We start from the raw sequence: 51,270 nt of genomic DNA on the forward strand, positions 1-51,270 counted from the left end.
TGCACGTTGAAGAGGAGTTGAATACCGTTGGGTGCTGTTACAAGGCGAATGCCCGTAATCTCAGTTGTGGTTGCCCAAGTGGGCGTTTGACTTGCAGCGATGAGGGCTGTTGTAGCCACCCCTAACCCGAGACGATGTAAAAGCTGACTCACGATGCTTGACTCCTCACAAATGCCACCAAACGTACGAAAAGAGAATGCAACTCAGTCCCAAAACTATCTACGCTGCTTCTTTGATTGCCATGCGCTATTGCTGCTGTGGTTGTCCTTGCTGCTCACCTCCTTGGGGCTGTCCCTCTTGGGGCGGTGGTGCCAGTGCGGCAATTTCCTCAGGGGTTAGGGGCACATAGGCCATGAGCTTAAATGTGGTAATCACTTCGCCGGGCTTATCAGCAACGAGTTCCATCGTTAGATTGTTAATAACGAGGAAGTTTTGCTGCTGATCAATTTTCTGCATGATTTGGATAATGGCAGGAAAAGGGCCTTGGACAGTGATATTGGTGACCCGTTGTTTTAGTTTGGCATTTAATTCGGGGCCAAGGGAGCCGTCTTGGACAATTCCTGAAGCTGCACTATCGGGTTCAAAGGTATTCAATTGGGCACCGCTGGTGCGAATTAGGCGGTTAATGTCAAGGAGAAGGGTGTCTAGGGCTTCCTGTGTCGCAAAGAGCGATCGCACGTCACGATTTTCCTGCTTGGCGCGCTCTAACCCTGCTACCACATCATTGAGTTGCTTCAGGATCACTTCCCGTTGGGAGAGATCATTTTCCTGTTGGCTAATTTCTTCCTGTAGCTTGGCGGCTTCCTCGAGCTTGGGGGCAATGAGAAGACTCCCTAGATAGACCGCTGCTCCCAAACCGACGAGGGCAATCAGTACTCCACTAACCACAGGGGTTAGGGTAATGCCAAAGACCGTCGGATAATTGGGTGCGGGTTCCTCAATCGGGGGGCCGCCAAAATCGCCAGTTAGGGTCATTGCTGTACCACTCCTTTTTCTTTGAGAAATTGAATGCGCGCCACCAGTCCTTCAACGCCATTGGCGGCAAGTTCCTCAAGGAGTTCTGATGCTGGCACGCTGGCGATCGCCGTCTTGATATTGAAGGAAACTCTTGCGGTTGTCTCTTCTTCACCCTGTTGATTTGTCCGTTCCGCCTTCACCAACTGAGTCGCCTTGCCATCAAAGAAGGGAGAGCGATTTTGCAAGAGTAAGAGAAAGTCACTGACGGCATCAAAGGACACGGCTGTGCCTTCAATCGTTAGCTCTTGGCCGGTTTGCCCGCCTTGGGTAATTCGCCGAATTTGCACCCCTGCTGGCGTTTGAATGGCCATATTGCGCATCACCGCCGCCCAAGGCTTGACTTGATTAAATACAGTGGCTAGGGCTTTGGTTTCCGCTGATATTTGCTCCTGCTCTTTTTTGATTTGATCCATGCGCTGCAGGTCTGGAGAAATAGCCGCAAGACGATCTTGAATTGCTTTTTGCTTTTCTGTGAGTTGTTGCAGCCAGAGGTTCGCCCCCATCGAGCCAACCAAAGCCAGACCCACAAAGAAGAGGGCAGCGATACCACCAATAATAATTGGTATATTGTTTATTTCTGATGCTGCGGTTGTGGTGACAGCCATGCGCCCTACTTCAGGGCGTTCTTTAAGGAGATTAATCTCAATTGAGTACATCGGGGGGAATACTCCTAAGCGCCACGCAGACCAAGACCAATCACCGTGCCGAGGGCAGGGCGTTTTTCAAAGGGAATTTCTTCAGGGGTTTGCAGTCCCAGCAAACTAATGGGGTCAACCAAAGTAGTGGCATAGTTGAGCCGCTGACTAAAAAATTCATCCACTTGACCAATGCTGGCACCCGGACCTGCCAGCAGCAACTGCGAGACCTCTAGACTCTCCCCTTGGTTGAGGTAAAAGTCAATAGAGCGGCGGATTTCGTCTGCGAGATCGGAGAGCACTCGCAAAATAGCGGCACCACTGGGGTTGAGTGCTCCGGTCACATCCATCGGCTCTAGGGGAACCGTCAGATTCTCAAGCAGGTCAACACCCATCGAAGGCGGCAGGTTCATGGCGCGGCTAATGGCTTCTTGCATCCGTTCTTTGCCAATGGGCACTTTGCGGTTGAACTGCGGAATGCCATCCTTGACGATGCTGATTTCTGTGCCTTCGTCGCCTATATCAATAATCGCTGCTGCTTCCCCCACAAACTGCTGTAGCGAATCCCGCAGGGTACGCATCAGGGCAAAATTGGTCACTTCAAGGGCTGTGAGTTGTAAACCCGCTTGGGTAAAGGCGTTGATGTAGGTATCGGTGACTTCGCGGGGCGTGCCCACAAGCAAAATTTCCACTCGCTCAATACCATCTTCATCAAGGGAGGTTCCCAGTTTTTGATAGTCAATATCAGCTTCTTCGCGAGGAAAGGGGAGATACAGTGGGGCTTCCTGCATGAGAACCACTTCCCGCAATTCGTAGTCGGGTAATTCCGCAGGCAGGCGAATCAGGCGAATCACCGCTTGATTCATGGGAATGGCACTGATCACCTCTTTTTGTTTGATGCGCTTTTCCTCAATCCCTTGACGAATGGCATCAGCAACGGCGGTGATGTCAATGATGCGGCCTTCTTGAATGGCGCTTTCACTGAGGGGCACTGAGGCCATTGCTGTCATTTTCAGACCCTGTTTTTGCCGCTGCAGCTGCACGATATTGACCCGCTCTGGGGTGAGTTCAATCCCCAAGCCCTGCTTTGGTTTTGCAAATAGATTTCCCAGCACAGTATCACCCACCAGTGAACGGTCAAGTTGGCATTAGCGAGATGGTGTGAAGAGTGAATTTTAGAACAAGGCTGCGCCTTACCCCACAGGGCTATGCACACACCTCGGCTGCTAAAGCGATCATAACTAATGGGCATCAGTTCCTTTCAATACATTGGTATGGTTTGCAAAGTGGCTTTATGCAGAAAGAGTCGAGGGGCTAAGACGATCAGCCTACTGTGCCCAAGAATGTACTTGCCCTTGGTTTTCGCGGCTGAGCTGAAGCAGAAGCGAGGGGTCACAGTTCATTACAAAGAATCCTAAAACAATCTCGGACTAGGAGGCGGCTCCCCCGCCCTCTGGGTGTGCTGTCTATAAAGTCTCAGAATTTGGTGAAGTCTCAGAATTTTGTGTAGATAAAAGCCGCACACAGGCACAGGCGATCGCCCAATCCTCTTGCGTATGTACAACTAACACGCGCACGGGGGCATCCGCCGGCGCAAGGTCGCGATCGCCCGCTCCCTCTTCATTCAATGCCCTATCTAGCTCAATGCCTAGCCAACTTAGCCCTTGGCAGACATCCCGTCGCACACCGGCAGCATTCTCGCCAATTCCTGCGGTGAACACTAGCCCATCGAGACCCCCCAGAGCCGGCAAGAGGCTGGCAATCCCCCGTTGCAGGGAATAAATAAAACAGTCATAGGCCAACTGCGCTTGGGCATTTCCTTGATCAATGGCTGCCAAAATCTGCCGCAAATCATTACTGACGCCAGAGACCCCCAACAGTCCCGATTGGCGATTCACCAGTCGATCCAGTTCTTCAACTGTCTTGCCCCGCCGCAGGAGATAAAGCAAAATTCCCGGATCAATGTCGCCACAGCGCGTCCCCATCATCACTCCCGCCGTGGGTGTAAAGCCCATCGTGGTCTCCACAGAAACGCCCCCCTTAACCGCAGTGAGGGAACAGCCATTGCCGAGGTGGCAGGTAATCAGGCGCAACGCTGCTAAGGGACGCTGCAATAGGGTGGCAGCCCGTTCACTGACGTATTGATGGCTAATGCCATGGAAGCCATAGCGTTGAATACCGGCACTTGTGAGTTCATAGGGAATGGCATAGGTGCGTGCCACTGCTGGCAATTGGGCATGAAACGCGGTATCAAACACGGCCACCTGAGGCGTTTGGGGACAAATTTCGGCCATCAGTTCTATTCCGAGCAAATTGGCTGGGTTATGCAGCGGGGCATACTCACTCAATTCCCTAATTGCTGCTTTGACCTGGGTATCTACGCGCACTGCTGCTCGGTAGCGACTGCCGCCATGGACAACCCGATGGCTAATCATCGTAATCTCTGCAAGGCTTTTCAGGATCGTTGTTGGGTCGCTGGTCAGGGTGTCTAGAAGAGTTTTGAGCCAGTCTTGGAGGGCTGCGATCCCGCCCTTTGGATGGGTTAGGTTGGCTTCGTAGCGCTGGCCAGCAGTGGTCACCTTGAGACGCGCCACCGTCGGGTTTTGTCCCCAATCGAGGAGGCCTTGCCAAAGGGGAGCGGGGGGGGTAGCAGCCGTTGCCGCCATTTCAGGCGCTAACCGATACAAACAGGCTTTCAGGCTACTAGAGCCAGCATTTAACACCAGCACCGTGATCATGGCAGGCCCGCAAAAGCATCGCCTCTATCCTACCCAAGCCCCTAGGGAACCGATGCAGTGCAGAACACCTTGACGCGAAAAAGATAGCCCTAGAATTGGGACAGGCATTGGGGAAGTCAGCGTGTTTTGGCAACAGCTTAAATGGCGGCGCCACGGTAAATATCTGCTGCTGTTTCTCTTGGGATTACTGATTGCGGGGGTGGTGCTCAGCCAATGGCGATCGCACCCGCTTATCCGCCCTACCCTAGAGCCGCTGCCTCAGCATCCGCAAATCGCAGTGCATATGAATCATTCCCAAGCCCACCGTTACCAAGAACCCTATCGCCCCTATACCCGTGAAGGGGAAGACCTTGAGGCAATCATAATTGAGCAGATTGCCCAAGCCCAGAAGACCATTGATGTGGCGGTGCAGGAGTTTCGCCTACCGAATCTGGCCAAGGCTCTAGCAGCACGGCAGCAGGCGGGGGTACGCGTGCGGGTGATTATGGAGAATACCTACACTGCCCCCTGGGCAACCTACAGTGCCGCGCAAGTGAGTGCCATGGATCCCAGAATGCGCGAGCGCTATAACGAGTGGAAAGCCTTAGTGGATACCAACGGCGATGGCCAACTCAGTGCCGCTGAACTGGGCGATCGCGATGTGCAGACAATTCTCAATGAGGCGAAGATTCCTTGGATGGATGACACTGCCGATGGCTCCAAAGGCAGTCTGCTCATGCACCACAAGTTCATTGTGATTGACGATCGCCAAGTCATTGCGACGACGGCGAACTTTACCCTCAGCGATGTCCATGGTGACTTGGGACGACCCGATACCCGTGGTAATGCCAACTCCCTCTTGGTGATTGATAGCCCCGCGGTGGCACGCCTATTTACTGAAGAATTTAACATTATGTGGGGCGATGGTCCCGGTGGTCAGCCCAATAGTCGCTTTGGGGTCAAAAAGCCAGTGCGACCTCCTCAACGGGTGGCGGTGGGCGATGCCATGGTGACGGTGCGCTTTTCTCCTAGTCCAGCCTCTGTCCCTTGGCCAGACACCACCAATGGCCTCATTGGACAGACCCTGAGGCGCAGTCGCCAAAAAGTTGATCTCGCGCTCTTTGTTTTCTCTGATCAGGAGTTGTCCAACCTGCTTGAGGAACGCCACAACCAAGGGGTGAGCATCCGCGCCCTCATTGACTCAGGATTTATCTACCGTGACTTTAGCGAAGCCCTCGATATGATGGGGGTAGCGATGGCCAATACAGCCCAAGCCCGTCAAGGCAACTGTTACTACGAAGCCGGCAACCGCCCGTGGCAAAACCCGATTCAAACGGTGGGCACCCCCCTGTTACCGGCGGGCGATAAGCTGCACCATAAGTACGGCGTCCTGGACGATCGCACTGTCATTGTGGGTTCCCACAACTGGTCAGAGGCGGCCAATCGTGGCAACGATGAATTCTTGCTGGTGATTGAGCATCCCACCGTAGCAGCTCACTACAAACGGGAGTTTGAGCGCCTGTATAGCAATAGTCGTCTAGGTCTGCCGCAGCACATTCGCGATCGCATTCAGCAGCAGTTGATCGCCTGTGGCAGTAAGATTGCCACTCGACCTGCCCCTGCTTCAGGAAATCGTGCCAGCACGCCTACCGCACGGGTAAATTTGAACACGGCCACTGCCGCTGAACTGCAAACCCTACCGGGCGTCGGACCAAAGCTGGCGGCTGAAATTATCCGTGCCCGCGAGCAAAAGCCCTTTCAATCCTTGGCGGATTTAGATGCTGTCCCCGGTGTCGGACCGAAGCTCCTCGATCGCTTGCGCGATCGCGTGACGTGGTAACCGAATAAATCACACCTAATCAATTTAAGTTAATAAGTTAGTTAATAAGTTACAAGGGTGGTAATTGGCACATCGGGAAGCTTTTTCCGTCCTCCCAAGTCCGTCAGCTCGACGATAAAGGCAAAGCCATGAAGTTCGGCTTGCGCTTGTTGGATGAGACCTGCCGCTGCTGCCGCTGTGCCCCCTGTAGCAATCAAATCATCAACAATTAACACCCGCCGACCCGGTTCGATGGCATCTTGGTGCATTTCCAAGCGATCGCGCCCATACTCTAGCTCATACTCCACCGCATAGACCGGCGCACAGAGTTTCCCCGGCTTGCGCAAAGGGATAAAGCCTGCCCCCAAGCGATAGGCCAAGGGAGCACCAAAAATAAATCCCCGTGACTCGATGCCGGCCACATAATGAATGCCATCGTTGGCGTGTTTTTCCACCAATTGGTCAATAACGTAGCGCAGCCCCGCCTGATTTTGCAGCAGCGTTGTTAAATCCCGAAACAAAATGCCCGGCTTAGGGAAGTCTGGGACATCGCGAATCAAGGATTTCAGATCCATAGGTAGTGTGTTTCCAATCAGTTCAGAAGCATCCTATCTTAGATCCTGTCTAACGCCAAAAGTAGTGGGCAATAAAAATAACCGCCAATCCCCAGAGGGCAGGATGCACTTCTCTCCCTTTGCCTGCAGCTAGTTTCACAATTGGATAGCTAATAAATCCCACCGCTAGCCCCTCACTGATGGAGTAGCTCAAGGGCATCACCAACACCACCAAAAAAGCAGGAATCGCTTCCGTGAGATCAGACCAAGGAATGTCTGGGAGCGATCGCGCCATAAAAACACCAACCAGCACCAAAGCCGGTGCCGTGGCAAAACTGGGAATGGCGGTCGTAAGCGGCAAAAACAGCAGTGAGAGCAAAAACAAGCCCCCCACCATCAGCGCCGTCAGCCCCGTCCGTCCCCCCACGGCAATGCCTGCTGCCGATTCAATATAGGTGGTCACTGTCGAAGTGCCAAAGAGGGCGCCAACAATTGTCCCGACTGCATCCGCCATAAAGGCTCCCAAGGCGCGGGGGAAATGTCCCTGCTGATTGAGAAACCCTGCCTGTACCCCCACCGCCGAAAGGGTGCCTACGGTGTCAAACATATCGGTAAAAAGCAGTACCAAGGTTACCAAGAGAAAAGACCCCAACTGCTGCGGTTGCAATTGTCCAAAGCCCACTAAGGCTTGACCAAAGAGATGGGACGGCCATTGCGGCCATTGGATCAAAGCCGTCGGCCAAGGGGCAGCCCCCACGAGCCATGCAGCTAAGGCAGTAATCATCACCCCCCAAAAAATCGCCCCCCGCACCCCCTTGGCACAGAGAAACGCCGTCAAAAGAATCCCAAGGGCAGCGAGGATGGGTGGCCATGTGTCAAAGGTGGTGAGTTTCGTTTTCGTAGCGGCATCAGCGATGATAATTCCCGCATTGCCAAGGCCAATGTAGGCAATAAATAGCCCTACCCCAGCCGCAATCGCCACCTTCAAGGACATGGGAATCATATTCACAATCAGCGATCGCAGCCCCGTTAGGGTCAGCAGCACAAACACAATGCCCTCCAAGAGTACCGCACTCAATGCCAACGGCCAAGGCAGCCCCATCTGCCCCACCACCGCAAAAGCAAAAAAGGCATTGATGCCCATGCCGGGGGCCAACGCAATCGGGTAATTCGCCCAAATTCCCATCAAAATACTACCCACTGCCGCCGATACTGCGGTTGCAATCACCAACTCCGTCTGTAAATCCTGTGGCTGTTCCAGAAAAATGGCATTGGAAAGAATTTGCGCATTGACGGGCAAGATGTAGGCCATCGTTAGAAATGTCGTCAGTGCCGCCAGTGCCTCGGTGGAGAGCGAGGTGTGTGCCTGCTGCAAATTGAACCAAGCCCTAAAGCGTGAGTACCTATGTCCCCTCAAAAAGTTGCTCCTTTGTGCGAGAGTTATTCAAGTTTATTTACACTGAAACCAAGTATCAGTGAATTTGATAAGGCTTGGGCTTGTCCCTAAAGCAAGATTGGCTATTTCATACTCGAAATACTCTTGAGATGCGGCCTTCTGGGCAAAAGGTATAATAGGAGGCGGGACATGGATGTGAGTGAGATCACATCACTTCTCTCAAGTTTGCAATTACTCAAGTTTGCAATTAAATTATATCAACCGTGTATAAAGGCATATTCAACTCAGCATCAGCAGCAACTCAGTTCTTGTGGTCAAGATATATTGCAAGATATATTGATAGAGCAAAGGTTGGGGCAATAGAGAATAAGCCAATGATGAAGAAACTAGTGCGATCGCTGAAACGTCGCTATCCCCGTCTAGGGTATCGGCAGCGGCAGCGGGGGTTTACACTCCCCTTGGTCTTGGGTATGGGGTTGATCATGATTGTGGTTGCCCTCACCCTGCTCTCGCGATCGCAACTGGATGTGAGTACTGCTAGCCTGCAAAAACAAACCCAGCAGGCCTTTGCGGTAGCGGAAGGGGGTATGGCGCGTACCCTTGGCTTACTCAATGGCAACTACCAGATTCTGCTGCGCCGCACCTACAACCCCGCCACGAATACGAACTTTAATCCTCCCCGCCCCTATCTGATCAGCCGTGCAGCGGATGCAACAAAAGTTGGTCAGCCCAATACCACAGGTCTGGATGTGCCCCCTGTGAATGAGTGGACAGCGGCGAGTCTTGGTTCTGATGCGCCCCCCTGCTTTACCCTCGACAACTTGAATACGATGGTCCTCAACGGCACGATTGGCACCCCTGTGCAGGGCAATTACCGTATTCTCTCCTATCTCTACGATGCCCCAACCCAAACAGGACACCTGTTGATAGAAGGTCGCCTAGCCAATAACTCTCCTGCCAATGCCTTCATCTTGCAAAAGATGGTAATTACGGATCGCAGTGTGCCCGCCAACTTTCCCGGACTACTGGCGCAAAGCATTAACCTTGGCAACAATGATGTCTTTGGCACCGTCAACGGCAACGTAATCTGCACTAACCCAGCCAACTGTGTAGTGCCCCAAGCACAGTGTGTCAATGGCCAACCGACACGAGAGGGACTGCGCACTGCCGTGGGAGCACTTAATAACTCAACTATTGAGGGGGCGATCGCCATCAACAAGATTAACCTACCGCCCTTTCCCACTTGGCCAAATCCAGTTGGCGGCTCTGTGCTGGGCAATCTTACCCTGACCCCGCTACCCAGTTGGTTGCCCGCAAAGCAAATTCAAGACTTTCAGGACGCCCTAGGAGCATCAGGGGGGTATAGTCAGGGAGCTTATGACTTAGGAAATATTACCGATAATACAACTTTTCCACGAAGCGGCGATTACCCCTACGTTAACCCTGACCCCAACATTCCCTTCTTTATCCCTGATCCCCTACGGCCCGGGGAACGAATTGTGAATCCAGAGAAAGTCTATTACGCCTATCGGATTAACAACATTAACCTCAGTGGCAATGACAGAGTAACATTCGATACCAGTAAGTACGCCGTCCGACTCTACGTCAGTGGCAACATCTCCCTCAGTGGGAATGCGGGAATTGATAATGTCTGCAGCCCCGATAGTTCTACTTGTGGTACCGGTGCCAATATGGGACTTCCCAGCGGTGTCGGCACGCCGGATCGCCTGCGCATCTATGGTAATCCCCCAGACCCAAATAATATGAGCACTGACCAAGACTTTACCCTCAGCGGTGGTGCCCAAGCAGGCAGTCTCTTTGTCTATGCGCCCGATGCCAAGGTGGGAATTAATGGCGGTAGCCGCGATCCAGACATTGTTGGTGCAGTATGGGCCAAAGAGTGGAACGGCTCTAGCTCGAACAATGCGGAAATCAGAGTGCCCGATCGCCTGCCAGAAGCTTTGGGGGGCGACTATGCCAATGCCTCAATTGTTGTGGCACGCACCACTGAAGCCAGCAACTGGAACCGCCTAGCTCAGTACTAAATTTGGAGGCAGTGTTGATGACTCGTAGTAAGTTTTATTTCCACTGGCTGGTGCAGCACCATTGCCACGGCTTTACCCTTGCGGAGGTCTTGGCTTCGATCTTGCTCATTGGCCTCTTTACCTTGTCAGCCCTGCAAACACTTGTGATTGCCGCCTTTTTCCAAGCGGATGCCCGTAAATTTGCCGAGGCCAGCAACTGGATCCAAGAAGATTTAGAAAACATTAAAATCGTTGCCTACGACCTCTGTCAAACCAAGTTTGCCCAGCGCAAGCTAGCAGCGCCTGCCCAAGGGAATGAAACCACCTTAACACTGGCATTGATTGCACCCGATGAAAGCGACTATGATCAAGCGATGCCTCCAGAGTATCGTGTGGGGGGCGCCTGTCCTGTGACCTCACCCACGGATGGGTTTCGAGTGGGCGATCGTGTGCTCATTGGCTCGGACTCGGGCACACGCCGTATTGTCTCCATTTCGGGCAATACGATTACCTTGGACTCGTCAGTCGGGAGCTACCGCGGAGCGGGTACTCGTGTCTATGCCCGCTGTCGGATTCAAGCCAATGAAACCGATGGCATTGATGGTGGCTTTGGTGCCTACCTGCAAACCTTGATTCCGCCGATGAACAGCAGCAATAATAGTCGCCCCATTGTCAATGACACGTTTACAATGACGCGCACACCCACCACCCGTGCTGAGGCACCTTTCCAAACCTTAGAACTGGCCTATTCTGTGCGCGATAGTAACAACCGTGTCGTTGCTCAACTCTCAACCGAGGTGGTGCCCAATGCGTTTTTCCGCTGTCCGTGAGCAGGGCATGACCCTGATTGAAATCCTGATTGTTCTCACTGTGGCCACGATTTTAGCCGTGGCTGTTACGCCAAGCTTTCTTTATTGGCTGCAAACGCAGCGGGTCAACCAAGCGCTTGAGCGTCTAGAGGGGGCACTCCGCGAAGCGCAACGGGAGGCAATGCGGCGCAACCAAGCCTGTCGAGTGACCATTAACACGGGAACCAACCCCACGATTGTCGGCGATCCACCCCAATGTTTGCCCAATGGCCCTCGTCAACTGGAGAATGTCACACTGCGTCGAGGAACGGGTACTGCGTTCATCCGGTTTGGCTTTCAGGGACGCACCAGTAGTACCGGTACCATTGTGATTGCTGCCACCAGTAATCCGACCCTTCAGCGCTGTTTGGTGGTCTCCTTAGGATTGGGCATCATGCGCACCGGCAATTACCTTGAAACTGACACCACGGGTACAACTGCCGATAACTGTCAAACGCGCAAATAAGGAGCAGGGAGATGCAGGACTGGCGCAGAGTTAATCGCGGCTTTACACTGACGGAGTTATTGGTGGCGGCTGCCGTTGGCAGTATTGTGGTGGCCATGAGTGGTTGGGCAATGGTGGCAATCCTGCAAAACAATCGCCGTGTTGAAGAGCAGGCAATGACTCGCATGAATCTCAGCCGCGCCCTCGACTTTATCTCCGATGACATTCGTTCAGCAATCCGCATTTCAACAACGGCGCCCCCAGATTGGACAATTCCCAGTGGGGGGTATCAATTGGTGATGTTTATCGAAAAACCAGCAGATAACCTCGAAGAGCAGGAGAACGGCACCTTGGCCAGCACCACCCGCGTGGCCTATTACACCCGTCCCAAAACAAGTAATGTCGTGTGGCGCGGCCCGATGATTCTCTATCGCCAAAAAATTGGCGACCCTACCCCCAATGCCTTGATTGATGGCCTTGCCAACACCAGTCCCAACTGCACCAATAATTTGCGCGGCGCAACGGATAGTGGCACCGATAAAGGAGGCTTTCGGGTTTTTGTGCAGCATCAACGCAACGTCAAGCTGTGCATTGCGGGTCTGGTGGAATCAACAGGTGTCCTTTACCAAGCCGAAACCTTGGCAGCAGTGCGTTCTGGATCTGCCACACCCACTCCCTAAAAACACCGCGGATTCTTAAGGCTGGCTTTTTGGGGCGATCGCGGAAACCAAAAGGCCCTCAGCCATAAGCCATTAGGTTACTGACAATGCTCAATATGCTTGACCTAAATTCCAAAAAATGAATACACTGTTTTTGTACAGATGAAAAAACATGGCTCAAGAGGCAAAAGGTTGTCCTCAGCAAGCCACTTTCAACCTCCGTAAGGAGGGGGATTATACGTTTTGGCAATGAGGGTTACGTACTTCATTGCTGGGGTAATACGTGCTGTAAAGTGCGTGTTGCTATCGTTATTGTTTGAGGAGGATCAGCGATGATGTATAGTCCTGTGGCTGCGATGCAGCCTGTTAAGCCTCGCTTGGGGATTCACCTGATTGGTGACTTGTATCAGTGTCGTGGAGACATTCGTTACTTTATAGATCGTAATTGCCTTAGGACGCTATGCCTCGAGGCAGTACACGACGCCGGCCTAATAGCCTTGGGGGATTTATTTCACCAATTTGGACAAGCAGGTGGTGTCACTGGTGCAGTTGTGCTCGCAGAGTCCCACCTCACAATTCACACATGGCCTGAAAAGCGGTATGTCACCTTGGATGTGTACGTTTGCAACTACAGCCAAGATAATCGTCACAAAGCGCAAAAGTTGTTTGATCAGCTTGTTGTTGTTTTTGATCCAGCATTGCCCCGCACTCAGTGCGTTGAGCGAGAATAATTTTTCGCATTAAGGTTGCATTTAGCGTTGTCAAGGTTGTTTGCAAAAGATGACAAGTCATAGTCTTTATCTCCTTGAGCAGCTTAATTCGGGCTGTGGTTACTTTATCCAAGCCGATCGTTGCTTATTGGCAAAACGCACTCGTTACCAAGACCTTGCTCTATATGAGTCTGCCCATTTTGGCAAGTTTCTCTGCCTAGATAACCTATTTATGACCTCAGAGGCAGATGAATTTTTTTACCATGAAAATCTTATTCATCCAGCAGCAATGACTCATCCAGCTCCTCGGTCAGCCCTCATCATTGGGGGGGGAGATGGTGGCGCTGCTGAGGAAGTACTTAAACACTCCACTATCGAACACGTTGTATTGGCTGAGTTGGATGCAGAAGTGGTTGATGTCTGTCGTGAACAATTGGGAACCATCCATCGCGGTGTTTTTGACGATCCTCGCCTACAACTGATGATTGGGGACGGGCGCACTTATCTTGAAAATGTGACTACTACCTTTGATCTCATCATTTTGGATTTAACCGATCCCCAAGGTCCTTCTTTGGGACTTTATACTCAAGAGTTTTACCATCTCTGTAAGACTCGCCTATCAGGGGCAGGGTTGCTAGCGCTTCATGTGGAATCTCCCATTTCACGCCCTAAGACTTATGCCCGTATCATCACCACGCTCTGTCAAGTCTTTCCAATTGTGCGCCCCTATTTAGTTTATATTCCCCTCTACGGAACTTGGTGGGGAATGGCAACGGCCTCAGAAAGTAGTGATCCCTGCGCCTTGACTCCTTCAGAAGTAGAGCACCAAATTGCCACAAGGGGAATTGAACACTTGCGCTTTTACAATGGGGACACCCACCGCAGTGTATTTGCCCTGCCCAATTTTATTCGTGAGTTGCTGAGGCAACCCGTGTCTCCTCTGACTGATGCGAGTGTTGATCTGGACGAAGCGCCACTGCCCTATCGTTTGAAGGTGGTGTCTGAATCTGTAACACCCATGCCCTAGAGACAGCGCGGATCCTTAAGGCTGGCTTTTTGGGGCGATCGCGGGAACCAAAAGGCGGTGCGCTGGCAAATGTTCACAAGCATCAACATGACCGGCACCTCGATGAGAACGCCCACAACTGTTGCCAAAGCTGCCCCTGAATTGAGGCCAAAGAGGGTAATAGCAGTGGCGATCGCCACCTCAAAATGGTTACTGGCACCAATCATTGCGGCGGGTGCTGCATCTTCATAGTCCAAGCGCAGTTGCCGTGCCACCAAATAGCCCAGCCAAAAGATCAAGTTCGTCTGCACAAAAAGGGGAATGGCAATCAACAAGATATGGAAGGGTGCTTCGACAATCAGCTCCCCCTTAAAGGCAAAGAGCAGAACTAAGGTAATGAGCAGGGCAGTGATGGCGATCGGGTCAAGCATGGGCAAGAACCGTTTTTCAAACCACTCCTGTCCCCGATGGCGCAAAATCCAGTGGCGGCTATACACCCCAACCACGAGGGGCAATCCCACATAGATGAGCACCGATAGAAGAATGGTTAGCCAAGGCACGGTCAAATCACTGGCGGCCAGCAAAAAGCGACCCAAGGGCGCATAGAGAAAGAGCATCGTCAGAGAGTTAATCGCCACCATCACCAACGTTAGCCCCTGATTCCCATAGGCTAAGTATCCCCACATCAGCACCATGGCGGTACAGGGAGCAATTCCCAAAAGAATCGCCCCCGCAATATAGGAGTCCACCAATGGCAGAGTCTGGCCGCGAATGACTTCTGTCCCCCCCAACCAAGGCCGAAAGAGGTAGCCCAAAAAAAACTGGGCAATCCACAGCATCGTAAAGGGCTTAATCCCCCAGTTAATCATCAGGGTGAGCAACACAGGTTTTGGGGTACGGAACGCCCGATCAATCTGGCTGAAGTCAATTTTGACCATGATCGGGTACATCATAAAAAACAGACAGATGGCGATGGGGATAGACACTTGGTACAGGCTTAAGCGATCTAACGTGATGGCAACCCCCGGAAACAGACGCCCTAGCAGGATTCCCGCAAAAATACAGAGGATGACCCACACCGTCAGGTAACGTTGAAATACACTTAGGCGAATTGGGGAGTTCTCTGACATCCAACTTTCTAAGAACAACATTAAGCCGTTACAGCCTCCAGCACCCATTCTAACGCAGTTCATTTCTTGGGCGTCGCCGCCAAGTGGTTTAGCCATGGGCGAGTCTTGGCTCTAGAGATCCGGCTTTGCAGTCCTTAACGCTAGGAAAGCCGCCCCCCGCGGCCAAGAGGCCATTAGAATGTCATCCGAACGTCATCAGATCGTGATTGTTGCCCCCAAAAGACAAGTGGAATCCCAAGGGGAAGTGTAGGATAGGGAAGGCGTCATTGCGGCGTCGCGAGAAGTCGTTTGGCTACGTTCTATGCCTCGTCGTACCGATATTTCCAAGATTCTCATTATTGGTTCCGGCCCCATTGTGATTGGCCAAGCTTGCGAATTTGACTATTCAGGAACCCAAGCCTGTAAGGCGTTGCGCGAAGAGGGTTACGAGGTGGTGTTGATTAACTCCAACCCCGCCACAATTATGACCGATCCAGAAATGGCGGATCGCACCTACATTGAACCCCTCACTCCCGAAATCGTGGAAAAGGTGATTGCCGCAGAACGTCCTGATGCCCTGCTGCCCACCATGGGGGGACAAACAGCCCTGAACTTGGCCGTGGCCTTGGCAAAGTCGGGTGTCCTCGATCGCTATGGCGTGGAACTGATTGGCGCTAAACTGCCGGCCATTGAAATGGCTGAGGATCGCAAACTCTTTAAGGAGGCCATGCAGCGAATCGGCGTGGCGGTGTGTCCCTCTGGCCTAGCCAATACTCTTGAAGAGGCACGGGCGATCGCCCAAGAGATTGGCGTTTATCCCCTAATCATTCGCCCCGCTTTTACCTTGGGGGGCACAGGTGGTGGCATTGCCTACAACCAAGAGGAATTTGAAGAGATTGCCGCTGCCGGGCTAGAGGCCAGTCCCGTCTCGCAAATCCTGATTGAGCAGTCCCTCATTGGCTGGAAAGAATACGAACTCGAAGTCATGCGGGACATGGCCGACAACGTGGTCATCATCTGCTCCATTGAGAATGTTGACCCCATGGGCATCCACACCGGCGACTCGATTACCGTGGCCCCTGCCCAAACCCTGACGGACAAAGAATACCAGCGACTGCGGGATGCCGCCATCAAAATTATTCGCGAAATTGGGGTGGAAACCGGCGGCTCAAACATTCAGTTTGCCGTGAACCCGGAAACGGGGGAAGTGATTGTCATTGAAATGAATCCCCGCGTCTCCCGCTCCTCAGCACTTGCTTCTAAGGCCACGGGCTTCCCCATTGCCAAAATGGCGGCAAAATTGGCCGTGGGCTACACGCTATCGGAAATCCCCAATGACATTACCAAGAAAACACCCGCTAGCTTTGAACCCACGATTGATTATGTGGTCACCAAAATTCCCCGCTTTGCCTTTGAGAAGTTTCCCGGCTCGCAGCCGGTGCTGACCACGCAAATGAAGTCCGTGGGGGAAGCCATGGCCATTGGCCGCACCTTCCAAGAGTCCCTGCAAAAGGCCCTGCGATCGCTGGAGACAGGACGCGCCGGCTGGGGGTGCGATCGCCCCGAAAAACTGCCGAGCCTTGAGCAACTGCGGGGAAAACTGCGCACACCCAATCCCGATCGCATCTTTGCCATTCGCCACGCCTTCCTTTTGGGGATGAGCGTTGAGGAGGTTTACGAACTCACGGCCATTGATCCGTGGTTTTTGCGCCAGATGCAGGGACTCCTAGAAACGGAAAAATTCCTCAAGCGCAGCAAACTGGAGCACCTCACGGCTGATGATCTCTGGCGGGTGAAACAACAGGGCTTTAGTGATGCCCAAATTGCCTACGCCACCAAAACCACCGAGGATCAGGTGCGTGCCTATCGCCAATCCCTCGGTGTGGTTCCCGTCTATAAAACCGTGGATACCTGTGCTGCCGAGTTTGAGGCCTACACGCCCTACTACTACTCCACCTATGAGCGGCCTGTGGAGCAAATTAACCCTGAGACCGGCGAAGTCGAAGTACTCCCCCCCCAATCGGAGGTCTTGCCCCCCCGTAAGCCGCGGGTGATGATTCTGGGATCAGGGCCGAACCGCATTGGCCAAGGAATTGAATTTGATTACTGCTGCTGCCATGCCTCCTATGCCCTGCGAGCGGATGACTATGAAACCATCATGGTCAACTCCAACCCCGAAACGGTTTCCACCGACTACGACACCAGCGATCGCCTCTACTTTGAACCCCTGACCAAAGAGGATGTCCTGAACATTATTGAAGTAGAGCGCCCGGTGGGCATCATTATTCAATTTGGTGGTCAAACGCCCCTGAAGTTGGCCCTCCCCCTCCAAGAGTACCTCGCAACCCATGGCGATCGCCTAGGAACAAAAATTTGGGGCACATCTCCGGACTCCATTGATATTGCCGAAGACCGCGAACGCTTCGAGAAAATTTTGCGGGAGTTAAACATTCCTCAACCCCCCAATGGCACGGCTCGCAGTTATGCCGAAGCCCTGAGTATTGCCCAGCGCATTAGCTACCCCGTGGTGGTGCGCCCCAGTTATGTGCTCGGCGGTCGTGCCATGGAAATTGTCTATTCCGATGCCGAACTGGAACGCTATATCAATGAAGCGGTGCAGGTGGAGCCAGAGCGCCCGATTCTCATTGATAAGTATCTGGAAAATGCCATTGAAGTGGATGTGGATGCCATTGCCGATGCCACCGGTACCGTGGTGATTGGCGGGATTATGGAACACATCGAACAAGCCGGAATTCACTCCGGGGATTCTGCCTGTAGCTTGCCCACCCAATCCCTCTCGCCCACTGTGTTAGAGACCATCCGCACATGGAGTATTGCCTTGGCCAAGGTGCTAAAAGTGGTGGGACTGATGAACCTACAACTAGCGGTACAAGGGGAGCAGGTCTATATTTTGGAAGCCAACCCACGGGCCTCCCGTACGGTGCCTTTTGTCTCAAAAGCAATTGGCATTCCCCTTGCTAAAATTGCGGCTCGATTAATGTCAGGGAAAACCCTTGCGGAACTGAATTTCCTGAAGGAGAAAATTCCCAACCATGTTGCCGTCAAGGAAGCCGTTCTGCCCTTTGAAAAATTTGCCGGCACCGATACGGTGTTAGGGCCAGAGATGCGCTCCACCGGCGAAGCGATGGGCATTGATATGACCTTTGGTGCCGCCTACGCCAAGTCCCAACTGGCCGCCAATCAAAAGTTGCCCCTGAAAGGCACCGTCTTTGTGTCAATGAGCGATCGCGATAAAGCCGCCATTGTGCCCGTGGTACAGGAGTTGCAGTCCCTTGGCTTTCGGATTATCGCCACGGAAGGCACACGGAATGCCTTACTTGAGGCGGGTTTGAGCAATATTGAACTCATCCTCAAGCTCCATGAAGGGCGTCCCCATGTCCTCGATGCCATTAAAAATGAGCAGATTCACCTGATTCTGAATACCCCCTCAGGTCAAGAGGCGCGTACCGATGCCCAATTGATTCGTCGCACTGCCCTTGCCTACAAGATTCCGATTGTGACGACGATCGCTGGTGCTAAGGCGACGGCTGCCGCCATTAAAACCCTGCAAACCTCAACCCTCGGGGTACGGGCACTTCAGGACTACCATCGGGCGGAATGCTAAACATTGGTTTTGGCAACTATGTTTCGCCGCAGCGACTGCTGGCGATCGTCAGCCCCGATTCTGCGCCAATCAAACGTCTGATTCTGGAGGCACGGGAGCACCATCACCTCATTGATGCTACCCATGGGCGGCGGACTCGTGCTGTATTGGTGTTAGATGGCAAGATTGTTGTTCTCTCGGCGCTGCATCCTGAAACATTGGTGGCACGGCTGAATCCACCCCCCTAGAGGCCTCTAGAAGACGAGAGCACGTTGAGACGAAGGGGCAGTCTCAGTGAGGCTACTCAACTCTTCCAAGTGAGTCGTACAACTATCTACCCCTAGTTAAACCTTGGTTAAAGTGGAATACCCCAACCCGTCGCCCTTGGAAACTGGATTGGGTAGTTTTAGGCGTGAATGTGGCCGAACCGTTTAATTGGCTCGGCGATTTGGGGTGCAAATTTCAACGATTTGTTACACTCTCCAATGGATGGAGATCACCCGAAAGAAACAAATGGCTTGCCCAATTCAGAACGACGCTGCACTAGCGAGCATGGGTATATACAGAGTCAAACACTTCTCTAGATCAGATCATTCGCAACTACTATGCCGCATAGTGTCTTATTCTTTATCAAAAGAGCTATATTTGTTACACCCTAGGGATTATCGCAAATAACGCAAATAAGTTAGATAAGTTATCAATTTGTGGTAAGAGAGTGAATGTGTCAGCTTGGCAGATACGATCAACCTCTAACATTGTTTCCACGTTTCCAAAGAGTTGACAATCTAAAATTCTTCTTGCAGGGCGGCTTGACAGCGATCGCACAACTGGGGATGCAAGGCCGATTGGCCAACAGTCTCAGAATAGTTCCAGCAGCGGACGCATTTCTTACCCTCGGCATGACCGACGCCAATCCACAGCCCCTCCCCCTCAAGGGTATAGGGCACAGCCACTGCTTCCCGTTCTGGCATGACCTCCACCTGGGACACTAAAAAGAGATAGCGCAGTTCATCCACGCCATTGCCACTGAGGACATCCCTAGGATTCATGTCCGCAAGGCGATCGCGCCACTCTGGATCGGTCACATAGAGCCAGACTTTGGCTTCCAAGGAGGAGCCAATCAGTTTTTCAGCCCGCGCCTGTTCGAGCACCTTATTGACCTCTAGGCGCAGTTGCCGCAGGCGTTGCCACTCCTTCGCTAGGGTAGGGTCACACCACTGGCTAGGAAGCTGCACCCAACCGCTTTGAAAGACTGAAAGGTAGGGACTTTTGAAGGGTAAATGTTGCCAAATATCCTCGGCTAGATGCGGAAGCACTGGGGCAATGGCACGGGCGAGGTTTTGAACCGCAATGGCAAGCACGGTTTGACAACTACGACGGCGATCGCTAGTGGGAGCACTGATGTATAGCCGATCTTTTGCGATGTCCAGATAAAAGTTTGACAAGTCAACAACACAGAGGTTTTGAATGGTTTGGAAAAAGCGATAGAACTGGAAGCTGTCAAAGGCTGCTGTCACTTCGGTGAAAACCTCCTGCAGCCGATGCAGCATATAGCGATCCAACGCCGGCAGTTGGGCATAGGGAATCGCATCCTGATCGGGGTTAAAGTCGTGGAGATTCCCGAGGAGAAAGCGGGCTGTATTGCGAATCTTGCGATAGACATCTGCCAACTGCTTGAGGATAGTTTTGCCAATGGGTACATCGTTGGCATAGTCCACGGAGGAAACCCACAGGCGCAGCACATCGGCACCGTAGGCAGGGTCTTGCTTTTGGTTTTTGCCCCCTTCAATCACTTCACGCGGATCCACGACATTGCCAAGGGACTTACTCATCTTCCGCCCCTGCTCGTCGAGGACAAAGCCGTGGGTGAGGACGGCCTTGTAGGGGGCTTGGCCTTTCACGGCCACCCGTGTCAGCAAGGAGGATTGAAACCAACCGCGGTGTTGGTCGGAGCCTTCGAGATAAAGATCCGCCTGCTGATCGCCGAGAACCGCTGCCCAAGAGGATCCCGAGTCAAACCAAACATCCATGGTATCGGTGCCTTTCTCGTAGCGATCGGCCTGATCTCGGAGCGATTCGGGGAGCAATTCAGCCACCGAGAGTTCCCACCACGCATCGGAGCCGCGATCGCGAATAATGGTTTGCACATGGGCAATAGTTTCTGCCGTCAACAGGGGTTCCCCCGTTTCTTTGTTATAAAAGACGGGAATGGGCACGCCCCAACTGCGCTGCCGCGAAATACACCAGTCGGATCGCTCAGCCACCATGGCCGTAATGCGGTTTTCCCCTTGGGCAGGAATCCACTTCACCTCAGCGATCGCCCTGAGGGCTGCATCCCGAAACCCTTCAACGGACGCAAACCACTGCTCTGTGGCACGGAAGATCGTTGGTTTTTTCGTACGCCAGTCGTAGGGATACTTGTGAACGTAGGGTTCTTCCTTGAGGAGGGCACCACAGTTTTGCAGGGCGGCAATCACCGCTTCATTCCCTTCCTTGAGCACATTGAGACCGGCAAAAGGTCCAGCTTCAGCCGTAAAACACCCATTCTCATCCACCGGCGATAGGATGGGCAGGCCATAGCGCTGCCCCACCGCATAGTCCTCTAAGCCATGACCGGGGGCAGTGTGCACGAGTCCTGTTCCTGATTCTGTGGTCACATAGTCGCCACCAATGACTATTTTGCTTTCCCGCTCAAAGAGGGGATGGCGATAGCAAGTATTTTCTAGGTCAGCCCCTCTGGCGGTGGCAACAACTTTGAGGGTGCACCCTAGGGTATTGCTGAGCCGATCTACCAGATCTTGAGCAACAATCAAGTACTGGTAGCGGGCACTGGGCTTCACTTCAACCAGCGCATAGGTGAGATCGGGATTGACACTGACGGCCAAGTTGGCGGGAATTGTCCAAGGGGTTGTTGTCCAAATGGCCACTCCCAATTTCCCTAGGGCTTTGTACCAAGACTTATCTAAACCTGCAGGCAGCTCAATGACTTCAAAGGCGGCATAGAGACTACGGGAGGTGTGGCCTTCGGGATATTCCAGTTCTGCCTCCGCAAGGGCAGTTTTGGAGCTAGGACTCCAGTGGACGGGTTTCAGGCCGCGATAGATATAGCCCCGCAGCACCATTTCGCCAAAGACCCCAATTTGGGCAGCTTCGTAGTCGGGGGTGAGGGTCAGGTAAGGATGCTCCCAGTCGCCCCAAACGCCATAGCGCTGGAAACTTTGCTTTTGTTCGGCGACCGTTTTCAGGGCAAAGTCCTTGGCCTGTTGGCGGAGAGTGAGGGGGGTCAACTGAGCACGCTGTTCGGGTTTCAGGTTTTGTAGCACCTTGAGTTCAATAGGCAAGCCGTGGCAGTCCCACCCTGGGCGGTAGCGAACTTTGCGTCCGCGCAGCAGTTGATATTTATTGATAATGTCCTTGAGAATTTTATTAAGGGCATGGCCAATGTGAAGGGCGCCATTGGCGTAGGGGGGGCCATCGTGGAGAATAAAGACCTCACCCGGATTGGTTTGCTGAAGGGTTTCATAAATCTGGTGCTGTGCCCAAAAGGCCTGCAACTGCGGCTCCCGTGTTGCGGCATTTGCCCGCATTTCAAACGTCGTTTGGGGCAGGTTGACAGTGTCTTTGTAGTCGGCGGTCGCGTCAGTCATGGGTGGGTACAGCGGGGTATGATGGTTTAGAGCAAGAAAAAATCAGGAATGGATTCAATTGTAGGGGAACTGTTCTTATTCACTCAAGGATGATTTCCGTTCTGGGGTTGGATCTGGGGCGCAAGCGCATTGGGGTCGCAGGGTGCGATCGCTTGGGGCAATTGGCCATGGGCTTGACGACAATTCAGCGCCGTAACTTTGCTAAAGATGTTGAGGAACTGCGGCAAATTTGTCAGGCACGCCAAGTGGAGCGTTTGGTGGTGGGCTTGCCTTACACATTAAATGGTGAATTGGGTTCCCAAGCACGGCAGGTGCAACATCTGGCAGAAAAAATTGGTGCGGCCTTGAACTTGCCAGTGGAATATGTGGATGAGCGACTTACCTCATTTCAAGCCGAGGAAATTCTTAAACAGCGGGGGCGATCGCCCCGTCACCACAAGGAACTCGTAGATCAAATTGCTGCGGCGCTGATTTTGCAACAGTGGCTTGATGCCCGTTCTCAAGCTCTAAAAGCAACATCGGCAGCCGTTGACCCTCCCTCCAAGGCATGAACTACCACCTGCGGGGCTGAAACTGCTCATCATTGAGAATGGTTATCCCATCTCCCGACTGCGCCAATACAAATAGCCCCTGCCGATAGGCATAGCGCGCTACCTCAGGGGGCACAATCATCCCTGCCACAGCGCCCAAGAGCTTCGTGTCGCGATACTGGTGCGCTAAACGGCGGAATTTGGCAATCCGCTCCAGATGCTCATCCACATCCCCTTGGCTGAGTTTGGTTTTTACCTCGACGAGAACTGCTTCCTCGCTGTTGACGACCAGCAGATCAATTTCTAAACTCTCATTTCCATCTTGGAGAATGACATCGCCGTAGAGTTGGGAGACGGCAATCCCACGGCTGCGAAAGAGGCGCAGCACAGCGGGGCGCACCTGCCATTCGACGAACTCCCCAAGGCGATTGCCGAGTTTGCCCAGTTGCTGGTTGAGTTGGCGCGCTTCTTCGCGCAGTAATCGCTCCGTTTCTTGGAAGCGGCGATCTGTTTCCTGAAACCTACGCTCCGTCTCTTGGAAACGGCGTTCTGTTTCCTTCTGAGCTTCTAGCAGCTCTGCTAGTAAACGCCAAACATCGTCGGGACTGTATGCCTGTGTCATTGCTTGGTTGACTTGCTAGAGACTTCCTAGCACACTGAGGAGTATCTATCACGATGGTAATCCAAGGTGTTCAATCATGGTTGACGCCTGCCCTCAGCAGGATACCCAAGCTAAATTCTGGATACTCGTCTTCGAAGCCGCCACCAATGAATCTAGAGACCCTACGCACCTACCACGACACTTATCCTGCTCTGCAGAATAAGACCTATCTCAACTACGGGGGTCAAGGACCGCTGCACCAAGATACTTGGCAGGCCATTCTCCAAAGCGATCGCCATATCCAAGCGGAAGGCCCCTTTGCTAATCGCGTGTTTCCGTGGCTCAGCCAGCAACTGCAAACCCTGCGGCAAGAACTGGCACAGCTTTTGGGGACAACGGCAGACACCATCGCCCTCACGGATTCAGTCACCACAGGCTGCAACATCGTCCTTTGGGGCATCAACTGGCAAGCGGGCGATCGCCTGCTGATTTCCAACTGCGAACATCCGGGAGTAGTGGCAATTACAGAGCAATTGGCGCGGCGGTTGGGGGTGGTCGTGGATCGGGTAGCCTTTTGGCCCTGGTGTGACGATGAGGTGGCCGCCATTGAAGCCCAACTCCATCCCCGCACACGCTTGGTCGTCCTCAGCCATTTGCTGTGGAATACCGGCAAGCTTTTGCCGCTGGACAAGATTGTTGACCTTTGCCACCGTCGCGGCATCCAAGTTTTGGCGGATGGTGCCCAAAGTGTGGGCATGGTGCCCCTGAATTTACCCGCCTTGGGGGTGGATTACTATGCCTTTACAGGACACAAGTGGTGCTGTGGACCTGCGGGACTAGGTGGGCTGTACATTCGGCGCGATCGCCTAGTCACATTGGAACCCACCTTTATTGGCTGGCGCGGCATTCACCAAACCCGTGAGGCGCAACCGGCGGGCTGGAAGGAGGATGCCAGTCGCTTTGAGGTGGCTACCACCGCCTTTTCCTTGGTACCGGGGCTAACCACTGCCCTGCGTATCCATGAGCAATGGGGAACTCCCGCAGCGCGATACCAGCGCATTTGTGAGTTGAGCCATTACCTCTGGCAGCAGCTACAGGGCATGGCAGGGTTGACCTGTCTGAGTCCCGTGCCGCCGCCGTCGGGCTTGGTGGCCTTTCAGTTGGCCAATGGTCAGCATCACCAATTGGTGCAAGACCTTGAGGCAGAGCATATCTTGGTGCGGGAGTTGCTCTCTCCTGCCTCAGTGCGTGCCTGTGTCCATTACTTTACGCTCCCCATGGAGTGCGATCGCTTTATTGCTGCCCTCAAACAGTGGCTACAGGAGCATCCTTAGAAGGCTTGAGACTGGAATGGGGGCGATTCTCTAGGAGAGAGGCCTACCACCTGCGGGGCTGAAACTGCTCATCATTGAGAATGGTTATCCCATCTCCCGACTGCGCCAATACAAATAGCCCCTGCCGATAGGCATAGCGCGCTACCTCAGGGGGCACAATCATCCCTGCCACAGCGCCCAAGAGCTTCGTGTCGCGATACTGGTGCGCTAAGCGGCGGAATTTGGCAATCCGCTCCAGATGCTCATCCACATCCCCTTGGCTGAGTTTGGTTTTTACCTCGACGAGAACTGCTTCCTCGCTGTTGACGACCAGCAGATCAATTTCTAAACTCTCATTTCCATCTTGGAGAATGACATCGCCGTAGAGTTGGGAGACGGCAATCCCACGGCTGCGAAAGAGGCGCAGCACAGCGGGGCGCACCTGCCATTCGACGAACTCCCCAAGGCGATTGCCGAGTTTGCCCAGTTGCTGGTTGAGTTGGCGCGCTTCTTCGCGCAGTAATCGCTCTGTTTCTTGGAAGCGGCGATCTGTTTCTTGAAAGCGGCGTTCTGTTTCCTTCTGAGCTTCTAATAGCTCCCCCAGTAACCGCCAAACATCCTCAGGGGTATATGCTTGCGTCATGACTCGATTGATAACTACCCACACCCCCTATCCTAAGCATCAATCGTTCCCACTGAGCACAGGATGCGGACGCAATGCCCAAGGGTCAGCAGGAAGTTTGAATTTGCTGCGCTGCAATGTGAGAGATCGCCAGCTTGAGAATGCGATGCTCCTGCACTTGGATGCGGGCATGGAGGGTTGCCGGCGTATCCTCGGGAAGAACTGGCACCGCTGCTTGGGCCAGAATTGGTCCGCTGTCCAGCTCCTCAGTGACGATGTGCACGGTACAGCCCGTGATTTTCACACCCGCCGCCAAGGCCTGCTCTACGGCATGTAGGCCGCGAAAACTGGGAAGCAAACTGGGGTGCAGGTTAATGACCCGCTGCGGATAGGCCCTAAGGAGCACGGGGGTAGCAATGCGCATCCAGCCCGCCATGACCACCCACTCCACCCCATAGGCCTTCAGGGTTTCCACAATGGCGGCATCGAAGCTTTCACGGCTGGGGTAGTGACGGTGGTTGAGAAGAACGCTGGGAATCTGCCACTGTTTGGCCCGCTCCGCCACAAAGGCATCGGGATTGTTGTAGATCAGCACTTGAAGTTGGGCGGGCAACTCCCCTTGGGCAATGGCCTCGGCAAGGGCAGCAAAATTGGAGCCATTCCCAGAGGCCAACACCCCCAGTCGCAGGGGGCGAGGGGCAGCAGAAACCACAGGAACTTCCCTAGACATGGTCAGCATTCCTCTTGGGGTCTCCCCCATTCTAAAGCCAGAGTGCCCTGTAAAAAACAAAAGGCCATTCCCCGATTCCTAGGGAATGACCTGCTCAAAGGACAACGGGGCACTAGAAGCTAAAGGTGGTGCGAATTGCCCCAATGACCAAGGTCTCGTTATTGGCGTTGCTGTTGGGGTTAAAGACAGCAATGACACCCGGTGTAATCGACAGGTTCTTGGAAAGCGCAAAGCGGTAGAACCCCTCTAGGTGATAGGAGTTAAATTCAGTAACACTACCAGTACCTTGAGGAATTGGTACATTGGTGGTGCTAATCAATTGCGGTGGCTGACCAAAGACTAGACCTGCCAGGTCGCCCTTGCGCCACAGATCGGGAGAGGCAAGCGTAATTGCCCAGTTGACAATCTCCGCTTCGCGACGATTAACCCCTGTGAAACCTGGTGGTAGAACACCATAGACGTTGGCATAGCCCACCCAGCCGGCAAGGTTGAACTTCTGAATGGGACGGTAGGTGAACTGGAAGCCAATAGCATCAGCAGCTTGCACTGTAACAGAGGGATTTAATGGGGTTGCTGCTGAGATTGCCCCAGCACTACCTGTACCGCCAAATGGGTCGAGTCCGTAGGAGTGAGTGTAGGTAACACCGAAAGCTAAGTTCTTCAGAGGAAGGACATCCACTTGGGCAAGGGCGGCATAGGCACCATCTAGAAAGCCTTGAGCAGTTACATTAGTGTTTGGGTTTGCTGCGTTCGGAGCGAGATAACCCACATTCAGGGTCACGCCCGTCCCCTTCTCCTTATTACTGATAAGGTCATACTTGAAGCTCACCCCTGCTGCGTTATCTCCCGAACCAGCACGGTAAATGGGATTGTAACGGCCAAAGCGCGACAGGGCACCCGTGTCACTGGACTGCAGGAAGGGGTTGAAGTTGTTAAAGTTGTCGTTGAATTCTCCCCCCACGAAGTCAAGAATAAGACGCCCTTTGGACGTTACAGGGAAACTGTAGAAGGCTTTTTGCAGTATAAACGTGTTACCAGTATCGCCATCATAGCCAAGGCGACCCATGTTAGTGTTAATGCTAGGGGGAGTAGTAGCGTTAGGGGGAGTGAGAGCGTTGTAATTTTTGATGTTTGCTGCCTGTAAGCGCAGCCGCAGGCGATCCTTGCCGTAGAAGCTGGTGTCAAAGTTGAGGCGCGTACGCTGGTTGGCCACGGGATTGGTGTTGAACGCAGTAAGAGGAGGATTAGCACCAGGGTTTAGTGCCTGTGTATCAGTCAAAACATCTGAAATGTTAAAGATAACGGTGGCGTTCAGCTTGGTGAGGGTGGCAAATTGCTGTGCTTCCAGTTGAGCCGTCTTGGCTTCCAGTTTGTCCACCCGACCCCGCAGGGTGGCCAGCTCAGCTTTGAATTCGTCTGTCAGGCGCTGTAGGGTTGCCAAGTCTTCTTTGGTGGCAAAACGGTCACTGATCACATCCAAGCAGGCGTTGAGGGCAGCGGCCATTTCATAGCGCGTGGCGGCGCGGTTGCCGCGGAAGGTGCCGTCGGGATAGCCGGCAATACAGCCGTATTTCTCGACAAGGGAGGCCAAGGCTTGGTAGGCCCAGTCGGTGGGGCTAACGTCAGAAAGCTGGGATACAGAGGTGACCTGCGGCTTGGAATCTTGGGTTGTCGGCAGTCCCAGTTCTTTTTCCAGTTCTGCCACCGAGGGAATCGCTTGGTGGGGGTTCGTCGGAGCCGGTAAGTCGCTTGGGGTTTCGGCGGCGGCGGCCATGGTTGCTCCCACCAAAATCGTGGGAATGAGCACTCCTAGCTTCGTCAATGAGGGAGACATAGACACTTTACTCCTTATTCACTCCTCGCGCTTTTCTACCCAAACCCTTTTCTGATAGTCCAGTAAGCTCAGGTAAGTAAAAGCTATAAGCATGCTAGCACATTCACCCACGATTGAGGAGCGTCTTGAGGTTAATCACCGGTTAAGGTTTCCCTAGTCCCCTGAGGGGTTAGAAGAGGTTTTTGAGGTCTCAGAGCGACTCCAGCCACCGCCAACGGATTGACCAATGCCCTGCAAAATGCCGCGGCCGATCAGCCCCAAACCGCGACCGATTACCTGCGTCAATAGATACACCACCCCCTTGCCGACCCAAGCCACAACCGCCCGTAGCGGCGGGGCTAAAGCATCGCGGGCTTCAAGGGCCAAGGTGAGAGCGTAGGGAATCCCCTCCAGTTGCATTAGCTCCTTTTGACGGGGAACGGTGAGGGTCAGTTCCTGAATGCCTCGCTGTGTCAGCCGCAGTAAGACGAGGCGGCTTTCAAAAATGTCTTGCGGTTCCTTGATCCAGCGCTGCCAGCGGTAATGCCAAGAGAGGGCGTTGCGAAAGCGTTCCATTTCCCGCGTTGAGGTGTATTGGGCCTGAAAAAAGGTTTCTTGGATGACCTCGCTATAGCAGCAGCGATTCAATAGCGGATAGAGAATGCCATTGGCCACCGTCAGCAGCCAGTGATCGAGGAGAGCATCGAGAATCTCTAGGGCGGCAGGCGTGCCATAGCGATAGGTGTGGTGGTGAATCTTGAGGGGTTGTTGGCTGAGCAAATGCGCTAGCATCTCCGCCCCGAAGGGAATGGACGGCAGATACACACTGGCTACGGTTTCCCTTTCAGTGAGCAGGAGGGCAATGAGATCCGAGTCACTGCCGAGGGCAAAGCGATAGGGCCGAAAAAACTCGCGCAGGCTCTGTTCCCAAAGATCCTGGAGTAGGGAGGGAATCCGCTGGTGCAGCAACTCAATGGCAGGGGGAGTGGCTTGCAAAGTGCGCACGAGAAGATCCCACTGCCGCAAAATCGTATAGAGGAGTTCCCGCCGCTGTTGGAGGGTGAGCACCTCTAGCTCCAAAGGCCGCGACGTCAGGTTCAAGAGATCCGACTGCATCCGTTGCAGGCAGCGATCCACCAGTTGCGAAAGCATTTCCACCTGCGGAGCCGCTGGAGGAGAGGGCACGTGACACGGCTGCGGCAATAGACGGGAGACCAACCAGTGGGCAGCGCGAATTTCTCGATAGCGACCTTCACACACCAACCGTTCAAGGGCAGAGAGGTGGGACGATCGCCCTAGGTGTTGATCCAACGCCTGCAACCAAGCCTCCATTTCCGCCAATCCCTGCTGGAGTACTTGATAGCGCCAGCGATCCCACCAATTGGGAAAGAGCACCTTCAAGGGCGGCTTGGGGGGCGTTACTGTGTGAACAATTTCCCCTTGGGCAATAGCGAGCATCCCCGCCAAGAGATCCCGCAGCGCTGTATGGCGATGGTAAATGCCCTCCACCCCCACCTGCTGGGCAAGGGAGACGAGTTCAAGGGCGGCGGGTCGCACAGTGAGCATCAGCCGCAGTGCTGGATAATGCCGTTTCAACCACTGCCACAGCCAAGGCGTGGTGGTATCATTCACCGTGAGTTGGGCATCGCACAGCACAATCCAAGGATGGCGTTCTGGATCGAGGGGCGTGGTTTCCAGATAGGTCAATAGACCCTGACCCTCGTGAAAGACTAGCGGCTCAATCCCCCACTGCTGCTGAATTCCTGTCCAAAGGCCAAGGCGCACCACATCCTCTCCCTCCACAATGATGAGACCAAAGTTGGGGGAGGCATCGGCAGTGATAGGTGACATCGACATTTGCGCAAGACCGAGTTGGGGTTGGGACTATTAGGATTGCATTAGGATTGCAGGTATGGCATCACGAACCATTGTGGGGACTAGCAGCAGCAAAATTTGCGCGACCAGCAATTGGGTGTACTTGTTTTCCAGCAAAATGCGGTGCGGTGGGTAAGGTATAATATAGGGGGTTAAGGGATTTTGTTTTGGGACTCACCTAACTCAACCTCTGCATAAAGATCACTGAGTTTTAAGGAAGTCTGTAACGAGGGCAGCGTTAATTCCTGCGTCATATCTTGCCAAATGGTGAGCAGCCATTGATGTTTAGCTTGCCGCAAATATTGTTCAACACAGGGGCGATCTTGGCTAATCAGCAGATATTCTTGCAGGGTCGGTATCTGACGATAGTCGAAAAACTTTGTCCCGCGATCGCGATCCTCTGTGGAAGGGGATAAAACCTCGGCAATGAAGATCGGCTGCATCACCACATCGCTGCGTCCTTCCATCAAGGGCACGGGCTTTGGCATCACCATGACATCGGGGTAGTAGTAGGACTGGGTTTCCGGAATCCAGAGGCGTTGATCTGTGATAAAGACGCGGTAGGGCTGTCCCTTGAGTGCTAAGCTCAATAGCACAGTTAGGGAACGAACCAGTTCATTGTGATTAACGCTGCCTCCGGGCACAGTGTAAAGTTCTCCTTGACGATACTCGTGGCGCTCCGTTGCCACCACTTCTTGAGCGAGGTAAGCTTCTGGAGTTAAGTACGTTACCGCTGGTGCCAATACTGTGGTCATAAAAGCTTCCCGTCAACGCAGTAATTCAATCCTAAACGCTGCCAACCCGCCCATGAGCTGAAATCTTTGGGCTAGGCTATACTGCTGAAGCTGTCATTTTTCCGAAGCGATGGAGCCAACGCCAGACTTTGTTTTGCCCATTCCAGCGGCGGATAGCCCCCTCTCTGAGGAGGAATTTCTGCAACAGGTGCGCCAAGCATGGCAGGTGTGTGAACGCTTTGACCTGCAAACGGAGATTTGGCGCGGGCAAATTCTACGGACGGTGCGCGATCGCTATCGCCATCAAGGGGATGAGCGGGGTATTGGCTTTCAGCAGTGGCTCCAGGAACAGGAGATTAGTAAACGTCGCGCCTATGATTTAATTCAGTTGGCCGATCGCGCCGATGAATTGCTCAGGGAGTGTCCTCTACCCCCGGCAGCCATTTCTCGCTTTAGTAAACGGGCCTTTTTGGAAACGGCCGCAGCGGATCCGCAAGTTCAAGCGCTGATTACCCAAGCGGCTGCGGCGGGCGATCGCATTACCCACCGCCAAGTTCGTCAACTACAAGAAGAATGGACAGCCCTACACGCTGATTTCCTGCCACCAGTGGTGCGGCAAAAGGCCAGCGATCGCACCCTTGCTCCCCGCTATGTCGCCCCCTTGGTCAAAGAATTAGAGAAACTCCCGCCGCAGCAACAGCAGGAACTCTGCCAAGAACTGGCCAGCGACCCCAGTGTGGAAACCGTCAAGGAAATCACGGCGACGGCTCGTCAACTGCGCCGCTATCTGGAGGCCGCTCCCCAAATTCAAGCCCTCAACGCCCACCCTGTGGATCTGAAACAAGCCCTCATGGAAGCGCAGCGCCTTGAACAACTGCAAACCGTTGTCGATCTCCTGCAGCAGGCTGCCCAACTGGAAAGTACCATTGCTCGGCTTTATACCACATGGCAGCGCCTCAGTCAGTTGAGCGATCGCCTCTACCAAGAGGCGGGGGCCAGCACACCCCAACTCCAAGCGCTATTAGAGGCTCTAGATGTTCTCTTTGGGGATATTGTGCAAATTGACTTGGCAGGACAAACCATTAAACTGCATATCTTTTCTGAAAGTCAAAGCGCTGTCCCCCCTTCCCCTTGAATTCTAACCCCATGGATCAACGGTGTCCCCATTACTGGTAACGTGGTATGGAAGCCCTTGAATGGCTGGCGGAGTAGTTATTGATTTCAGCACGGTTAGCATGAGAGTCCTCGTAATTGGCGGTGATGGTTACTGTGGTTGGGCAACAGCCCTCTACCTTTCAAATCGTGGTCACGATGTGGCGATTTTAGATAGCCTCATTCGGCGGCACTGGGATAATGAGCTGTGTGTGCAAACCCTCACGCCGATCGCCCCCATTCAACACCGTCTGCAACGCTGGCAGGATCTGACTGGCAAAAAAATAGACCTTTATATTGGCGATATTTGTAACTATGCCTTCTTGGAGCGCGCCATGCTCGAGTTTCAGCCCGAGGCGATCGTCCACTTTGGCGAACAGCGCTCCGCCCCCTACTCCATGATTGACCGCGAACACGCCGTCTTTACCCAAGTTAATAATGTCGTTGGTACCCTCAACCTGCTGTACGCCATTCATACTCACAACCCCGACTGCCACCTTGTCAAGCTGGGCACCATGGGCGAATATGGCACCCCCAACATTGACATTGAAGAGGGCTACATTACCATCGAGCACAATGGTCGCAAGGATACCTTGCCCTATCCCAAGCAGCCCGGTAGCTTCTATCACCTCAGTAAAGTGCACGATAGCCATAACATCCACTTTGCCTGCCGCATCTGGGGACTGCGTGCCACCGATTTAAACCAAGGGGTCGTCTATGGCGTGCTCACGGAAGAAACAGGCATGGATGAATTGCTGATCAACCGCCTTGACTATGACAGTATCTTTGGCACTGCCCTCAATCGCTTCTGTATTCAAGCGGCTATTGGTCATCCCCTGACCGTCTATGGCAAAGGGGGGCAAACGCGTGGTTTCTTAGATATTCGCGATACCGTGCGCTGCATTGAATTGGCGGTGAACAACCCGGCGGAACCAGGGGAATTTCGCGTCCTCAACCAATTCACAGAGCAGTTTAGTGTCGGTGACCTTGCCCACAAAGTACAAGAAGCGGGTAAAGCCCTTGGCCTCAAGGTGGAAATTCAGCACCTTGAAAACCCCCGTGTTGAAAAAGAAGAGCACTACTTCAACGCCAAGAACACCAAACTGCTGGATTTGGGACTCCAGCCCCACTATCTGTCGGATTCGCTCCTTGACTCCCTGCTGAACTTTGCCATCAAGTACAAAGACCGCGTGGATGTCAAACACATTCTGCCGAAAGTAAAATGGCGCGCCTAAGACCACTGCGATCATGACTCCCTATGTCGTAACGGCCCCTTGGTTGGCGGAGCACTTAGGGGATGCAGCCCTTGTCATTGCAGACTGCCGTTTTGACCTCATGGACACCACACGGGGACAGCAGGAGTATGCCCAAGGTCACATTCCAGGGGCTTATTACCTCGATTTAGAACAGGATCTCTCCAGCCCGCGGCAACACCATGGCGGGCGTCATCCCTTACCTGATCCAGAGAAGTTGGCAGCACGCCTCAACCAAATGGGGGTTACCCCAGAAACGCAAGTGGTGGCCTACGATGATTCGCGGTTTGCCTATGCAGCGCGCTGCTGGTGGCTCCTGCGCTGGTTGGGGCACGATCGCGTGGCAGTGCTTGATGGGGGCTATCGTGCCTATGTAGAAGCGGGGTATCCAGTCACCAATGTGATCCCACCGCCGCGGCAGGGAAATTTCAAGCCTCATCCGCATCCAGAGTGGGTGGTGGATCGTGCGGCTGTGATTGCTGCTCAAGCGGACCCCCAGACGGTGATTGTAGATGCCCGTGAACCCCGTCGCTATCGCGGTGAAATTGAACCCATTGATCCAATCGCGGGTCATATTCCCGGCGCAGTGAATTATCCGTGGCAGGCCATCGCCGATGAACACGGACGCCTCAAATCCGTTGCTGAGCTACAAGCTTACTGGCAGCCCTTGGCGGACACTCAACAAATCATTGTCTATTGCGGATCGGGGGTCACAGCCTGTGTGGATATTTTGGGGCTGGCGATCGCTGGCCTGCACCAAACCAAGCTCTATGCGGGCAGTTGGAGCGATTGGTGTTCCTATTTAGTGGCACCTGATAACCGTTCGCTATGATCGAGCCTAAGCCCTCTTCCCCCTAGGACTATGGAACGTCTTCCCGGTAATGCTCCCCCGCCCTCCCATCGAGGGACTACCCAACCTCTCCACCGTCTTGGCCGTGAACTGCAACGCTTTGGTTGGATTGGCTTTTGGACACAGGTCGTCCTTGGCTTTGTCTCACTTTTGATTGTTATTATTGTCATCTTTAGTCGCCAATTCAATGTCAATCGTTCGCCGAATGGCATGAATAGTCCCACATTGGGGCTGGTGTTGGCGATTCTTGGTCTAGTGTTTTTGGGCGTCAGTATTTACTGCTGCTATCGCTATCCGCAACTGGGACGACGTTTGGATCACCCCGAAAATCGCCCCAGCAAGGAGCACGTCATTCGCAGCTTGAACATTGGTCTGTGGGTGAATATTGCCGGCATGATTTTCACGGTGGCAGCGGCAGAGTGGAATGTGGGGATGTTGTTGCTCAAGGTGCTGTCGATTCCCCAAGGGGCGGCGGTCTATGCCACCAATGTCTTGATTGAGCCGTTGGAAATTTTTGTGATTCAGGCGAAGGTGAATACGATTGCCGCTCAGTTGACGGGTATTATTGTGGCGCTGTGGTTGTTGCGCTGTGTGCGCCGCCCAGGGTAGTCGTCTCAGGAGAGCAGAAGGAGAGCAGGAAGCCTTGTTTGATTCGCAAGAGGCTGTTGCCAGCAAAATTATTGTGGCCTTGGATGTGCCTAATCTAGAGGTGGCGATCGCCACCATTCATAGGCTGCCCCAAGTGCAATTTTGGAAAGTGGGGCTAGAACTCTTTTGTGCCAGTGGGCCAATTATTCTCGATGTGCTCAAGGATCAGGGGAAGCGCATTTTTCTCGATTTGAAGCTCCACGATATTCCCAATACGGTGGCCGCCGCTGTACGGGCGATCGCCCCCTATGGTGTGGACTTTGTAACCATCCACACCGCCACCGGGTTAGCGGGTCTGAAAACCGCTCAGGCGGCTCTAGAAAACAGTGCCACTCAACTTATCGGTGTGACATTACTCACTAGCATTGATGCACATACCCTTCAACAGGAACTCCAAATTCCCCTTGACCCAACCACCTATGTTGAACGCATGGCCGATCTTGCCCACGCTGCAGGACTAGCGGGCATTGTCTGCTCTCCGCAGGAGGCCGCACAGGTAAAACAACGTTGGGGAGAGGAATTTTTGAGAATTTGCCCAGGGATTCGTCCCCTTGGTACTGCCACAGGGGATCAAGCGCGATCGCTCACACCGCAGGCCGCCTTTGCTGTTGGTGCCTCTTACCTTGTGATTGGCCGTCCGATTTTACAAGCAGCGGATCCCGCTAAGGCCTTTGATGAAATTTGCCGCAGCCTCGTTTGAGCAATTTACAAAAACTTGCCCTCCAAGCTATGATTGGAAATTGACTGAACTAGGGCGATTAGCACAGTGGTAGCGCACTTCCTTCACACGGAAGGGGTCACTGGTTCGAATCCAGTATCGCCCATTGATGCCTGTCAGTTATAAGATGAACTCTATTAGAAGAGTTTAGGACTCTGCCATGAGTACCCCCATTCCGCCGATTCAGCTTCCTCCCTGTGGTGACTGCACTGCGGATGCGCAATGGTTGGAGGCGGCTCTTCTCAATTGGCTCAATACAGAATACTTGCCGGAAGCTGTCAATCAGGCGATCGCCCAGCGAGCCGCTCAGGTGTACCGCCGGCAGCGCCTAGAAGGGGAGCACGATCTCGGCGGCATTCTCTTAGCCCTCATCACAGAGCTGCAAGAGTTTGATTTTTCCCAAAGCTTCTATAGCGAGTTTGCGGTGGCCAATGCGGTGAGTGAGTTGCTCCTGCGGCGGCTGGGCATTGAACCCTGCTGTGGGGCAGGCTAGGCGGGGGGTTGCCAGTTGGGTTTGACCACCTGACGACAGCGGGCAATGACAAGGGCATTATCCGGTACATCTTCAGTGACCGTCGAACCTGCCGCTACGGTCACATTTTCACCGAGGGTGACTGGCGCTACTAAAACGCTGTTAGCTCCCGTTTTGCTGCCGCTACCGATATGGGTGGGATGCTTGCGCACACCGTCGTAGTTGGCGGTAATCGTTCCTGCCCCAATATTCACGCGATCGCCCAAGGTGGCATCGCCAAGGTAGGCGAGATGGGAGGCCTTGGTGTCACTGCCCAACTGCGCTTTTTTTAGCTCAACAAAGTTCCCAATGCGACAGCGATCGGCAACCACACTTTGCTGGCGGATGTGGGCAAAAGGCCCCACTTGGGTATCATTGCCAATCTCGCTCTCGCTAATCACAGCATAGCGCACTGTCACCCGTTCGCCAAGGATGCTATTTTCAATTAACGTGCTAGGCCCAATGATGCTGCCACTGCCAATACGGGTCTGGCCACGCAGGTGAGTTTGGGGTTCAATGACCACATCGGGGGCAAGTTCAACCGTATCCTCAATGGTGGTACTGGCTGGGTCAATAAGGGTCACCCCTGCCTGCATCCAAGCTTTCTTGATTCGATTTTGTAGAACTTGATAGGCCGCTGCCAACTGCACGCGATCGTTGACGCCCAAAATTTCCTCATAGTCTTCCACATCCACGACCATCACGGGGCTGAGGGCATTGACCGCATCCGTAAGATAGTATTCCTGCTGATCATTATTGGACTGGAGGTGGGGCAACACAGCCGCCAGTTGCGGCCAGTGGAAACAGTATACACCAGCGTTAATGCGGCAGTTTTGTTTTTGGGCAGTGGTGCAATCGCGGTCTTCAATAATCTGCTTGAGGATATTCTGGCTATCGCAAATCACGCGGCCATAGCCTTGGGGGTTCGGAATTTGTGCCGTTAAAATCGTGGCCGCATTGTTGTGTTTTTGATGAACTTCTAGCAAATGGACAAGAGTTTGACCCCGTAGGAGAGGGACATCGCCATTGAGCACCAAAAGATCACCCTCATAGCCCTGCAGGTGGGGGAGAAGCTGCTGCACCGCATGCCCTGTGCCTAGTTGTTCGCGTTGCTCGACAAATTCCAAGTGGGGGTGATCGGCTAAAGCGGCACGGACGGCGTCTCCCCCATAGCCAATAATCACAAACTGGCGTTGCGGTTGCAGAAACTGAACTTGGTGTAAAACCCAGCCTACCAGCGATCGCCCACCGAGGGGATGGAGGACTTTTGGCAGGGAGGATTTCATCCGTGTGCCTCGTCCTGCCGCTAAGACTGCCACAATGACCATGGATTTGTTGTGCCTCAATGCGCAAAGGGATGGCGAAGCAGCAATACTGGGGAGAAGTAGCCCAGCAGCCTCAGTGCCATGCACAATTGGAGTATACCAAGGTTGCGGTAGCCAAAGATAGCAGACCCACAGGCGAGTCAATGCGCCCAAGATGAATCAACGACCCCAAAATCCAGTAAGGTTGATGCAGTAGTTGACGAGTCACTCACAGTCCATGACCGCTTCAAAATCAACCCAGCGACCTGTCCCCTTGGCGGCTCAGTTCCTAAAACTGGTGGGAATTATCCTCCTCCTCACGTTTTTGGTCGAGTGGAGTGTTCTCTTTATTACCCCCCAGTTCAATAACAGCCAGTGGCAACTGACGGTCGTCAACCAATTCATTGAGCGTGGTGCCACTCCCTTGATTGGGTTTGTTTTTATCTACACTGGCTTTTGGATTCAAGCAGTTTCTGGAAGTGCCACGCAGCCAGAGCCAGGGGAATCTGCCTTCAAAGACTGGCGATTTTGGGTCTTTGTTCTCTCCAGTTTGCTGGGGTTACTCTGCCTGCTGGGGATTCCTCTTTACCTATCCATTACAGGGCAAATTACGGAACAGGCGGTCAACCAAATCAATCAAGAGGCGGCACAGGCGGAAATTCGGGTGGAGCAGGAACAGCAGCAAATTAAACAACTAGCCAGTAGCGGTCAACTGCAGCAGCTCCTCAAGAGCAATCAACTGCCCCCTGATCAACGAGCCATTCTCGAGCAGTTGCAAAAAGACCCCCAAGCCCTCGATAAACAAGCGGGTCAGGCACGGGAGCGCATCCGCAGCCAACAACAGGAAGCTGTCAAGCGGGCGCAACAGGAAGCCTTTGTGAATCGTCTTAGGATAGGCATTCGTAGTTTTCTATTGGCAGTGGGCTTTATTAGCATTGGTTGGAGTGGTCTGCGGGAACACCGTTAAGAACTGCCCTCTACTTGAGGAGTAAAACATGCTCTACCTCATTGTGCGTTGGCGTTTTCTCTCGCAGTCGGTGGGCCTTGGCTGTTTGATCAGTGTGCTCCTACAACTGACAGCCGCAGCGGTGGAATTGCGGGTTGCGGTTTTGGATCGGGTACGTCAAGTAACCATTAGTAGCTCTACCCCAGCGCAATTACGGGATGAGGTGGGTCGGGTGCTGACAGTGGCACCGCAGCAGAATATTACGGCGGTTCTAACGGGGGGGGAGATACAAGCAGGGGGCGTGCGGGGACGGCAAGTTTTCCTCGAACCTCGCGACAATGGCCTTGTGCGGGTGGGCGATCGCTGGTATCGTGGGCGGCTACAACTGGTGAGTACCCCTGAGGGGATTATCGCCATCAACCTAGTGGACTTAGAGGAGTATCTGCCCAGTGTCGTGGGCAAGGAAATGTATCCCTCCTGGCCGCTGGAAGCTCTCAAAGCCCAAGCGGTGGCGTCCCGTTCCTTTGTCCTTTTTCGGCGCGATCGCGAGCGCCGTCGTCCCGGTAGTCTCTTTGATGTGGGTGCCACCGTCACCCATCAGGTGTATCCGGGGGTGAGTTCAGAAACCGCCAGTACCCTCGCCGCCGTTGCCGCCACCCGCGGTCAAGTGCTTACCTATAATGGCCGCATTATTGAAGCGGTCTTTCATGCCTCCTCCGGGGGGCACACCGAAGATTCAGAGTCTATCTGGCAAAAAGTGGTGCCCTACCTGCGCGGTGCTCCTGATTTTGACCAAATCTCCCCCAACTTTCAGTGGACGGTTCGTTTCACTGCAGCCCAACTGCAACAACGCCTCCCCGGTATCGGTACCATCGTTGGCTTTCGCCCCTTGCAATTGACCCCCCAAGGGCGAGTCATGGCAGTACAAGTGGTGGGCACAACAGGTAGCCGCACGATTTCAGGGAGTGAATTGCGTCGTGTGTTGGGACTGCGCAGTACCCTACTGACAATTACGCCAGAGTATGGCAATGTGGCCAGTCAAACGGGACAAAGTGTGCCAGTGGCCTTTACGATTACCGGCCGGGGTCATGGTCATGGCCTAGGTATGAGTCAATGGGGGGCTTACGGTATGGCATTGCAGGGCTACACCTACGACCAAATTTTGGGGCATTATTACCAAGGTGTTACATTGAGTGTATTGGATGCTACTCAGCGTTGACGCCCCTTGTCTCCCTCAACTATGCTGCCCCTAGCGGTATGGGGTGACAGTTGTGGTCTTAACACTTTATTTCTTGCGCCACGGGTAAACCAGTTTTAGGCGCGCCAATGCCTACTGCGGAGAACTGGATCTACCCTTGACAAATGCAGGTCTAGCGATGGCTGAAGCCTTTGCCGCACATTATGCCCAGTTGCCGTGGCAAGCTGTCTTTGTTAGTCCAATGTTGCGCACTCGAACCACGGCACAACTAGAAATTAAACGGGAGTATCCTGAGGGCAATATCTTGATCGTCTGCCCCAAGACCACAATTCGGATGATGCTCTGTGGTCTTCTTGGTATTGATATGGGACGATTTCGCGATCGCATTGCTGCGCCGGTGGCCAGTGTCAGTATTGTGGAATATACCTCCCCTGGGCCATTGCTCTTTGCCCTTGCGGAGCGATCGCACCTCAGTCCAGAACTGCGACAGTTGCCGGGCACCTAGCCTATACCGTCATGATGTCTTTTTCTTTCTCGGCGAGGAGCGCCTCAATTTTGCCGATGTATTTGTCGGTGAGCTTTTGCACCTTCTCCTGTAAGTCCTTCACTTCATCTTCGGTGAGTTCCCCGGCCTTGCCCGCCTTTTTGATGTGATCGATGGCATCGCGGCGAATGTTGCGAATGGCCACTTTGCCCCCTTCGGCAATTTTGGCGGCGGTTTTCACCAGTTCTTTGCGTCGCTCTGTGGTTAAGGGGGGAATATTGAGGCGGATGCTAGAGCCATCGTTGTTGGGTGTCAAACCTAAATCCGACAGTTGAATCGCTTTTTCAATACTGGCCAATGTGGAGCGATCGTAGGGCTGAATCAAAATGGTAGTTGCGTCAGGGGTGGAAATATTGGCCAAGGAGCGCAGGGGGGTTTCGGTGCCGTAGTAGTCCACCATCACCCGATCCAGCAAAGCCGCGTTGGCGCGACCCGTACGAATACTATTAAAGTCATGCTGGGTTGCTTCGACCGACTTTTGCATCCGCTCTTCAACGTCAGCTAATTTCACAGGAGCCTCCAACCATCGTACCAATGGGTTCCCCAGTCAAGGCGCGGTAGATGTTACCGGCGGTTTCCAAACTAAACACAATAATGGGGATATCATTATCTTTACACAGGGCGATCGCGGTACTGTCCATCACCGCTAAGTTGTGGGTGAGGGCATGGGTATAGGTGAGACTGCGGTAGCGACGCGCGTTAGGATTTTTGTGCGGATCCGCATCATAGACCCCATCCACCTTAGTGGCTTTGAAGATGACTTCGGCATCAATTTCAGCCGCTCGCAGGGCAGCGGTCGTGTCAGTGGTAAAAAAGGGATTCCCTGATCCTGCCCCAAAGATCACGACCCGTCCCTTTTCCAGATGACGAATGGCACGGCGACGAATATAGGGTTCGGCCACCTCCTGCATGGCGATCGCCGTCTGTACGCGGGTGGGCACGTTCATTTGTTCGAGGGCATCTTGCAGGGTCATGGCATTCATCACGGTGGCAATCATGCCGATATAGTCTGCGGTTGCCCGATCCATCCCCGCGGCTGCGCCTTTTACTCCCCGAAAGATATTGCCACCTCCAACCACAATGGCGGTTTGCACGCCCGCTTGCACGACTTGAGCAATTTCACTGGCAAACGATTGCACCACTTTCGGGTCAATGCCATAGTTCAGGTTGCCCATCAGGGCTTCACCGCTCAATTTGAGCAACACGCGGCGATATTTAGGACTCATTGCGAGGATTCTTGCACTCCAATACGCTCCCCATCAACGATAGCAGGTTAGACGCGCCCGGTTGGACTCGAACCAACGACCAATCGCTTAGAAGGCGAGTGCTCTATTCCGCTGAGCTACGGGCGCATTTTTGAACATTTTCCCACAAGGAATAAGCTGAAGGTAAGATCTTGGGTACTGAGGACGACTGAGATGGAAATAACTTCTCCCCCTCCACGTTTGCTTTTGGTCTGTGCTGACAACCACTTGTCGCAACGCATGGGGCAAGACCTCCAAGCAGCAGGCTACGACCCTGTGATTGCAACAACGGAAAAGGAATGTCACTTGGCCTGTGCTGAATGGCAGCCTGCTTTGATCATTATGGATCGCTATTTGGGGCGTCTCAGTAGTTTGGAGCTATGCCAGCGGTTACGTCAGCAGGGGGTTAGTTGGCCGATTCTGTTGATGCTGGAGAGCGATCGCCTAGAGGATCGGGTGGCGGTGCTGGAATCAGGTGCCGATGATTACCTGCTGCTGCCCTATAGTCCCAAGCCCTTTTTGCAAATGATTCAGCTTTACCTGAAGCCACCGACCCCCCAAAGCGAGGTGCTCCGGTTTGAAGATCTGACCTTGGATCTGGTCACCCGTCGCGCCGAACGCAGAGGGCGAGTGATTGATCTCACAATGAAGGAGTATGAGCTGTTGAAATTTCTCATGGAGCATCCCCGCGAAGTCCTCACCCGTGAGCAAATTCTAGAAAATGTCTGGGGCTATGACTTTTTGGGAGAATCCAACGTCATTGAAGTGTATATTCGCTATCTGCGGTTGAAGATTGAACCCGATGGCGAAAAACGGTTGATTCACACAGTGCGAGGAGTGGGGTATGTTCTCCGTGAAGCCTAAGTTACGTTGGTTGATTCTGGGATTAGTCACCTTGGGGTTATTGCTGGGTTGTCAAAGTCTGAGTCAAGGAGACTCGGCAGCACCGCCTCAGATGGTGCGCGGCATTCCGCAATATCTACCCATTACGGCCAAAGCACGCATTCACGATACATGGATTCAGTTGGAAGTGGCACGCACGCCAGCTCAGCAGCAGTTGGGCTTGATGTTTCGTCCTGAATTGCCGCGCGATCGCGGGATGTTGTTTCCCATCTCTCCACCCCAAGTGGCTAGCTTCTGGATGAAAAACTGCCTGATTCCCCTTGACTTGATTTTTCTAAGGGAGGGTAAAGTGGTGGCGATCGCCCCCGAAGCCCCCCCTTGTCAAACACTCCCTTGCCCCACCTATGAGTCTGGCGTCCCCGTGGACGCCGTTTTGGAACTGGCCGCTGGCCGCGCCGCTGAATTAGGGCTGAACGCAGGGAATTCAGTTCAGATTGTCAAACTCGATTCGGTGACAGCAGTTCAAGAAGATTCACGGTAGGGGTGGCATCATTGAGCCTCATCTTTTTAGGAAGTGGTGATGGTGTCTCGAGGATCGCCCACCTCAGCGAGGTTTACAGCGCTAAAGGCCAGCTCACCATTCACAAAATCTACCAAAATCGTGTCGCCGGGAGCAAAGACCTCTTCAAGGATCTTCACGGCTAGGGGATTCTCCAATTCCCGTTGAATGGCGCGCTTGAGGGGACGTGCCCCATAGACGGGATCAAAGCCCACCGCCACCAAATGATCCAGCGCTGCCGGGGTAAGGCGCAGGCGAATTTTTTGATCCGCAAGCAGTTGCTCTAGCCGGCGCAGTTGAATTTGGGCAATCTGTGCCAGTTCAGCCCGTCCGAGGCCATGGAACAGAATGACATCATCAATGCGGTTGAGGAATTCAGGGCGAAAATACTTTTGCGCACTTTGCAGCACCCGTTGGCGCATTTCCTCATAGCGGCTGTCATCCCCGGCCAAATCTAAAATATGCTCGCTGCCCAAGTTGCTGGTCATGATGATTACCGTGTTGCGGAAGTCCACCGTGCGCCCTTGGGAATCCGTGATCCGTCCATCATCGAGTACCTGCAAGAGCACATTAAAGACTTCTGGATGGGCTTTTTCCACCTCATCAAACAGCACTACGGCATAGGGACGACGGCGAATCGCCTCCGTCAGTTGCCCGCCACTGTCAAAGCCCACATACCCCGGTGGGGCACCGATCATGCGCGAGACAGCATGCTTTTCCATGTACTCGGACATGTCAATGCGCACAAGGGCATTTTCATCGTCAAAGAGGGCTTCAGCAAGGGCACGGGCTAGTTCTGTTTTGCCGACGCCGGTAGGTCCCATAAAGAGAAAGGAACCAATGGGACGGGCAGGGTCTTTCATGCCGGCTCGCGCTCGGCGAATCGCTGCAGCTACGGCGGCTACGGCCTCCGTTTGACCAATCACCCGCTGGTGTAGAACCTGTTCGAGTTGCAGGAGTTTTTGCCGTTCTGAGGCCATCAGTTTTTGCAGCGGAATGCCTGTCCACTTGGCAACAATTTCAGCAATGTCGGCTTCGGTCACTTGATCGCGCAAAAAGGTGCCACCTTCGGCCTGAAGTTCCAAAAGTTGTGCTTCGGTGCTTTCCAGTTCCCGTTGCAGTGTCTCGAGGCGACCATATTTGAGTTGAGCAGCTTTATTGAGGTTGTAGTCGCGCTCCGCTTGCTCGATTTGCAGCTTGACTTGGTCTTCCTCTTCCTTGAGGCTGTTGATCCGCTCTAGAAGGTCTTTTTCTGCTTGCCAGCGGGCTTGCATTGCCTGTTGTCGCGGTTGTAGTTGGGCAATTTCCTCTTCGATGCGCTGTAGGCGATCGCGGGTGGCTTGCAATGGAGCTTGGCTCAGGGGCAGACTTTCCTCCTGCTTGAGGGAGAGTTTTTCCATCTCCAGTTGGCGCAGTCGCCGTTCAAGGGCTTCCAGTTCAGCGGGCTTGGTGGTGATTTCCATTTTCAGTTTGGCCGCCGCTTCATCCACAAGGTCAATGGCCTTGTCGGGCAAAAAGCGATCGCTAATATACCGATCCGAGAGCACCGCCGCTGCCACCAATGCCGAGTCAGTAATTTTGACATTGTGGTGAATTTCGTAGCGATCCTTCAGACCCCGCAAAATTGAGATCGTATCCTCCACGCTGGGCTGGCCGATATACACCTGCTGGAAGCGTCGCTCAAGGGCAGCATCTTTCTCTATGTATTTGCGGTACTCATCTAGGGTGGTGGCACCAATACAGCGCAATTCTCCCCGTGCCAACATCGGCTTCAGGAGGTTGCTGGCATCCATGGCGGAGTTTTGATTGGCACCGGCACCTACCACGGTATGGAGTTCATCAATAAAGAGGACAATTTGACCATCGGAATGGGTCACTTCGTGGAGAACGGCCTTGAGGCGATCTTCAAAGTCGCCGCGAAACTTGGCACCCGCCACCAAACTCCCCAGATCAAGGGAGATCAACCGCCGATTTTTCAGGGATTCCGGCACATCCCCATTGATAATCCGCTGGGCAAGGCCTTCAGCAATGGCGGTTTTACCCACACCGGGTTCACCAATGAGCACGGGATTATTTTTGGTGCGGCGGGAGAGGACTTGAATCACCCGGCGAATTTCTTCATCGCGGCCAATGACGGGATCCAGTTTGCCTTGGCGAGCGGCTGCGGTGAGATCACGACCGTACTTTTCAAGGGCACCATATTTATTTTCTGGGTTTTGGTCTGTGACCTTTTGGGCACCACGAATTGCTTTGACGGCGGCGGCCAACTGCTCGCGATCGCAATTCAAAGCGCGGAAAAGACGTTGACCAATGCGGCGATCGCCCATAAAGGCGAGCAAAAGATGCTCGACAGAAATAAACTGATCCTCTTGCTCTTGGCGCAGACGATTAGCCTCATCAAGGAGAGCATCCAAACTGCGGCCACAGTACAGTTCACTCCCCGTCGGCACGCGAGGTTGCTGCTTGGCAAAGTCCATCAGCCGCTTGAGGACCCACTCGGTGTCAATATCGGCTCGTTCAAGGATGAGTTGCCCTAGGCCTTCTTCCCGCAGGAGAGCAATCATCAGGTGCTCAGTTTCCAGATATTGGCTGCGATATTCCCGTGCTACATCTTGGGACTTAACAATCGCTTCCCATGCTTTATCAGTAAACTTTGTTGGATCCGTTGGTTGCATAGCGATAATTGAGGGCAATACCCTACCGACTGTGACTGCATTATGCCACTCTCAGTTTAATAGACAGCTCGCCTCCGTACCCGCAGGATAACTATAGAGGGGGCAGAGACAGAAACTGACGTAGGAGATTGGCTAATTCTTTCTTGCTGTCATAGCCACTGCTGGAGTACGGCTGCAGGGGAACTGTTTCCCCAGAGGTCAGATGAGCCACGACGCGATAGAGGCGATCGCCATCAGAACTTACGGAGCTTTCAATCGCAATGTCGCTAATCTCGCGCAGGGGCAATTCCTTGCGAGTTCGGCGGAAGAAATTCCTACGGACAATCGTCAAGGTGCCGCCGCCTCGATCCAGATGCAGCGTGAAGACCGGTATGAATGCAATGATAAATATGCCGATTAAAAAGAACCCACCCCCAACAACCCCAATTAGCCAGCGATCGTCTACGCGGACGGAAAGTTCGGTTTGATTGGGATGGGCTAAGAACTCGTTAATTTGCTGCACCATGACAGCGCGATCGCCCGGATTCGAGGAGCTACTGCCCAATCTAATTGAGTTTCCCTCTACTTCAAGGAGGACGCGGTACAGGCGATCGCCTTCGCGGTCAAGGTAGTCTTCCAATTTTGCCTGTTGCAACAGCGAAAGGGGAATTTTTATCCGATTTTGTTGGATCCCCAAGGAGCTTGTCGTGGCGACGCACTCATAGGGCAGGGTTTGGCGTTGGCAGTAAATTTCTACAACCGCTGGAAAGGAAATCAGCATCAGGATAGGCAAAAAAATAAACATCCCGCCCACAAACCAAATCAGCCAGGGGCGTTCCCGCAAGCGCAGTTGATAGTCCGTTTGCTCTAAAATTTTCACTGCTGATTGTCATCCTTTAGCACGCAAAAATGCTGCCACACTGGCTGCCAACTGCTGAAAATTGGGTTCAATGCGCTGGCCGAGATACTCCTCCACAGCACGGGCAATCCTGCCAGCTAAGAATGAGGGTACTCCGGGAATCCGTTTTGGATCAATACGTAGATGACCTCGGCTGGTAATAATTGTTGAATCGCCCACAGCAATGAATTGATTTTCCCCTTGGCAGTCAATGGCCTCGGTAAAGGCATGGGGGGCAATCCGCCAGCGGGTGAGATAGTCGCGATCGTCCCAATGGGTATAGTCTGTCCACGAGAGCATCGCCTCACTCAGAAGTGCCCGGGCTGCTGCTGGAATTTCGCCGCCACCATGCCAGACCAGAACCATTTCCAGGGCTTGAGGATGCTCCTTGCGCTCCTGCACTTCAATTTCACGGACATTGGGCATCCAGTTCACTAGTTCCGGCAGGCGATCGCGATAGGTGCGATAGACGTGCTCGCGGGGAAAGGGCAACTGTACTTGCGAGGAAATTTCCATGACCCTATCCCCACTGTGGACACTGCCGTGCAATTACCACCACATAGTCTCCTACCTGCAACTCACAGTTCATTGGTGGATTCACATACGTCTGGCGGCGTCCCTCGATGCGACGTTCCACTGCTATCAGAAGGGCATCGTACTGCTCCTTGAGGTGGCGTTGCGCATACCAAAAGGTTTTGCCAGCCAGCGTTGCGGGCAAAGGGAGCCGATAAAACTGGTTTCCCACCTGTACCGTCAGCAGTTCAGCAAAGACATCCATTGCCCCTCGGTTGCGTACGGCATTGCCAATAAGATGACCTGCCATTTCATCGGCCACCACCACATCTTCTACTCCTGCCGCCTGAAGTTGCACATTGTTGTTGCGATCCAAAAGCTGCGCACAGGTGTAAATCGTCGGATTCAGTTTTTCCATGGTCAGTGCAGCAAGAACAGTGCGGGCATCGCGGTCTTGATCACTGCGGGGCTGGCTAGTATCCGCCAAGAGAATAGCGCGGGAAGCATGGTAAATCTGCACCTTCTCTAAAACGTCAATGCGGGTGTAGTCTCCCGAATAAAAGTAAAGCCGATTTTGATCCACCCCCCGCAACTCACTCAAGGGCAACTGTTCAAGTTCAGCAACAATGACAATCGGCGCATGGCGGGTTTGGGGATCGGTTTGCAACTCCTGCAACACAAGGGGGGCACTGCGATTCCAGCCACAGAGAATAATGTGGTTGCGCAACTCATCCAAGTCAAAGTTCTTAATGCTCATGACCGACTGCAACCGCTGCACCATAAAGGCAGACACCACCCCTGTAAACACCGCAAACAAGGTCAGTCCCGCCAAGACCACAACAAGGGTAATGATCCGCCCGGCATGGGTTTTGGGATAGGCACCAATCGGCTCGGCAGAAACCAAGGAAAAGAAACTGTACCACAGGGCATCCCCAAGGTTTTCGATGTCTGGGTTTGCGGTTCCTTCGATAATATAGAAAGCCAGTCCCCCAAAGAGCATGATCAACACAATGATTAACAGTGCTGAAATTTGAGCACCATAGAGATTAGAAAGCTGGGGGGAAATGTAGTGCAGGTTGTGATGAATTAGAATCGAGGCACGGGGCAGACGCAGCAGCGGCAGCAGACGAAACAGAGTCCACTGGGGCGGCATCGGGAGAATCGCGACTAGATCAACCCAGTAGTGGCGGATAAATCGTTGCTTTTTGCGGGCGATCGCAAAGCGGAGGAATAACTCAACAACAAAGCACAGCCGTAGGGTTAGCTCTGCCAAGATCACAAAAAAATCAGGGCGGCCGGGTTGCACCCAAAGAAAATCCACCACCACAAGTAGCGTCCACATCAGAATAAGAACAATTAAGCCAATCTCAACACGCGGTGAGTGGATAAATAGATCTAGTTGCTGTTGCAGCCGGCTGCGTCCCATAGATGCCGCTTAAACAAAAGTTGAAGTTTGATGAGGGGCGATCGCCGGCTAGGAGTCAATCTAGGTGGGAATTAACTCCCCCGGACGCAGTTTTGCCCACCGTCCCTGCTCCTCCACAAAACTCTTACAGCCCACAACATCCCACTCCAACTGAATCTCTTCGCCTTTAGTGCGGATATTTACATTGATGGTTGGCTCAATTGGCTCAAAGTCTGGCGTGAGGGTCAGATGGGGCTGTTGGTGTTGCTCCTCAACGGCATAGTATGTGGTGCAACGATCCACAAGGGCGCAGTTCACGCAAATACACATGGCAGATTCTCCCAATGCCACATGCTCCTACTCTAGCGCATCTCCTAGGGGCGCCAAGGGAATTGCTGAAAGTTGGGGGGGCGTTTTTCTAAAAAGGCTTGCTTACCCTCAGCACTCTCTTGGGTGAGATAGTACAGCAGCGTTGCATTGCCAGCTAATTCCTGTAGGCCGGCTTGACCGTCACAATCGGCGTTAAAGGCTGCCTTCAAACAGCGAATTGCCAAGGGACTATGGCTGAGGATTTGTCGTGCCCAGCGGATGCCCTCTGCTTCCAGCTCCTCAACAGGGACAACGGTATTGACCAAGCCCATTGCTAGGGCTTCCTGAGCCGTATATTGCCGACAGAGAAACCAAATTTCACGGGCTTTTTTCTGGCCGACAATGCGGGCAAGGTAACTGGCACCAAACCCAGCATCAAAACTACCCACCCGTGGACCCGTTTGACCAAAAATAGCATTCTCAGCCGCAATGGTGAGATCACAGACCAAATGCAGCACATGGCCACCCCCAATCGCATAGCCGGCCACAAGGGCGATGACCACCTTTGGCAGGGAGCGAATTTGTCGTTGCAGATCCAGCACATTTAGGCGTGCTACCCCCTGCTCATCTAGATAACCCGCCTCACCGCGAATACTTTGGTCACCACCGGCACAAAAGGCATACTTACCATCGGTGTGGGGACCTGCGCCGGTGAGCAACACAACCCCAATCGTGGGATCGTTGCGGGCATCCTCAAACGCCTGACTCATTTCCACAATGGTTTGGGGGCGAAAGGCATTGCGCTTGTGGGGACGGTTGATTGTAATTTTGGCAATGCCCGTCGTTTTGTGGTACAGGATGTCAGTGTAGGTGTGAACCTGCTGCCAGTGGACGCTGTCCATAGAGTGTGATGGGTAAGACGGATTCCCATTGTAACCTGAGCGGTTCTCGGGTTTAGACAGGGGAAAATCGCAAAAAAATTAACATCCACTACCCAAGGGAGGCTAGAAAAGCGATGTTAGGCTGTTGCTGACAATAGTTTGTGCTTCTTTGCCATGAGTGAACTCCTCAATACCTGCCCCAATTTGCAAGCGGATTGCGATCGCCTCCTTGAGCTATTGAATGGGGAACGTAAGCTGCGCTCCTTTGATATTAGGCCTGTCCAAACTTTCCTGCGCAAGGCGGTTTCGCTGACATTTGAAATTGTCTTTGCAGGGCCTTGTAGTTGATAGATCCAAATACCTTGCCGATGGTTGTGCGGTAGAGGTTATGTTCTTAGACCAAACCGGCTGGCACCGAGGTAAAGTCAAACTGGAGTTAATCTTTTATCCAGAGGAGCCACAGACGCAACCAGCGGCCCCCCGCAACGAAACGCTAGATTTGCTTTCTTCGTAAATTTTGATAGCGGGGTAGTGAAGAGCGCAGCGCTGGCGACTGGGTGTGCCAAGCTGTTGGCCAGTAATAACGGGTATGATGAAACTTTAGGCACATGGGCATAGCAGCAAATGAGAAGTGATTTTCTGGCAGGACTGAATCCCTCACAGCGGCAGGCAGTGGAGCACTATTGTGGCCCGATGTTGGTGGTGGCAGGAGCAGGTTCTGGGAAAACGCGCACGCTTACCTATCGGATTGCCCATTTGATTCGCCATCATCAGGTGGCACCAGAAAATATTTTGGCGGTAACGTTTACAAATAAGGCCGCCCGCGAAATGAAGGAGCGGCTTGAAGTCCTCTTTGGCCAACAGATGGCGCGGCAACTCTATGGGCGAGACTGGCTGGATCTCTCTCCCCAAGAAGAGAAGCGGGTGCGATCGCGGGTCTATCAAACCTACACGAAGCCCCTTTGGATTGGCACCTTCCACAGCCTTTGTGCCCGACTCCTGCGCTTGGAAATCCAAGCCTATCAACATCCCCAAGGCTATCGCTGGACGCGCCATTTCACCATTTTTGATGAGTCAGATGTGCAAAGCCTGATTAAAGAAATTGCCACCGGGGAACTCAATCTCGATGAGCGCAAGCATGATCCGCGCGGTATCCGCTACAAAATTAGCCAAGCAAAAAACCTTGGGCTAACCCCCGATCAATTGGAGCAGGAACAGCGATCGCCCGCCGGCCGTGTGGCCGCAGAGGTTTATCGTCGCTACGAGGCCGCTCTTGCCAAGAACAATGCCCTTGACTTTGATGATCTGATTTTGCGAACGGTGCAGCTTTTCCGACAGCACCCTGAGCGCCTTGAATTCTGGCATCGGCAGTTCCAACATATTCTGGTGGATGAGTACCAAGACACCAACCGCACCCAATACGCCCTCATTCGCCTTTTGGCAACCAATGGCATCCCTCCTCGGCAGTTTCAGAATTGGGGCGATCGCTCGATCTTTGTCGTGGGCGATGTGGATCAGTCCATTTATTCCTTTCGCTGTGCCGATTTCACTATCTTGATGGATTTCCAGAAGGATTTTGGCGATCGCCTGCCCGATGACGAGAGCCGCACGATGATTAAGTTAGAGGAAAACTATCGCTCCGTCGCCAATATCTTGCGCGCCGCCAATCATCTCATTGAGCACAACACAGAACGCATTCCCAAAGTGCTGCGCCCTACCAAGGGGGAAGGCGCGCCGATTCACTGTCAGAAGTGCGACACTGAAACTGATGAAGCCTATTTTGTGGTTCAACAGATCAAAGCCTTGGGCAGCCAATCCCTTGAACCCCAATGGGGACGCTTTGCCATTCTCTACCGCACCAACGCCCAATCGCGCCCCTTTGAGGAGGCCTTAGTGCGCGCCAACATTCCCTACACCGTGGTTGGCGGTCTCAAATTCTATGAGCGCAAGGAAGTCAAAGATATCCTCGCTTATTTGCGGCTGCTGCAAAATCCCTACGACACCATGAGTCTGCGGCGAATCATCAATGTGCCCCGCCGTGGCATTGGCAAAACCAGCTTAGATCACCTCAGTCAGGCTGCGCAAACGCTTGGCATTTCCCTGTGGGAGTTAATTTCCGATACCGAGTCCATGAGACCGTTAGCTGGGCGGGCGGCGCGTGCTGTGCAACAATTTGTTGAGTTAATGACCCGCCTGCGCTCCCTTGTGGATGATATTGGCCTGCCCGAATTGGTGAAAACTGTGATTGAGGAGACAGGCTGCCGCCGCGAGCTAGAAAACGAGGGCACCGACGACAGCCTAGCGCGACTGCAAAACCTGATGGAATTGGTCAACGCTGCCCAGCAATTTAGCGAAGAAAATGAGGGAGCAAGCCTCGGCGACTTTCTCAACAGTTCTGCCCTTGCCTCAGATTTGGATACCTTGCAAGAGGG

46 protein-coding genes, 2 tRNA genes and 1 pseudogene are annotated in these 51,270 nt (G+C 53.4%); 25 read left to right on the plus strand and 24 right to left on the minus strand.

Annotated elements, in window-relative coordinates; genetic code table 11:
- Positions 1–246: 246 nt before the first annotated feature.
- The 4 genes from ACK4HN_RS09515 to ACK4HN_RS09530 all read right to left on the minus strand — a co-directional run bounded on the left by ACK4HN_RS09515 (position 247) and on the right by ACK4HN_RS09530 (position 4,390).
- Complete coding sequence (locus ACK4HN_RS09515; protein WP_409869561.1) at positions 247–975, minus strand: type 4a pilus biogenesis protein PilO; 729 nt, start codon at positions 973–975, stop codon at positions 247–249.
- A complete protein-coding gene (locus ACK4HN_RS09520) occupies positions 972–1,673 on the minus strand; it encodes a PilN domain-containing protein (RefSeq protein ID WP_409869560.1) in 702 nt (233 codons plus the stop codon). The genes ACK4HN_RS09515 and ACK4HN_RS09520 overlap by 4 nt, the downstream gene beginning before the upstream one ends.
- Positions 1,674–1,687: 14 nt before the next feature.
- Positions 1,688–2,767: a type IV pilus biogenesis protein PilM gene (gene pilM, locus ACK4HN_RS09525; RefSeq protein WP_409869559.1), complete on the minus strand. Its 1,080-nt coding sequence runs from the start codon at positions 2,765–2,767 to the stop codon at positions 1,688–1,690.
- A 351-nt stretch (positions 2,768–3,118) separates the two neighbouring features.
- On the minus strand, positions 3,119–4,390 hold the full coding sequence (locus ACK4HN_RS09530) for an acetate/propionate family kinase (RefSeq protein WP_409869558.1): 1,272 nt from the start codon (positions 4,388–4,390) through the stop codon (positions 3,119–3,121).
- Positions 4,391–4,511: 121 nt separating this feature from the next.
- Here ACK4HN_RS09530 and ACK4HN_RS09535 point away from each other — a divergent pair, with 121 nt between their 5' ends.
- Positions 4,512–6,209 carry a phospholipase D-like domain-containing protein gene (locus tag ACK4HN_RS09535; RefSeq protein ID WP_409869557.1) on the plus strand — a complete coding sequence of 566 codons (1,698 nt, stop codon included), beginning with the start codon at positions 4,512–4,514 and terminating at the stop codon, positions 6,207–6,209.
- 41 nt (positions 6,210–6,250) lie between these two features.
- Here the strand turns inward: ACK4HN_RS09535 and ACK4HN_RS09540 are convergent, their stop codons facing one another.
- Positions 6,251–6,763, minus strand: a complete 513-nt coding sequence (locus tag ACK4HN_RS09540) for an adenine phosphoribosyltransferase (RefSeq protein WP_409869556.1) — start codon at positions 6,761–6,763, stop codon at positions 6,251–6,253.
- Positions 6,764–6,812: 49 nt separating this feature from the next.
- Positions 6,813–8,117 carry an NCS2 family permease gene (locus ACK4HN_RS09545; protein ID WP_409869555.1) on the minus strand — a complete coding sequence of 435 codons (1,305 nt, stop codon included), beginning with the start codon at positions 8,115–8,117 and terminating at the stop codon, positions 6,813–6,815.
- Between the two features lie 395 nt (positions 8,118–8,512).
- Between ACK4HN_RS09545 and ACK4HN_RS09550 the strand changes: the two genes are divergently transcribed.
- The 6 genes from ACK4HN_RS09550 (at position 8,513) to speE (ending at position 13,851) form a co-directional block, all read left to right on the plus strand.
- Complete coding sequence (locus tag ACK4HN_RS09550) at positions 8,513–10,183, plus strand: hypothetical protein (protein WP_409877565.1); 1,671 nt, start codon at positions 8,513–8,515, stop codon at positions 10,181–10,183.
- Positions 10,184–10,200: 17 nt separating this feature from the next.
- Positions 10,201–10,992: a prepilin-type N-terminal cleavage/methylation domain-containing protein gene (locus ACK4HN_RS09555; RefSeq protein WP_409869553.1), complete on the plus strand. Its 792-nt coding sequence runs from the start codon at positions 10,201–10,203 to the stop codon at positions 10,990–10,992.
- Positions 10,970–11,476, plus strand: a complete 507-nt coding sequence (locus ACK4HN_RS09560) for a GspH/FimT family pseudopilin (protein WP_409869552.1) — start codon at positions 10,970–10,972, stop codon at positions 11,474–11,476. The genes ACK4HN_RS09555 and ACK4HN_RS09560 overlap by 23 nt, the downstream gene beginning before the upstream one ends.
- A gap of 11 nt (positions 11,477–11,487) precedes the next feature.
- The gene (locus ACK4HN_RS09565; protein WP_409869551.1) at positions 11,488–12,135 is read left to right on the plus strand and encodes a type II secretion system protein J; all 648 of its coding nucleotides are present in this window, start codon (positions 11,488–11,490) and stop codon (positions 12,133–12,135) included.
- 335 nt (positions 12,136–12,470) lie between these two features.
- Positions 12,471–12,845, plus strand: coding sequence for an adenosylmethionine decarboxylase (gene speD / locus ACK4HN_RS09570; protein WP_409877575.1), 375 nt, complete (start codon positions 12,471–12,473; stop codon positions 12,843–12,845).
- A gap of 49 nt (positions 12,846–12,894) precedes the next feature.
- A complete protein-coding gene (gene speE / locus ACK4HN_RS09575; RefSeq protein WP_409869550.1) occupies positions 12,895–13,851 on the plus strand; it encodes a polyamine aminopropyltransferase in 957 nt (318 codons plus the stop codon).
- Here speE and arsB read toward each other — a convergent pair.
- Positions 13,848–14,960 carry an ACR3 family arsenite efflux transporter gene (arsB, locus tag ACK4HN_RS09580; protein ID WP_409869549.1) on the minus strand — a complete coding sequence of 371 codons (1,113 nt, stop codon included), beginning with the start codon at positions 14,958–14,960 and terminating at the stop codon, positions 13,848–13,850. The genes speE and arsB overlap by 4 nt on opposite strands.
- 301 nt (positions 14,961–15,261) lie before the next feature.
- Between arsB and carB the strand changes: the two genes are divergently transcribed.
- Together carB and ACK4HN_RS09590 are read left to right on the plus strand one after the other, a co-directional pair.
- A complete protein-coding gene (carB, locus tag ACK4HN_RS09585; protein WP_409869548.1) occupies positions 15,262–18,564 on the plus strand; it encodes a carbamoyl-phosphate synthase large subunit in 3,303 nt (1,100 codons plus the stop codon).
- A complete protein-coding gene (locus ACK4HN_RS09590; RefSeq protein ID WP_409869547.1) occupies positions 18,558–18,791 on the plus strand; it encodes a DUF370 domain-containing protein in 234 nt (77 codons plus the stop codon). Before carB ends, ACK4HN_RS09590 begins: the two co-directional genes overlap by 7 nt.
- A gap of 537 nt (positions 18,792–19,328) precedes the next feature.
- Here the strand turns inward: ACK4HN_RS09590 and ileS are convergent.
- Positions 19,329–22,190 (minus strand): isoleucine--tRNA ligase, encoded by a 2,862-nt coding sequence (ileS, locus tag ACK4HN_RS09595; protein WP_409869546.1) that lies wholly within the window; start codon positions 22,188–22,190, stop codon positions 19,329–19,331.
- An 89-nt stretch (positions 22,191–22,279) separates the two neighbouring features.
- Here ileS and ruvX point away from each other — a divergent pair, with 89 nt between their 5' ends.
- Positions 22,280–22,741, plus strand: a complete 462-nt coding sequence (ruvX, locus tag ACK4HN_RS09600) for a Holliday junction resolvase RuvX (RefSeq protein WP_409869545.1) — start codon at positions 22,280–22,282, stop codon at positions 22,739–22,741.
- 1 nt (position 22,742) lies between these two features.
- Here ruvX and ACK4HN_RS09605 read toward each other — a convergent pair whose 3' ends face one another.
- Positions 22,743–23,342 carry a hypothetical protein gene (locus ACK4HN_RS09605; protein ID WP_409869544.1) on the minus strand — a complete coding sequence of 200 codons (600 nt, stop codon included), beginning with the start codon at positions 23,340–23,342 and terminating at the stop codon, positions 22,743–22,745.
- 146 nt (positions 23,343–23,488) lie between these two features.
- Between ACK4HN_RS09605 and ACK4HN_RS09610 the strand changes: the two genes are divergently transcribed.
- Entirely contained in the window at positions 23,489–24,655 is a 1,167-nt protein-coding gene (locus tag ACK4HN_RS09610) for an aminotransferase class V-fold PLP-dependent enzyme (protein ID WP_409869543.1), read from the plus strand.
- 43 nt (positions 24,656–24,698) lie between these two features.
- Here ACK4HN_RS09610 and ACK4HN_RS09615 read toward each other — a convergent pair whose 3' ends face one another.
- From ACK4HN_RS09615 to ACK4HN_RS09635, 5 genes are all read right to left on the minus strand, one after another.
- Positions 24,699–25,277: a hypothetical protein gene (locus tag ACK4HN_RS09615; protein ID WP_409869541.1), complete on the minus strand. Its 579-nt coding sequence runs from the start codon at positions 25,275–25,277 to the stop codon at positions 24,699–24,701.
- Between the two features lie 85 nt (positions 25,278–25,362).
- Positions 25,363–25,995 (minus strand): phosphoribosylglycinamide formyltransferase, encoded by a 633-nt coding sequence (purN, locus tag ACK4HN_RS09620; RefSeq protein ID WP_409869540.1) that lies wholly within the window; start codon positions 25,993–25,995, stop codon positions 25,363–25,365.
- A 103-nt stretch (positions 25,996–26,098) separates the two neighbouring features.
- Positions 26,099–27,820, minus strand: coding sequence for an iron uptake porin (locus ACK4HN_RS09625; RefSeq protein ID WP_409877566.1), 1,722 nt, complete (start codon positions 27,818–27,820; stop codon positions 26,099–26,101).
- 153 nt (positions 27,821–27,973) lie between these two features.
- Complete coding sequence (locus ACK4HN_RS09630) at positions 27,974–29,650, minus strand: DUF3685 domain-containing protein (RefSeq protein WP_409877567.1); 1,677 nt, start codon at positions 29,648–29,650, stop codon at positions 27,974–27,976.
- A 176-nt stretch (positions 29,651–29,826) separates the two neighbouring features.
- Complete coding sequence (locus tag ACK4HN_RS09635) at positions 29,827–30,429, minus strand: Uma2 family endonuclease (RefSeq protein ID WP_409870119.1); 603 nt, start codon at positions 30,427–30,429, stop codon at positions 29,827–29,829.
- A gap of 109 nt (positions 30,430–30,538) precedes the next feature.
- On the opposite strand from ACK4HN_RS09635, the gene ACK4HN_RS09640 reads away from it, so the two are divergent.
- The 7 genes from ACK4HN_RS09640 to ACK4HN_RS09670 all read left to right on the plus strand — a co-directional run bounded on the left by ACK4HN_RS09640 (position 30,539) and on the right by ACK4HN_RS09670 (position 35,522).
- The gene (locus ACK4HN_RS09640; protein WP_409870121.1) at positions 30,539–31,543 is read left to right on the plus strand and encodes a hypothetical protein; all 1,005 of its coding nucleotides are present in this window, start codon (positions 30,539–30,541) and stop codon (positions 31,541–31,543) included.
- 100 nt (positions 31,544–31,643) lie between these two features.
- Positions 31,644–32,795 (plus strand): NAD-dependent epimerase/dehydratase family protein, encoded by a 1,152-nt coding sequence (locus ACK4HN_RS09645; RefSeq protein WP_409870123.1) that lies wholly within the window; start codon positions 31,644–31,646, stop codon positions 32,793–32,795.
- A 13-nt stretch (positions 32,796–32,808) separates the two neighbouring features.
- Positions 32,809–33,645 (plus strand): sulfurtransferase, encoded by an 837-nt coding sequence (locus ACK4HN_RS09650; RefSeq protein ID WP_409870125.1) that lies wholly within the window; start codon positions 32,809–32,811, stop codon positions 33,643–33,645.
- Between the two features lie 30 nt (positions 33,646–33,675).
- Positions 33,676–34,272: a DUF3611 family protein gene (locus ACK4HN_RS09655; RefSeq protein WP_409852967.1), complete on the plus strand. Its 597-nt coding sequence runs from the start codon at positions 33,676–33,678 to the stop codon at positions 34,270–34,272.
- Between the two features lie 34 nt (positions 34,273–34,306).
- Positions 34,307–35,011 (plus strand): orotidine-5'-phosphate decarboxylase, encoded by a 705-nt coding sequence (pyrF, locus tag ACK4HN_RS09660; RefSeq protein WP_409870127.1) that lies wholly within the window; start codon positions 34,307–34,309, stop codon positions 35,009–35,011.
- 52 nt (positions 35,012–35,063) lie between these two features.
- Positions 35,064–35,135 (plus strand) — tRNA-Val (locus tag ACK4HN_RS09665).
- A gap of 54 nt (positions 35,136–35,189) precedes the next feature.
- Complete coding sequence (locus ACK4HN_RS09670) at positions 35,190–35,522, plus strand: hypothetical protein (RefSeq protein WP_409870129.1); 333 nt, start codon at positions 35,190–35,192, stop codon at positions 35,520–35,522.
- Here the strand turns inward: ACK4HN_RS09670 and glmU are convergent.
- Positions 35,519–36,868 carry a bifunctional UDP-N-acetylglucosamine diphosphorylase/glucosamine-1-phosphate N-acetyltransferase GlmU gene (gene glmU / locus ACK4HN_RS09675; RefSeq protein ID WP_409870131.1) on the minus strand — a complete coding sequence of 450 codons (1,350 nt, stop codon included), beginning with the start codon at positions 36,866–36,868 and terminating at the stop codon, positions 35,519–35,521. The genes ACK4HN_RS09670 and glmU overlap by 4 nt on opposite strands.
- 214 nt (positions 36,869–37,082) lie before the next feature.
- On the opposite strand from glmU, the gene ACK4HN_RS09680 reads away from it, so the two are divergent.
- The 3 genes and pseudogenes from ACK4HN_RS09680 to ACK4HN_RS09690 all read left to right on the plus strand — a co-directional run bounded on the left by ACK4HN_RS09680 (position 37,083) and on the right by ACK4HN_RS09690 (position 39,493).
- Positions 37,083–37,811, plus strand: a complete 729-nt coding sequence (locus tag ACK4HN_RS09680; protein ID WP_409870133.1) for an HpsJ family protein — start codon at positions 37,083–37,085, stop codon at positions 37,809–37,811.
- Positions 37,812–37,839: 28 nt separating this feature from the next.
- Positions 37,840–39,009, plus strand: coding sequence for a SpoIID/LytB domain-containing protein (locus tag ACK4HN_RS09685; protein ID WP_409870134.1), 1,170 nt, complete (start codon positions 37,840–37,842; stop codon positions 39,007–39,009).
- Between the two features lie 52 nt (positions 39,010–39,061).
- Positions 39,062–39,493: pseudogene (locus ACK4HN_RS09690) on the plus strand (histidine phosphatase family protein).
- Between the two features lies 1 nt (position 39,494).
- Here the strand turns inward: ACK4HN_RS09690 and frr are convergent.
- From frr to ACK4HN_RS09705, 3 genes are all read right to left on the minus strand, one after another.
- The gene (frr, locus tag ACK4HN_RS09695; RefSeq protein ID WP_409850457.1) at positions 39,495–40,043 is read right to left on the minus strand and encodes a ribosome recycling factor; all 549 of its coding nucleotides are present in this window, start codon (positions 40,041–40,043) and stop codon (positions 39,495–39,497) included.
- On the minus strand, positions 40,030–40,758 hold the full coding sequence (pyrH, locus tag ACK4HN_RS09700; RefSeq protein ID WP_409874615.1) for a UMP kinase: 729 nt from the start codon (positions 40,756–40,758) through the stop codon (positions 40,030–40,032). Before pyrH ends, frr begins: the two co-directional genes overlap by 14 nt.
- Before the next feature lie 52 nt (positions 40,759–40,810).
- Positions 40,811–40,884: transfer RNA gene (locus ACK4HN_RS09705), tRNA-Arg, on the minus strand.
- 66 nt (positions 40,885–40,950) lie between these two features.
- Here ACK4HN_RS09705 and nblR point away from each other — a divergent pair.
- Complete coding sequence (gene nblR / locus ACK4HN_RS09710; protein WP_409877568.1) at positions 40,951–41,640, plus strand: response regulator transcription factor NblR; 690 nt, start codon at positions 40,951–40,953, stop codon at positions 41,638–41,640.
- On the plus strand, positions 41,621–42,160 hold the full coding sequence (locus ACK4HN_RS09715) for a DUF192 domain-containing protein (protein ID WP_409877569.1): 540 nt from the start codon (positions 41,621–41,623) through the stop codon (positions 42,158–42,160). Before nblR ends, ACK4HN_RS09715 begins: the two co-directional genes overlap by 20 nt.
- A gap of 26 nt (positions 42,161–42,186) precedes the next feature.
- Here the strand turns inward: ACK4HN_RS09715 and clpB are convergent, their stop codons facing one another.
- The 6 genes from clpB to menB form a co-directional block, all read right to left on the minus strand.
- A complete protein-coding gene (gene clpB / locus ACK4HN_RS09720) occupies positions 42,187–44,853 on the minus strand; it encodes an ATP-dependent chaperone ClpB (RefSeq protein ID WP_409877570.1) in 2,667 nt (888 codons plus the stop codon).
- Between the two features lie 91 nt (positions 44,854–44,944).
- Entirely contained in the window at positions 44,945–45,712 is a 768-nt protein-coding gene (locus tag ACK4HN_RS09725) for a hypothetical protein (RefSeq protein WP_409869922.1), read from the minus strand.
- A gap of 9 nt (positions 45,713–45,721) precedes the next feature.
- Positions 45,722–46,246: an SRPBCC family protein gene (locus ACK4HN_RS09730; protein ID WP_409869920.1), complete on the minus strand. Its 525-nt coding sequence runs from the start codon at positions 46,244–46,246 to the stop codon at positions 45,722–45,724.
- Between the two features lie 4 nt (positions 46,247–46,250).
- A complete protein-coding gene (locus ACK4HN_RS09735) occupies positions 46,251–47,669 on the minus strand; it encodes a TrkA-related ion transporter (protein WP_409869918.1) in 1,419 nt (472 codons plus the stop codon).
- Positions 47,670–47,729: 60 nt separating this feature from the next.
- Positions 47,730–47,978, minus strand: a complete 249-nt coding sequence (locus ACK4HN_RS09740; RefSeq protein ID WP_409850445.1) for a Ycf34 family protein — start codon at positions 47,976–47,978, stop codon at positions 47,730–47,732.
- A gap of 44 nt (positions 47,979–48,022) precedes the next feature.
- Entirely contained in the window at positions 48,023–48,859 is an 837-nt protein-coding gene (menB, locus tag ACK4HN_RS09745; protein WP_409877572.1) for a 1,4-dihydroxy-2-naphthoyl-CoA synthase, read from the minus strand.
- Positions 48,860–49,012: 153 nt separating this feature from the next.
- Between menB and ACK4HN_RS09750 the strand changes: the two genes are divergently transcribed.
- Together ACK4HN_RS09750 and ACK4HN_RS09755 are read left to right on the plus strand one after the other, a co-directional pair.
- The gene (locus tag ACK4HN_RS09750) at positions 49,013–49,186 is read left to right on the plus strand and encodes a hypothetical protein (protein WP_409869914.1); all 174 of its coding nucleotides are present in this window, start codon (positions 49,013–49,015) and stop codon (positions 49,184–49,186) included.
- 276 nt (positions 49,187–49,462) lie between these two features.
- A partial coding sequence (locus tag ACK4HN_RS09755) for an ATP-dependent helicase (protein ID WP_409877574.1) occupies positions 49,463–51,270 on the plus strand: 1,808 nt, incomplete at its 3' end.

This window comes from Thermosynechococcus sp. (assembly GCF_046299655.1).
Lineage (GTDB): Bacteria > Cyanobacteriota > Cyanobacteriia > Thermosynechococcales > Thermosynechococcaceae > Thermosynechococcus.

Bases quoted from the DNA above. Each gene is read 5' to 3' on its own strand.
- menB (WP_409877572.1), bottom strand. From the start codon at position 48,859: ATGGACAGCGTCCACTGGCAGCAGGTTCACACCTACACTGACATCCTG.
- ACK4HN_RS09730 (WP_409869920.1), bottom strand. From the start codon at position 46,246: ATGGAAATTTCCTCGCAAGTACAGTTGCCCTTTCCCCGCGAGCACGTC.
- ACK4HN_RS09635 (WP_409870119.1), bottom strand. From the start codon at position 30,429: ATGACCACAGTATTGGCACCAGCGGTAACGTACTTAACTCCAGAAGCT.
- ACK4HN_RS09550 (WP_409877565.1), top strand. From the start codon at position 8,513: ATGATGAAGAAACTAGTGCGATCGCTGAAACGTCGCTATCCCCGTCTA.
- ACK4HN_RS09555 (WP_409869553.1), top strand. From the start codon at position 10,201: ATGACTCGTAGTAAGTTTTATTTCCACTGGCTGGTGCAGCACCATTGC.
- ACK4HN_RS09625 (WP_409877566.1), bottom strand. From the start codon at position 27,820: ATGTCTCCCTCATTGACGAAGCTAGGAGTGCTCATTCCCACGATTTTG.
- nblR (WP_409877568.1), top strand. From the start codon at position 40,951: ATGGAAATAACTTCTCCCCCTCCACGTTTGCTTTTGGTCTGTGCTGAC.
- ACK4HN_RS09650 (WP_409870125.1), top strand. From the start codon at position 32,809: ATGACTCCCTATGTCGTAACGGCCCCTTGGTTGGCGGAGCACTTAGGG.
- ACK4HN_RS09670 (WP_409870129.1), top strand. From the start codon at position 35,190: ATGAGTACCCCCATTCCGCCGATTCAGCTTCCTCCCTGTGGTGACTGC.
- speE (WP_409869550.1), top strand. From the start codon at position 12,895: ATGACAAGTCATAGTCTTTATCTCCTTGAGCAGCTTAATTCGGGCTGT.
- ACK4HN_RS09740 (WP_409850445.1), bottom strand. From the start codon at position 47,978: ATGTGTATTTGCGTGAACTGCGCCCTTGTGGATCGTTGCACCACATAC.
- ACK4HN_RS09565 (WP_409869551.1), top strand. From the start codon at position 11,488: ATGCAGGACTGGCGCAGAGTTAATCGCGGCTTTACACTGACGGAGTTA.
- ACK4HN_RS09530 (WP_409869558.1), bottom strand. From the start codon at position 4,390: ATGATCACGGTGCTGGTGTTAAATGCTGGCTCTAGTAGCCTGAAAGCC.
- arsB (WP_409869549.1), bottom strand. From the start codon at position 14,960: ATGTCAGAGAACTCCCCAATTCGCCTAAGTGTATTTCAACGTTACCTG.
- ACK4HN_RS09520 (WP_409869560.1), bottom strand. From the start codon at position 1,673: ATGTACTCAATTGAGATTAATCTCCTTAAAGAACGCCCTGAAGTAGGG.
- ACK4HN_RS09615 (WP_409869541.1), bottom strand. From the start codon at position 25,277: ATGACGCAAGCATATACCCCTGAGGATGTTTGGCGGTTACTGGGGGAG.
- ACK4HN_RS09750 (WP_409869914.1), top strand. From the start codon at position 49,013: ATGAGTGAACTCCTCAATACCTGCCCCAATTTGCAAGCGGATTGCGAT.
- carB (WP_409869548.1), top strand. From the start codon at position 15,262: ATGCCTCGTCGTACCGATATTTCCAAGATTCTCATTATTGGTTCCGGC.
- speD (WP_409877575.1), top strand. From the start codon at position 12,471: ATGCAGCCTGTTAAGCCTCGCTTGGGGATTCACCTGATTGGTGACTTG.
- ACK4HN_RS09515 (WP_409869561.1), bottom strand. From the start codon at position 975: ATGACCCTAACTGGCGATTTTGGCGGCCCCCCGATTGAGGAACCCGCA.
- ACK4HN_RS09540 (WP_409869556.1), bottom strand. From the start codon at position 6,763: ATGGATCTGAAATCCTTGATTCGCGATGTCCCAGACTTCCCTAAGCCG.
- ACK4HN_RS09655 (WP_409852967.1), top strand. From the start codon at position 33,676: ATGGAACGTCTTCCCGGTAATGCTCCCCCGCCCTCCCATCGAGGGACT.
- ACK4HN_RS09640 (WP_409870121.1), top strand. From the start codon at position 30,539: ATGGAGCCAACGCCAGACTTTGTTTTGCCCATTCCAGCGGCGGATAGC.
- purN (WP_409869540.1), bottom strand. From the start codon at position 25,995: ATGCTGACCATGTCTAGGGAAGTTCCTGTGGTTTCTGCTGCCCCTCGC.
- ACK4HN_RS09645 (WP_409870123.1), top strand. From the start codon at position 31,644: ATGAGAGTCCTCGTAATTGGCGGTGATGGTTACTGTGGTTGGGCAACA.
- ACK4HN_RS09680 (WP_409870133.1), top strand. From the start codon at position 37,083: ATGACCGCTTCAAAATCAACCCAGCGACCTGTCCCCTTGGCGGCTCAG.
- ruvX (WP_409869545.1), top strand. From the start codon at position 22,280: ATGATTTCCGTTCTGGGGTTGGATCTGGGGCGCAAGCGCATTGGGGTC.
- ACK4HN_RS09605 (WP_409869544.1), bottom strand. From the start codon at position 23,342: ATGACACAGGCATACAGTCCCGACGATGTTTGGCGTTTACTAGCAGAG.
- ACK4HN_RS09685 (WP_409870134.1), top strand. From the start codon at position 37,840: ATGCTCTACCTCATTGTGCGTTGGCGTTTTCTCTCGCAGTCGGTGGGC.
- ACK4HN_RS09715 (WP_409877569.1), top strand. From the start codon at position 41,621: ATGTTCTCCGTGAAGCCTAAGTTACGTTGGTTGATTCTGGGATTAGTC.
- ACK4HN_RS09610 (WP_409869543.1), top strand. From the start codon at position 23,489: ATGAATCTAGAGACCCTACGCACCTACCACGACACTTATCCTGCTCTG.
- ACK4HN_RS09560 (WP_409869552.1), top strand. From the start codon at position 10,970: ATGCGTTTTTCCGCTGTCCGTGAGCAGGGCATGACCCTGATTGAAATC.
- clpB (WP_409877570.1), bottom strand. From the start codon at position 44,853: ATGCAACCAACGGATCCAACAAAGTTTACTGATAAAGCATGGGAAGCG.
- glmU (WP_409870131.1), bottom strand. From the start codon at position 36,868: ATGGTCATTGTGGCAGTCTTAGCGGCAGGACGAGGCACACGGATGAAA.
- ACK4HN_RS09630 (WP_409877567.1), bottom strand. From the start codon at position 29,650: ATGTCACCTATCACTGCCGATGCCTCCCCCAACTTTGGTCTCATCATT.
- ACK4HN_RS09590 (WP_409869547.1), top strand. From the start codon at position 18,558: ATGCTAAACATTGGTTTTGGCAACTATGTTTCGCCGCAGCGACTGCTG.
- pyrH (WP_409874615.1), bottom strand. From the start codon at position 40,758: ATGAGTCCTAAATATCGCCGCGTGTTGCTCAAATTGAGCGGTGAAGCC.
- ACK4HN_RS09735 (WP_409869918.1), bottom strand. From the start codon at position 47,669: ATGGGACGCAGCCGGCTGCAACAGCAACTAGATCTATTTATCCACTCA.
- ileS (WP_409869546.1), bottom strand. From the start codon at position 22,190: ATGACTGACGCGACCGCCGACTACAAAGACACTGTCAACCTGCCCCAA.